Source organism: Roseococcus sp. YIM B11640 (genome assembly GCF_049727625.1).
Classification (GTDB): domain Bacteria; phylum Pseudomonadota; class Alphaproteobacteria; order Acetobacterales; family Acetobacteraceae; genus Roseococcus.
Genome location: NZ_JBBJOZ010000002.1, coordinates 446,481 through 501,341, shown reverse-complemented (window position 1 = coordinate 501,341; position 54,861 = coordinate 446,481). Strand labels below are relative to the sequence as shown.

Here is a 54,861-nt window from a genome sequence, read left to right as displayed (position 1 = left end):
GTGGCGGATCAGAATCTCACGGCCGCCGAGGCGCGGCGCATCGTGGAAACGGTTCTCGGCCGGGTCGGGGCACGTGAGCGCGAGCCTCTGGCCCTGATGGTGGAGCGCTCCAACGCGGCGCGGGGGCTCTCGCTGCCTCTGCACCCGGGCGTCACGGACCTGGTCCGCTAGGACGCCTCGGCCAGCAGGCACTCCACATAGCCCGGCCCGTTGGGCGTGATCTTCGGCGTGTCGCGCGGGCAGCGCTCCACCGCCACGGGACAGCGCGGGTGGAAGCGGCAGCCGGGCGGCACGTTGGCCGGGTCCGGCATGGTGTCGCCCAGGCCCACATCCGGCACGCCGAGGCCCGGCTCGGGCGTCAGCACGCTGGCCAGCAGCGCGCGCGTGTAGGGATGGCGCGGCTCGGCGAAGAGGGCCTCGCTCGCGTTCCGCTCCACGATGCGGCCGAGGTACATGACGGCCACCTCGCTCGCCACATGCTCGACGACCGCGAGGTTGTGGCTGATGAAGAGGTAGGTGAGGCCGAGGTCTCGCCGGAGCTCCGCCAGCAGATTCAGGATCTGCGCTTGCACCGAGACGTCGAGCGCGGAGGTCGGCTCGTCGCAGACCACGATGCGGGGGCGCAGCACCAGCGCGCGCGCGATGGCCACGCGCTGCCGCTGCCCGCCCGAGAGCTGCGAGGGAAAGCGCCGCCCCTGCTCGGCCGAGAGGCCGACGCGCGCGAAGCTCTCGTCCACGCGGCGGTCGATCTCGCTGCGCCCGATATTGCCCTGCGCCACCAGCGGCATCGCCACGATATCGCGTACGCGGCGGCGCGGGTTCAACGAGGAGAAGGGGTCCTGGAAGACCGGCTGGATCAGCCGCGCGCGGGAGCGGCGGTCCATATCGGCCAGGCGCTTGCCGTCCACCAGCACGTCGCCGGAGCTGGGCGGCAGCAGGCCGAGGATCATGCGCGCGAGGGTGGACTTGCCGCAGCCGCTCTCGCCCACCACGCCCAGCACGCTGCCGGCGGGGACGGCGAAGGAGACATCGTCCACCGCGACCACGCGGCGCGGCTCGGCGAAGAAGCCCTGGCGGACGTTGAAGATGCGGCGGAGGTTGCGGACCTCGATGGCGGGCACGTCGCTCATGCCGCCACCCGGTCCGTCCAGCCCACGGGCAGGGTGCAGAGGACTTCGTGGCCGGCGCCGGCGGTCTGGCGAGGCAGGGGCAGCTTGCAGGCCTCCTGCGCGTAGGGGCAGCGGTCGCGGAAGCCGCAGCCGACGAAGCCCGGCTGGATGCGGGGCACCACGCCCGGGATGCTGCCCAGCGGCTCGTCTCGCTTCACCTTGCCGGGGACGGGCACGCAGCTCAGCAGCCCGCGCGTATAGGGGTGCTGGGGCGCGCCGAAGAGGGCGGCGGTGGGCGCGCTCTCCACCACGTCGCCCGCATACATGACCGAGACGCGGTCGGCGATGCGGGCCACCACGCCGAGGTCGTGCGTGATGAGCAGGATGCCGAGTCCCAGCTCCTTCTGCAGACTCGCAAGCAGCCGCAGGATCTGCGCCTGCACCGTGACGTCGAGCGCGGTGGTCGGCTCGTCGGCGATGAGCAGCTCGGGGTCGCACATCAGGGCCATGGCGATCATCACGCGCTGGCGTAGGCCGCCCGAGAGCTGGTGCGGGAACTGGCCGAGGCGCAGCCCCGGCGCCGTGATGCCGACGCGGGTCAGCAGCTCCGCCGCGCGGTCCACGGCCTGGGCCTGGGGCGTGCCGCGATGGCGGCGCAGCACCTCGGTCATCTGCGAGCCCACCGTGTAGGCGGGGTTCAGCGAGGTCATCGGCTCCTGGAAGATCATCGCCATGCGGTCGCCGCGCAGGCGGGAGAGCTCACGCTCGCTGTAGTTCCGGATGTCCTCGTTGCCGAAGGCGATGAGGTCGGCCTCGCGCTTCGCGCCCTTGGCCAGCAGCCCCATGATGGCGAGCGAGGTGACGGACTTGCCGCAGCCGCTCTCGCCAACCAGGCAATGGGTCTCGCCCTTCTCGACCTTGAGCGAGATGCCCCGCACGGCGGCCGTGGATCCGAAGGTGACGCGGAGGTTGCTGACCTCCAGCAGGGGGCGGGTGGTCATCGGGAGTGGTCCGTCCCCAGCATGTCGCGCAGCGCGTCGCCCAGAAGGTTAACTCCGAGCACCAGCACGAAGAGCGCGATGCCGGGCACCAGGATCACCCAGGGGGTGAAGAACATGTATTCCTTGGCCTCCGCGATCATGAGGCCCCAGGAGGGCAGGGGCGGCGGCACGCCGAGGCCGAGGAACGACAGCGCGGCCTCCAGGAGGATGGCGAGCGCCATTTCCAGCGTGGCCACGACGGCGAGGTGGGTCGCGATATTGGGCAGGATCTCGCGCAGCAGCACGGCCGCCTGGCTGCAGCCCGCGCACCAGGCGGCGCTGACATAATCCAGCGTGCGGAGCTGCATGGTGGTGGAGCGCGCGACGACGGCGAAGCGGTCCCACAGCAGCAGGCCGAGCACCAGGATCACCAGGATGAAGCTGGTGCCGAGCAACCCCGCGACGGCGAGCGCCACGAGCACCACCGGAATGGAAAGCCGCGCGGTGATCAGGAACATCACGACGTCATCCATGCGCCCGCCATAGAAGCCGCCGAGGACGCCGAGCGTGGTGCCGATGATGCCCGAGGTGATGACCGTCGCGATGCCGATGATCATCGAGATGCGCGCGCCGTAGATGAGGCGCGACAGATAGTCGCGCCCGAGCTGGTCGGTGCCCAGGAAGTTCGCGGGCGTGCCCCCTTCCATGAAGGAGGGCGGGATGAGCCGCGCGTCGAGGTTCACCGCGAAGGGATCGTAAGGCGTGATCCACGGCGCCAGGATCGCGACGACCAGCACGAGGCCCACGATCGCGGCGCCCACGGCGAAGCCCGCATTGCGGATGAGCCGCGCGCCGCGGGAGGGGAAGGCCGAGGCGCTCATGCCGTGCGCAGCCGCGGGTCGAGCACCGCGTTCAGCAGGTCCGACAGGAGGGTGAGGGCGATGTAGATCAGCGCCAGCACGAGCACGACGGCCTGCACGACGGGATAGTCATTCTTGGAGATGCTCTCCCAGGCGAGGTAGCCCACGCCATGCATGGCGAAGACCGTCTCGATGACGATGGAGCCGCCCAGCATGAAGCCGAGCTGCACGGCGGCGATGGAAACCACGGGAATCGCGGCGTTGCGGAACCCGTGCTTCACCAGGATCGAGAAGCGCGAGAGCCCCTTGGCCCGCGCGGTGCGAATGTAGTCGGAACCCAGGGCCTCGATCATCCCGCTGCGGGTGAGCCGCATGAGCGAGGGGATGGCCGAGAAGGCCAGCACGATGCCCGGCATCACGTAGTATTCCGGGCCGCCCGTCCCCGAGATCGGCAGGATGGCGAGCTGCAGGCCGAGCCAGACCATCAGCAGCAGCCCCAGCCAGAAGGAGGGCATGGCCTGGCCGACCAGAGCCACCATCATCACGGTCCGGTCGACCCAGGTATTCTCCTTCACCGCGGCGATGATGCCGAGCGGGAGCGAAACGGTCAGCGCCAGCAACAGCCCCGTGAGGCCGAGCGTGATGGTGATGGGCAAGCGCGAGCCGATGAGGTTGGAGACGCGGTCCTTGAAGAAGTAGCTCTCGCCGAAATCGCCCTGCATCGCGCGCCAGAGCCAGTCGAGGTACTGGATGTGGAGCGGCCGGTTCAGGCCATAGGCCTGCCGGATGATGTCGACATCCGCCTGGGTCGCGTTCGGCCCGGCGATGGAGATCGCCAGATCGCCCGAGAGCCGTGTCAGGGCAAAGCTCAGCGTCAGCACCGTGAGGGCCACGAGGATGGCCACGGCCGAGCGGCGCAGGAGGAATTTCAGCATGCGCGCCGCAGCCTAGAGCAGATTGGCCAGGGCTGAAAACCGCTTTGGTCGGAGACGCTTGTGGATCATTGCGGACGGAGGCTACGCGGCGAAGGCATCTTGCGCTATCCCCGCCGGCGACAGACTGGAGTAACCTTCCTTGGCCGACGCCGATACCGATAGCGCCGCGTGGCGCGTCACCCCCTCGAGCTACCTGAAGTCCCGCCCGCCCGAGCACGCAATTCCGGCGGTGCCGCGCTCGCAATACGTGACCATGGCCGATGGCTGCCGCCTGGCCGTGGACGTCTGGCTGCCCGAGGGCGCCACGGGTCCGGTGCCCGCCGTGCTGATCCACACGCCCTATTACCGCCGCTTCGCCATGAAGCCGGACGGGCAGGGCGAGCGCTGCCCCAACGCGGCGAAGTTCCGCGATATGCTGGTTCCCCGCGGCTATGCGCTCGTGGTGGTCGACATCCGCGGCACGGGTGCGAGCTTCGGCACGCGCGACAGCTTCCGCTCGCCCCGCGAGCGCGAGGACGCGCGCGAGATCGCCGACTGGATCGTGGCGCAGCCCTGGTCGGACCAGCGCATCGGTGCGACCGGGATCTCCTATCCCGGCGCGGCGTCGGATTTCCTGGCCAGCACGGGGCATCCGGCGGTGAAGGCCATCGTGCCGCTCTTCGCCGTCTGGGACACCTGGTCGGATCACTACTACCCGGGCGGCGTGTTCCTGAACCGCCTGGCGCAGGTCTATGACGAGCTCATGGTCGCCATGGACCACGACCGGCGGGACCTGCTGGGCAAGATCGCCTATTTCTCCAACCCCGACCTCGCCGGCCCCATGCCGGTGGACGAGGATCCGGACGGCGCGCTGGTGCGCGAGGCGGTGAAGCAGCACCAGGGCAATTTCCGCATGCCCGACTTCATCACCGACCTGAACTTCCGCGAGCAGAAGCTGCCCTACGACGCCAGCTTCTCCTCGGCGAACATCAGCCCCTATTCGGTGTGCAAGTCGATCCGCAAGGATGTGGCGATCTATGCCGTCTCGGGCTGGATGGACGGCGTGGGCTACGCCAATGCCGCGATCGCGCGCTACCTCACCATGCAGGGCAATCCGACGCATCTGCTGCTGGGTCCCTGGGACCACGGCGCGCGCTGCAACGTCTCGCCCTGGCGGAACGGGGTGGACCCGGAATTCCCGCTCTTCGGCGAGATGCTGCGCTTCTTCGACGAGTACCTGATGGGCCGCGATACCGGCCTGCGGGCCGAGGCGCCGATCCACTTCTTCTCCATGCATGGGGAGACCTGGCAGGAGGCCGCGAGCTGGCCGCCCGTGCCCGCCCAGCGCCTGCATTTCGCGCCCGGCGCGCTGCAGCCCACGCCCGGCCCGGCGGTGGAGGCCGCGCATCCGAGCGACTTCTCCTTCTCCTCCGGCGAGGGCACGCGATACGAGCGCATCGCCGCCATCAACGCGCTCGACTACTACACCGACTGGGGCGTGCGACAGGCCGCGCTGCCGCATTACGACGCGGCGCCCTTCGAGCAGGAGATGGAACTGACCGGCAACGCCATCGCCGATCTCACCATCGCCTCCAGCGAGGCGGACGCGTCGATCATCTGCTACCTGTCGGAGGTCGAGGCCGATGGCACGGTGCGCTACGTCACCGAGGGCCTGCTGCGCGCCCTGCACCGCAAGGAGGCGGAGCATCCGCCCGAGTACCAGGCGCCCTGGCCCTTCCGCACCTATCACCGCGACGAGGCCGCGCCGCTGACGCCGGGCGTGGCCGAGCGCATGCGCGTGGTGCTGCTGCCGACCTCCTGGATCTTCAAGAAGGGCAGCCGCCTGCGCTTCTCGCTGGCCGGCACCGATGCCGACCATGTGAAGCAGATCCCGCACGGCCGCCCGCCGGTGCTGACCCTGCATCTGGGCGCCTCCGCCCTCGACCTTCCCCTGCGCCCCTTCCAGGAGTGATCGCATGACCACGACCCGCCGCGCGCTCGCCGCGCTTCCCTTCCTCGGCGCCGTGCCTGCCATGGCGCAGGGGAATTTCCCGAGCCGGGCCATTCGCCTGCTGCTGCCTCAGCCCCCGGGCTCGGCGAACGACGCAGTCGCGCGCATCATCGCGGAGCCGATGTCGCGCACGCTGGGCCAGCCGGTGGTGGTGGACAATCGCCCCGGCGCCAACGGCATGGTCGCGATCAACGCGCTGAAGCAGCAGCCGGCCGACGGCTACACGCTGCTGCTGCCGGGCGTCTCGCAGCTTTCCTTCAACCCGCACCTCTACCCGAACCTGACCTACGACGCGGTGCGCGACTTCACCTATGTCGCTCCCGTCTCGGACGCCCCCTTCATCCTGCTGGCGAGCAAGAAGTCCGGCATCACCAGCGTGGCCGACATGCTGGCGCGCGCGCGTGCCGAGCCGGGCAAGCTGACCTATGCGAGCGCGGGTATCGGCAACTCCACGCATCTGTCGATGGAGATGATCGCGGATCGCGCGGGCGTCACCTTCACGCACGTCCCCTATGCCGGCACGGGCCAGGCGCTCACCAGCGTCATCTCCGGCGAAACGGATGTCATGATCCTGGTGCTGGCGGTGGCGCTCGGCCAGGTGCGCGCCAATGCCGTGACGCCGCTCGCGCTCGTCGCGGCGGAGCGCCTTTCCATCCTGCCGGACCTGCCGACGCAGCAGGAGGCGGGGATCGAGGCGCCCATCATGCCGGGCTGGTTCGCGGTGGTCGGCCCCGCCGGCATGCCGGACGAGATCGTGAACCGCATCAACGCCGCGGTTCGCGAGGCGCTGCGCGACGACACGGTGCTGAAGCGGCTGGGCGACAACCTGCTCATCCCCTTCGCGGGCTCGCCGGCCGATCTGCGGCGCCGCATGGAGCAGGACAGCCAGGTCTGGGGCGAGTTCATCCGCCGGCGCGGCCTGCGGCCCGAATAATCTAAGCTTTGGCGGCGGGCCGCGGCTCCGCCGCCATGGCTTCGCGCCGCCCATGTTGCACTGCATGGCTGCTGGGTTCTGCTTCATGCAACCTGGGGTTTAGTCTCTCCCGGAACACGGGAGAGACAACGCCATGGATTTCGGCTTCTTCACCATGCCCTCGCACCCGCCCGAGCGTTCGCTCCGGGACGGGCATGAGTGGGATCTCAACGTCATGCGCTGGCTGGACGGCCTGGGCTACAAGGAGGCCTGGGTCGGCGAGCACCACACCGCACCGTGGGAGCCGCATCCGGCACCGGACCTGCTGATCGCGCAGGCCTTCCGCGAGACCAAGAACATCCGCCTCGGCCCCGGCGGCTTCCTCTTGCCCTATCACCACCCGGTCGAGCTCGCGAACCGTGTGGCCATGCTGGACCACATTTCCGGCGGGCGGCTGAATTTCGGCGTCGCGGCCTCGGGCCTGCCGAGCGACTGGGCCACCTTCAACGTCGACGGCATGTCCGGCCAGAACCGCGACATGACGCGCGAGGCGCTGGAGATCATCCTGCGCACCTGGACCGAGGACGGGCCCTGGACCCATGAGGGCAAGTACTGGACCGTCAGCAAGATCGAAACGATGTTCGGCTTCCTGAAGCCGCACATCAAACCCCTGCAGGCGCCGCATCCGCCCATCGGCGTCGCGGGCCTCAGCAAGAATTCCGATACGCTGAAGCTCGCGGGCGAGCGCGGCTTTCTGCCCATGAGCCTCAACCTCAACCCCGCCTATGTCGCGAGCCACTGGGATTCGGTGGAGGCCGGCGCCCGCCGCTCTGGCCGCACGCCCAACCGGCGCGACTGGCGCCTCGTGCGCGAGGTCTTCGTGGCCGACACGGATGAGGAGGCTTGGCGGCTTTCCGTCGGCGGGCCGATGGGCCGCATGATGCGCGAGTACTTCCTGCCGCTGCTCGCGAATTTCGGTTTCCTCGAATACCTCAAGCACAGCCCCGAGGTGCCGGACAGCGACGTCACGGTCGAATACTGCGCGCAGCGCAACTGGCTCGTTGGCTCGCCGCAGACCGTCGCGGAGAAGCTCGCCAAGGTCTACGAGGAGGTGGTCGGCTTCGGCTCCATCCTCGTCTTCGGCTTCGACTATTCCGAGAACCCGGGCGCCTGGAAGAACTCGCTGCGCCTGCTGATGGAGGAGGTCGCGCCCCGCGTGCGCCATCTTGCGCCGCAGGCGGCCGGAACGGCTCAGGCCGCCGCGTCGTAGCGCTTCTGCGCCGCGAGCACGTCGGCCATATGCGCCTCGGCCCAGAGGCGTAGCCCGTCGACCGTGGCGGCCAGCGTGCGGCCGAGGGGCGTGATGCTGTACTCCACCGTGACGGGCACGGTGGCGAAGGCCTGGCGCGTGACCAGCCCGTCGCGCTCCAGGCTCTTCAGGGTCTGCGAGAGCACCTTCTGCGAGATTCCCTCGATGGCGCGGCGGAGCTGGTTGAAGCGCCGCGGCCCCTCCGCGAGCAGGCCGAGCAGCAGGACGGCCCATTTGTCGGCGATGCGGTCCAGCACCAGGCGGGTGGGGCAGGTGGCGGCATAGGGGTTCGGGGCGTGCATGCGGTTTCCGGTGGGTGACCAGGTGAGATGGAAGTGCCTCATTTACACCAGACTTCGAATGGGACACCAGGTTTCCATTGGTAACCTATGTGGAGATCACCATGAACATCGCTCTCATCGGCGCCACCGGAAACGCCGGCTCCCGCATCCTGGCCGAGCTCGCGCGGCGCGGGCATCGCGTCACCGCCATCGTTCGCCAGCCGGAGCGCGTTCCCGCGCTGCCGGGCGTCACCGCCGTGAAGGGGGACGTGTTCGATCAGGACGATCTCGCGGCACGGCTGCGGGATCATGATGCCGTGATCAGCAGCGTCCACTTCACGGCCAGCGATCCGCGCAAGCTGATCGCGGCGGTGCGCGCCTCGGGCGTGAAGCGCTACCTCGTCGTGGGGGGCGCGGGCAGCCTGGAGGTGGCGCCCGGCGTGAAGCTCATCGACACGCCGGAATTCCCCGCCCAGTACAAGGCCGAGGCGGCCGGCGGGTCTGCCTTCCTCGACCTGCTGCGGGGCGTCGAGGATCTGGACTGGACCTTCCTCTCGCCGTCGGCGCTGTTCGTGGCGGGCGAGCGGACGGGGAAGTTCCGCCTCGGCGGCGATCAGCTTCTCGCCAACGCGAATGGCAGCAGCATTTCCTTCGAGGACTACGCCATCGCGCTGGTGGATGAGCTGGAGCGCCCCGTGCATTCCCGGAAGCGCTTCACCGTCGGATACTAACGGCCTTCGGGCGCGCCAATGCGCGGCGCCCGAGGGCGCCTCAGAGACTGATCCGGCGCTCGCGGATCAGCTTCCCGTACTGCTCCTGCTCCTGCCGGATCAGGCCCGCGAAATCGTCCAGCAGCACGGGATCCAACTGCATGTCCGGCGTGGCGCGGGCGCGGAAATCCGGGCTCCGCAGGGCGGTCGCGATGGTCTCGGCGAGGCGGGTGATGATGGGCGCCGGCACCCCGGCCGGCGCCAGGATGCCGTGCCAATAGCGTTGCACCAGTTGCGGGCTCACCGTCTCGGCGAAGGTCGGCACATCGGGAAGGATGTCGAGCCGCGTGGGGTTCGAGGTCGCAAGGATGCGGAACTTGCCCCCGCCCAGATGCGGCAGAAGCGAGTTGGTGGAGCCCGCGTAGAAGGGCGTCCGCCCGGTGATGAGGTCGGCCACGATCGGGGATTCGCCGCGATAGGCGATGTTCTCCAGATGCACGCCGGTCAGCGCCATCAGCCATTCCATGGTGAGGTGCGGGCTACTCCCATTGCCGACGGTGCCGACGCCGGCGCCGGGGTTCCGGCGTATATGCGCCAGCGCCTCGGCCACCGTGCGGATCGGCAGTTCGGCGGTGACGGCGAAGGCGACGGGCGCGCGGTAGACGAGGGAGAGCGGCGCGAAATCCTCCAGCCGGTAGGTGATGTTCGGATAGAAATTGGGGTTGAGCGACATGGTGCTCGTCGCGACCCAGCCCAGCGTGTAGCCGTCCTTGGGCGAGCGCGCGGTGGCCTCGGCGGCGATCATGGTGTTGGCGCCGGGACGGTTGTCCACGACGACGGTCTGGCCCAGCGCCTCGCGCATCTTCTCGGCCAGCGCGCGCGCGAGGAAATCGCCGCCGCCGGGCGCGAAGGGGTAGATCAGGCGGATGGGCCGGTCCGGCCAGCCGGATTGCGCGCGGGCCACCGCAGGCGCGGCCAGGCCGGTGGCGAGGAGCGTGCGGCGCCCGATCACGCGCTGGCCCTCGCGGCTTCCGTCCGGGGCGCGCTGCGCGGCTTGCGCTGGGCGGTCGGGATGGCCTCGGTGCCGATGATGCCCGCGGCCTCCAGCGCCTCGATCTCAGCGGGCGAGATGCCCAGCATTCCGCCCAGGACGGCCGCGTTGTGCTGCCCCAGCGTGGGCGCCGGGCGGCGGATGTCGAGCGGCGGCCCACCCTGCATGCGCAGCGGCGCGGAGGGCAGGGTGTGCGTGCCGATGAAGGCGCGCTCGCGCTCCTGCCAGAAGCCGCGCGCGGCGAGGTGCGGATCCTGCCGCAGCTCGGTCGGCCAGCGGATGGCGCCGGCGGCGATGCCCTGCGCCTGCATCGCGTGCATGGCCGCATCGGCGCTTTGACCGCGTGTCCAGTCCGCGATCAGCGCCTCCAGCTCCGCTTCGCGCTCTCGCCGGGCTTCCAGGCCGAGGCCCGCCAGATCCGCCCGTCGCAGGAGGTCGGCCAGCCGCGACCAGGCCGCATCATCCGTGACCGCGACCGCGAGCCAGCCTTCCTCCGTGCAGGGAAAAGCGCCGTGCGGGACGTGGTCCGGATGGCGATTGCCGAGGCGCGGTCCGGGATCGCCGAGGGCGGATTGCGCGATGATCCAGGGCGCCACCAGCGGGAACATGCACTCGACCTGCGCGAGGTCGATGTGCTGGCCCTCGCCCGTGGCCTTGCGATGCAGCAGCGCGGCCAGCAGCGCCGCCGCGGCGTTCATGCCGCCCACCGGGTCGCCATAGGCGAGCTGGTTGGTGAGGGGCGGGCCATCCGCCGCGCCGGAGACGGTCGGCAGGCCCGAGGCGTGCTCCAGCGTCGAGCCATAGGCGCGTGCATCGCGCCAGGGGCCGCTGCCGCCGAAGGCCGGCATGGAGAGCATCACGATGTCCGGCCGCGCGCGGCGCAGCACCGGATAGTCCAGCCCGAGCTTCGGCAGCACGTCGCGCGCGTAGTTCTCCACCACGACGTCGCTCTCCGCGACGAGGCGCTTGAGCAGCGCCGCGCCTTCCGGCCGGCTGAGGTCGAGCGTGATGCCGCTCTTGTTGCGGTTCTGGAAGCAGAAGCGGATGTCACGTTCGTAGACCCGGTTCTCGAAGAATTCGGGGCGGGGATCCACGCCGCGCCACCAGTCCGGGTACTGGATCGCCTCGACCTTCACGATCTCTGCGCCGAGGTCGCCCAGCGTGCGCGTGCAGACCGGCCCGGCCCAGCCCATGGAGAGGTCGAGCACGCGCAGGCCCTGCAAGGGCAGCGGGGTCGCGGCCGGGCTGCCCATCAGGACGGGCGCGGGCGGCGCGGGCTCGGCATGGAGGGGGGCGATGCCCTGGGCGCGGGGCGGCGTGCGGGTCAGGCGCTGGGGCAGGGTGGGGCCTTCGAATTCCGCGCTGCCGAGCTTCACGCGCTGGAAGGCATTGCGCGCGCGGTGCGTCGGCGTGGCCAGCAAGGTCTCCATCTCCGGCACCACGGCGAAGGGGAGGCGGCGCGCCAGCGCTTCCTCGAACCATTCCTCGGCGGTGCGGGCGGCAAGGCGCTCGGCGAAGATGCGCTCCAGCCGGTCGGCATCCGCGAGGCGCCCTGGCCAGACGATATAGGCCGGGTCCTGGCCGAGCTCCGGCAGACCCACCATCTCGCAGAAGGCACGCCACTGCAGCGGCGTGACGATGGTGACGCCGAGCCAGCCTTCCCGGCAGCGATAGACGCCGAGCGGGCTGGTCGGCGCGAAGCGGTTCACGCCCAGCCGCCGCTCGACCTCCGGATTGGTGACGGCCTGCGCCGCCTGGTACTCGGCGATGGCGATATTGGCCTCATGGATGCTGGCCTCCATGCGCCGCCCGCCGCCGCCCCAGAGCGCCGCCGCCGTGGCGATGAAGGCGGCGATGCCGCCCAGCGCCTCGCCGGCCATGCCGCCGAGCATGGCCGGCGGGCCCTCGGCCGGGCCGACGCAGGCGAAGACGCCGGCCAGCGCGCGGCAGGTGACGTCGGTCGCGGCAAAGCCGGCATAGGGGCCGGTCTCGCCGAACCAGGAGATTCGGGTCGCGATCAGATGGCGCGGCAGATCGCCCTCAGCGACGGGGCGCGAATCCAGCAGCACGTCGCAGGTGGGGGCGAGGGAGGCCACGCTGCCCTCCACCAGCCGCTTGCTGGTGTTCAGCCAGGCCTGGAGCGCGGAGCCGCCCTCGATGCGCGGCCAGGCGGTGGCGAGCGGGTCGCCGGGATCGGGGAGCTTCAGCACTTCCGCGCCGAAATCCGCGAAGAGCTTGCCCGCATAGGCCAGGGCGGCACCGCCCCCCGCTTCGAGCACACGTATCCCCGCCAGGGCTTCCGCCATCAGCTTCCTCCAAACGCGGGCTCTGATGGCCCAGATTTGTGATCATAGATTGGAGGGAAGGCCCCCCGTCAAGCGACCCTGAGCTTCGCCTGGGTGACGTTGAGGGTGGGCAGGCGCCGCATCACGGCGTCGGCATAGACGGAAATGTCGCGCTGGATGGCGAGCCGCGCCAGCGCGCCGTCATGCATCGCGAGCGCGCGGATCACGTCGTTGTGCGGGTGCTCCTCCGGCTGGTGGAGGAAACGGATGTCCTTCAAGCCGGCGTTGAGCGGGCCGCAGAGCAGCCACAGCCCCTCGACCATCCGCGCCAGCACGGGCATGCCGGGAATGGCGCAGAGCTGCCGGTGGAAGCGCTCGTTCTCCACCATCATCTCCTCGCCCCGGCCCGCGAGCCGGTGGGAGGTCATCTCGGCATGGATCGCGGCCAGGCGCGCCACATCGGCCTCGGTCGCGCATTCGGCGGCGCGGCTCGCGGCCTTGCCTTCCAGGTCCATGCGAAGTTCCACCACCTCGCGCAGCCGCGCGTCGGAAAGCGTGGGCACGCGGACCGAGCGGCGGTCCACCTGCTCCAGCGCGCCCTCGCTCACCAGGCGCGTCAGCGCCGCGCGGACGGGCATGGAACTGACGCCCATCTCGGTGGCGAGGTGGCGCAGCTTCAGCTTTTCCCCGGGGCGGAACCGGCTGCGCATGATGTCCAGCCGCAGGCGCTGATGCACCTGTGCCGCCAGGCTTTCCGCGGTGGAGTTGACAGTTTCGTCCATGTCCTGGAGATTTTGATCACAAATGACGGCGGGATTCAATTCCGGCGCCGCGTGAGGAAAAGGTTCGAGGATTCCATGGCCGACGACATCGCCACGATTCACTCCGAGATCGGCGCTTCCGTGTGGAAGATCACGGCGCCCGCGGGCGCGGCGGTGGGCGAGGACGAGCCCATCCTGATCCTGGAATCCATGAAGATGGAAATCCCGGTGATGGCGCCGCATGCCGGCACGGTCGTGGAAATCCTGGTCCAGGAAGGCGAGCAGGTGGAAGAAGGCCAGGCCGTCGCCACCATCCGGCGCTGATGCGATGGGCCCCGTCCTGATCGCCAACCGCGGCGAGATCGCGGCCCGGATCGCCCGCAGCTGCCGCCGCCTCGGCTGGCCCAGCATCGCCGTCTTCTCGGAGGCCGATGCGGGCGCGCTGCATGTGCAGCAGGCGGACCGTGCCGAGGCCATTGGCCCCGCGCACCCGCGCGAGAGCTACCTCTGCATCCCGGCGCTCATCGCCGCGGCCGAGCGCAGCGGCGCGCGCTACGTCCATCCGGGCTACGGCTTCCTCTCCGAGAATGCGGAGTTCGCCGAGGCCTGCGCCCGGGCGGGGCTGACCTTCATCGGGCCGTCGCCCGAGGCCATCCGCGCCATGGGCGGCAAGGCGGCGGCGCGCGCCATCGCGGAGAAGGCGGGCGTGCCGTGCCTGCCCGGCGATGCGGGCGCGGACCAGTCCGAGGCCGCCCTGGCGGCGGCGGCCGGGCGCATCGGCTATCCCGTGATGATCAAGGCGATCGGCGGCGGGGGCGGGCGCGGCATGCGGCGCGTCCGCAAGCCCGAGGAATTCTCCGCCGCCCTCGCCGCCGCGCGCCGCGAGGCGGCGATCTTCGGCGACGAGCGCGTAATGCTGGAAAAGCTCGTCGAGGATGCGCGCCATATCGAGGTGCAGATCATCGCCGACAGCCACGGCAACGTGCTGCACCTGCATGAGCGCGACTGCACGCTGCAGCGCCGCCATCAGAAGCTGGTGGAGGAATGCCCCGCGCCCGGCGTGGACCCGGCCCTGCGCGCCGAGCTCGGCCGCCGCGCCTGCGCGCTGGCCCGCGCCGTCGGCTATGTCGGCGCCGGCACCGTGGAGTTCATCGCGCAGCAGTCGCTCGGTGCCGATGGCATCTGGTTCATGGAGATGAACACCCGCCTGCAGGTGGAGCATCCGGTGACCGAGATGGTGACCGGCCTCGACCTCGTGGAATGGCAGCTCCGCATCGCGGCGGGCGAGGCCCTGCCTTTCCGGCAATCCGACATCCGGCTCGACGGCCACGCTGTGGAGGCGAGGCTCTGCGCCGAGGATCCCGCGCGGCAGTTCCTGCCCTCGCCGGGGCGCCTGGCCGCGCTCGACCTGCCGGAAGGCGAGGGGATCCGCGTCGATGCGGGCGTGCGCGCAGGCGATGCGGTCACGCCCTACTATGATTCCATGCTCGCCAAGGTCATCGCGCATGCGCCGACGCGCGAGCTGGCGTTGGAGAAGCTGGCTCGCGCGCTCGACGCCACGCGCGCCGAGGGCGTGCGTCTCAACGCCGCCTTCCTGGCCGCCGCCCTCCGCAGCGCGGAGATGCGCGGCGCCACCATGCACACCGGCTTCCTGGAAGCCCAGCGAACGCGGCTGCTCGACGCCGTCGTGAAGGAACCCGCATGAACATGAACTGGCAACCCGAGCTCGACGAGCTCCGGCAGCGCGAGGCCCAGGCCAAGGAGCTCGGCGGCGCGGACAAGGTGGCGCGCCAGCACGCGGGCGGCCGCCTCACGGTGCGCGAGCGTATCGACGGCATGGCCGATGCGGGCAGCTTCCACGAAATGGGCGCCATCGCCGGGAAGGCGGAATACGACGAGGAGGGCAACCTCAAGCAGCTCACGCCGTCGAACTGCGTGATGGGCCGCGCCAAGGTGGATGGCCGCCCCGTCGTGCTGCTCGGCGACGACTTCACCGTGCGCGGCGGCTCGGCCGACGCCACCATCCGCGAGAAGCCGATCATGGCCGAGCGGATGGCCTACGAGTTCCGCCTGCCGCTGATCCGCATCATCGAGGGCTCGGGCGGCGGCGGCTCGGTGAAGACCATCGAGACGACGGGCCGTGCGAATCTCCCGGGCGGCGTGGGCGGCACGCAGCTCTACCACTTCACCGGCGCCAATCTCAGCATGGTGCCCGTGGTGTCGCTGGGCCTCGGCTCCGTCGCGGGGCTTGGCGCCGCGCGGCTCGCGGCCAGCCACTATTCGGTGATGACCAAGAAGTCCGCGATGTTCGTGGCCGGCCCGCCGGTGGTGAAGCGGCTGGGGCAGGACCTCTCCAAGACCGAGCTGGGCGGCTGGGAGATCCAGACCAAGTCCGGCGCGGTGGACCACGCCGTGGAGACGGAGGAGGACGCCTTCGCTGCCGCCCGCCGCTTCCTCTCCTACCTGCCGTCCTCGGTCTACGCGCTGCCCCCCGTCACCGAATGCACCGACGACACGAACCGGCGCGACGAGAAGCTCTTCAGCCACATCCCGCGCGACCGCCGCCGCGTCTATCAGATGCGCCCCATCATCGAGAGCGTGGTAGACAAGGGCAGCTTCTTCGAGATGGGGAAGATGTTCGGCCGCAGCATCATCACCGGCCTCGCCCGGCTGAACGGCAAGCCCGTGGCGCTGATGGCGAGCGATCCCTTCTTCTATGGCGGCTCCTGGACGGCCGATGCCTGCGCCAAGGTCATCCGCTTCGTCGATCTCGCCGAGACGTTCCACCTGCCGGTCGTCTATCTGCAGGACTGCCCGGGCTTCATGGTCGGGCTGGAAGCGGAGAAGGCGGCCACCATCCGCCTCGGCGTGCGCGCCATGGCGGCGGTGAACCAGACGACGGTGCCCTGGTGCACCATGATCATCCGCAACGCCTTCGGCGTCGCGGGCGTGGTGCACCAGCCCTCCAACCGCTTCTCGCTGCGCTACGCCTGGCTTTCGGCGCGCTGGGGCTCGCTGCCGCTGGAAGGCGGCATCGAGGCGGCCTACGCGGCCGACCTCGCCGCGGCCGCCGATCCCGCGGCCGAGCTCGAGCGGATCGAGGAGCGGCTGAACAAGCTGCGCTCGCCCTTCCGCACCGCCGAGACCTTCTGGGTGGAGGAGGTCATCGATCCGCGCGACACGCGCAAGCTGCTCTGCGAGTTCGCCGACCTCGCGCAGCCGCTGCTCTCGCCCACGCCTTCCGGCCTGAAGATGCGGCCGTGAAGCGCCTGCTGCTCGCGCTGCTGCTGGCCTGCGGCGCCGCCTCCGCCCAGACCTTTCCCGAGCGTCCGCCCCGCATCCTGGGCGGCTTCGCGGCGGGCGGTACCAGCGACATCATCAACCGCATCCTGGCCGAGGCGTCCTTCGCGACGCTCGGCCAGCGGCCGGTGGTGGAAGTGCGCACCGGCGCCAACGGCTTCATCGCGGCGGCCGAGGCGGCGCGCAGCGGGGCGGATGGCTACTCCATCGTGCAATGCGCGACGGGCATGCTGACCATCACGCCCGAGCTGCCCGGCGCGAACATGCCGGTCGATCCCTCGCGCGACCTCATCCCCATCGCGAATTTCGCGCATTCCAGCCAGGTGATGGTGGTGAGCAAGGACTCGCCCTTCCGCAGGGTCGCCGACGTGATCGCGGCGGCGCGGGCGCGGCCTGGCGAGGTGAGCTATGCCAGCGCCGGGATCGGCGCGGTCTCGCACCTCTCGGGCGCGCGGCTGGAGCAGCTCGCCGGCGTGCGGATGCTGCACGTGCCCTATCGGGGCGCGGCGCTGGGTGTGCTGGATGTGATGGCCGGACGGGCCGACCTCATCATCACCAACCTCGGCGATGCCGCGCAGCAGATCCGCGGCGGCGAGATGCGGCTGCTGGCCTTCGCCGACGGCATCGGCTCGCCCGCCTTTCCCGATGCCCCGCAGATCGGCGCGACCGTGCAGGGCTACGCGGTCAGCGGCTGGTTCGGCTATTGCGCCGCGCGCGGCACGCCGGAGGCGATCATCGGCCGCTGGGCCGAGGCGATCCGGGCCGCCGCGCGCGACCCCGCGACGCTGCGCCGCTTCGCCGAGAACGGGCTGGTGGCGCGCTACGAGGCGCCCTCCGACTTCAGCCGCACCATCGCGGCCGACCGGGCGACGTGGCGCGAGGTGATACGCGGCGCGAACATACGCGCCGAATAAGCAAGAACGAGGAAACGCCATGCATCGCCTGATCCTGGCCGCGCTGATCGCGCTGGCCCCGGCCCTCGGCCAAGCGCAGGACCGCCAGCCGCGCATCGTCTCGGGCTTCGCGCCCGGCGGCACGTCCGACCTCGTCTCGCGCCTCGTCGCCGAGGGGATAGGCACCTCGCTCGGCCAGCGGGTGGTGGTGGAGAACCGCACGGGCGCCAACGGCTTCATCGCGGCCGAGGGCGTGGCGCGCGGCCCGGCGGATGGCTCGGTCGTGTTCCAGTGCGCCATGGGCACCATGACCATCAGCCCCGAGCTGCCCGGGGCGGTGCTGCCGATCGATCCGGGCCGCGAGCTGGCGCCCGTGGTGAACGTCGCCATCTCCTCCTACGGCGTGGTGACGGGCGCGCGTGGCCCCTACCGCACGGTGGCGGAACTGGTCGCGGCGGCGCGGGCGCGGCCGGGCAGCGTCTCCTATGCCAGCGCGGGCGTGGGATCGGCGCAGCATTTGACCGGCGCGCGGCTGGAATCCATGGCTGGCGTGGAGATGGTGCACGTACCCTACCGCGGCGCGGCGCCCGCGGCGCTGGACGTCATCGCGGGCAGGGCGGACCTGCTCATCACGAACCTGGGCGACGTGGTTCGCCAGATCCAGGGCGGCGAGCTGCGGCTGCTGGCGCTGGCCGACCGCGAGGGCGTGCCCGAATTCGCCAGCGCCCCGCGGCTGTCGGAAGCCGTGCCGGGGCTGGAAGTGGTGGGCTGGTTCGGGCTCTGCGGCCCGAAGGGCATGAGCGCGGAATCCATCAACGCCTGGTCGCAGGCGACCGAGCGCGCGCTGCGGGACGAGGGCCTGCGCCGCCGCCTGCTCGACAACGGCCTGACCCCGAACCACGAAGGGCCGGACGCCTTCGCTGCCCGCATCGCGCGGGAGCGCGCGATGTGGGGCGAGACGATCCGGCGGGCCAATATCCGCGCGAACTGAGCGCTAGAGCGGGTTGTCCTCGGTCGGCGCGCGGGCCGTCTCGATGTCGCCCTGCGTCGGCCGGAAGACGCGGCGGACCGAAGCGAGCCGCGTCCCCGGCGCGTCGTAGCCGTAGATGTCCGGATAGCCGATCAGCTGCCCGGCCTGGTCCGGCCAGACGGTGAGATAGGCGATGGCCACCTGGACATCCTGCAGCGGCAGGATGTCCTGCGTGCGGCCGGTGGCCAGGGTGCTCTGTACCTGGCGGAGATCCCAGTCGAGCATCCAGGCCGCGAGCTCGCGCACCTTCTCGACCCGCACGCAGCCGTGGCTGAGCGCGCGGCTCTGGCGTGCGAAATAGGCTGGGCGGTTCGTCCCGTGCAGGAAGATTCCGTCGGAATCGAAGAGGCCGAGCCGCAGCGGGCCGAGCGGATTGGTGGGCCCCGGCGGCTGGATCAGGCGATTGCCCACGGCCTGAAAGCCGGCGGCACCCTGGGCGCGGATCTCGGGGATGATGCTGGTCGGCACGTACCAGGGCGGATGGAAGCGCACCGTGGTCAAGAAGGTGGTCATCTGCGGCGTGCGCGTCCGCGTCGTGCCCACGATGACGCGCGAGCGCAGCACCTCCGCGCCATCCTGGTAGGCCACGACCTCCTGCGCCGCCGGGTTCACCAGCACGAACCGCCCGGTGCCCATGTTCAGCGCCATGTCGTCCAGGCGCTCGAGGCTGCGGCTCAGCGCGTTGTAGCCGCGATGGTTGGAGGGCAGGGCGGCGAGGGCGGCGGCGTAGCGGTCGCGCAACGCGGGCCCGACGGCGGGGGCGGCGGAGGCGAGCTGCGCCCTGGCCGGAAGCGACAGCAAGGGCGCGGCCGCGAGCCCGGCGAGGCCAGCGGCGAGGGATCTGCGCGAGGTGTTCATTCGGCGGGGTGGCCCAGACAGATGCACAGGCATTGTTACATGCAAAGCCGTAAGAATTTCGACCTTTTCAGAAATTGTCCCCAACTGTTGCATTCCGGACGCGGCACTGTGGCCTGCATGTTGTGTTGCAACGCAAAAATCCAGGTTTGCCGACGAGTTGTTGGAAGGTGTTCATGTGGCCAGGGAGAAACGATGGATTGCGGCCTGCGTTGCGGCGGGCGCTAATGAATCCCCATGAGGATTCCCGACTGGGTCGGCGCGCTCTACGCCACCTTGCTGATGCAGACTGTGGCGGCCGTGCTGGGCCATGGGCTCACGGTTCTGGCCCCGCTCATCACCGCCGATGCGGGCATGCCGCCGGAGAGCGTGGGGCATCTCTCGGCACTGTCGGCCGGGGGAACCGCGCTCTTCCTGCTGCTGGGCGGGCCGTTCCTGACGCGCTGGGGCCCGGTGCGGACCTTGCAGATCGGCGCCACCGTCTCGGCCAGCGCCATGCTGCTGGCGGGGCTGGGCACAGCGCCCGTGCTGCTGGGCGCGGCGCTGCTGCTGGGCATCGGCTATGGACCGACGCCGCCGGCCGGCAGCCGCATCCTGGCGGCGACCGCGCCGCCCCAGCACCGGGCGCTGATCTTCTCGATCAAGCAGGCGGGCGCGCCGATGGGCGGAGCCATCGCGGGGCTCGGGCTCGCGCCCATCGCCGCGCATTTCGGCTGGCCCACGGCGCTGCTGGCGGCGGTGGCGCTCTCGCTGCTGGCGGCCGCTTCCATCCAGCCCTTCAAGACGGCGCTCGACCGCGAGCGCGATCCCGCGCAGCGCCTTGACCTCGGCGTGATCCTGCATCGCGCGACCTGGCTTGCGCCGCTGCGCGCACTGGCACTGCATCCCGCGCTGCCGCCGCTGACCTGGCTCGCGGTCTCCTTCGCGGTGGTGCAGGGCTGCCTCTTCGCCTTCACCGTGACGTGGCTGACGGTGGATCGCGGCTTTTCCATCGTCGATGCGGGCATGGCCTTCGCGAGCCTCCAGGCGGCGGGCGTCGTGGCGCGCATCCTGCTCGGCTGGGTCGCGGATAGGATGGGCCGGCCGATGCGGCATCTGGTCGTACAGGCCCTGGCGGGCGCGGCGGTGACAGCGGGCTTCGGCCTGATGCCCGCCGGCCTGCCCCTGCTGGCGGTGGATGCGCTGGCCTTCCTGACGGGCTTTCTGGCGGCGAGCTGGAACGGCATCTATCTCTCCGAGGTCGCGCGCCTGGCGCCGCCGGCCATGATCTCGGCCGCCACGGCGGGCTCCACGCTCTTCACCTTCATCGGCTACCTGGCGGCGCCGGCGGCCTTCGCCCTTGTGGTGGCGCTGGGCGGGAGCTGGGCCCTGGCCTTCGGGCTGTGCGGGGCGCAGCTCGCGGCGATCGCGATCTGGGTTGGCCCACGCCTTTGGCGGGGCTGAGCGGGCTCTGCCCGTTTTCGCGGCGGCGGACGGGACAGGGGTGCTTGCGCCTTGGACAAAGCGCGCCCGGTACTTGGACAGGCATGCGAAATCGCCAGTTTCACGCCGCTGCCATCTTCTAGGCTGCACCGGCCGAGCCCCCTCCGCCTCTCGTCCAAGGAGACCCCGTCCGATGCATCGCCGACTTCTCGCCGCCGCAGGCGCGCTCCTGCTCGGCCTTTCGGCCGGGCAGGCCGATGCGCAGCAGCGAACGCGCCTCACCGTCTACACCGCCCTCGAGAACGAGCAGCTCCAGCCCTTCAAGGCGGCAGCCGAGGCGGCGCTGCGCGATATCGAGATCGCCTGGGTCCGCGACAGCACCGGCGTCATCACCGCCCGCCTCGTGGCCGAGCGCGCGCAGCCCCGCGCCGACATGATCTGGGGCCTCTCCGCCTTCTCGCTGCTCGGGCTCGAGGCGATGGACATGCTGGAGCCCTATACGCCGCAGGGCGCGGACGCGCTGCGGCCCAACATGCGCAGCGACCGCTCGCCCATGACCTGGACGGGGATGGACGCCTTCGTGGGGGCCATCTGCTTCAACCGTGCGGTCGCGGGCCAGCGGAACCTGCCGCGCCCCTCCACCTGGGCCGATCTGACGAACCCCGCCCTGCGCGGACAGATCGCCATGCCCAACCCCGCCTCCTCCGGCACCGGCTTCCTCACCGTCGCGGGCTGGATCGCGACCATGGGCGAGGAGCGGGCCTGGAACTTCATGAACTCGCTGCACGAGAACGTGCAGGTCTACACGCATTCCGGCTCGGCCCCCTGCAACAACGCTGCGCGTGGCGAGTACGGCCTCGGCGTCTCGCTCGACATGCGCGCCGTGACGCTGAAGAACCAGGGCGCGCCCATCGACATCATCGTGCCGACCGACGGCGTGGGCTTCGACCTGGAGGCGACCGCCATCATCCGCGGCACGCGCAACCTGGCGGCCGCGCGGCGCCTCGCCGATTTCGCGGTGAGCCGCCCGGCGATGGAGCTCTACGGCCGCTTCTACGCCATCCTCGCCATGCCGGGCGTGACGCCGGCGGTGCAGGGCTACCCGGCCGATTTCGAGCAGCGCCTCGCGCAGATCAACTTCCGCGAGATGGGCGCGCAGCGCGACCGCATCTTGGCCGAATGGACGCGCCGCTTCGACGGCAAGTCCGCGCCGCGCAACTGAGGTGCCGGACGCCTATCTCCGCATCGAGGGCGTGGGGCGCGACTACGGCGCCTTCACCGCCCTCAGCGACATCGACATTGCGGTGGGGCGGGGGGAGTTCCTCTGCCTCCTCGGCCCCTCGGGCTGCGGCAAGACGACGCTGCTGCGCTGTATCGCCGGCCTCGATCACCCGACGCGCGGCGAGATCTTCCAGGATGGCAAGCTGATCACCGACCTGCCGCCCCGGGACCGGGACTTCGGCATCGTCTTCCAATCCTACGCGCTGTTCCCGAACATGAGCGTCGCGGCCAATGTGGGCTACGGCCTGCGCGGGCCGGAATGGCCGCGCGCCAAGGCCGCTGCGCGCGTGACGGAGCTTCTGTCGCTCGTCGGCCTGGCGCCGATGGCGGAGCGCTATCCGGCGCAGATCTCGGGCGGGCAGCAGCAGCGCGTGGCGCTGGCCCGCGCTCTCGCTGCCGAGCCCGGCCTGCTGCTGCTGGACGAGCCGCTCTCCGCGCTCGACGCCATCGTGCGCTTGCATCTGCGCGCCGAGCTGCGCGCCGTGCAGCGCCGCCTCGGCGTCACCACCGTGATGGTGACGCATGACCAGGAGGAGGCGCTGAGCCTCGCGGACCGGGTCGCGGTGATGAACCAGGGCCGCGTGATGCAGGTCGGCACGCCGCAGGAGGTCTATGCGACGCCGGCCAATGCCTTCGTCGCGGGCTTCGTCGGCCGCAGCGCGAGCTTTCCGGCCACCATCGCTTCCGGCGGGCTGCGGCTGGCGGACGGGCGGGTGATCCCGGCCGAGGCCCCCCATGCCGAGGGCACGCCCGTCCTCGCCTTCATCCGCCCGGAGGAGGTCGTGCTGGAGGACGGACCGCAGAGCCTCGACGCGCGGCTTTCCGCCATCGAGTTCCTGGGCTCCGTCTGCCGGTTGGATCTGGATGCGGGCGGGGTGGCGCTGCAGGCGGAAATCCCGGCGCGCGGCCTGGGCGGGCTGGCGCCGGGGGCGATGCTGCGCGTCGCCCTGCCGCCCTCCCGGCTCATGGCATTCCCCGTTTGAGGGGGCTGCCTTGAGGGGAGAGGGTTGGACGCGCTTCGGCCTGCTGCTGGCGGCGCTGCTGCTGGTGGCCGGGCTGGCGGCTCCGCTCGCCATGCTGCTGGCCCGCGCGTTCCAGGATGTGGATGGCCATTTCGCGGGGCTCATGCATTTCCGCGCCTGGCTCGGCTCCGCGCAGCTCCTGCGGCCGGCCTGGAACAGCTTGTGGACCTCGGCACTCACCACGCTGGTGGTGCTGCCCGTCGCTTTCCTCTTCGCCTATGGCATGACCCGCTCGCGCCTGCCCGGGCGGCCGTTCTTCCGCGCGGTGATGCTGGTGCCGATCCTGGCGCCGTCGCTGCTGCCGGCACTGTCGCTGATCTACCTCTTCGGCAATCAGGGACTGCTGCGCTGGATGCTGCCGGAGGGCGGCAGCATCTACGGCCCGGCGGGGATCATCGCCGCGCAATGCATCTATACCTTCCCGCATGCCGCGATCATCCTCTCGGTCGCGCTCGGCATGGCCGATGCGCGGCTCTTCGAAGCGGCGGAGACGCTGAAGGCGGGCCGCTGGCGCATCTTCCGCGACGTGACGCTGCCGGCCGCGCGCTACGGCCTGGTCTCGGCAGGCTTCGTGGTCTTCACGCTGGCGGTCACGGATTTCGGCATCCCCAAGGTGATCGGCGGCCAGTTCCCCGTGCTGGCGACGGATGTGTACCGGCAGGTCATCGGCCAGCAGAACTTCTCGATGGGCGCGGTGGTGGCTATCGTGCTGCTGCTCCCCGCGCTGCTGGGCTTCTTCGCCGAGAGATGGGCGCAGAAGAGGCAGGCGGCCGCGATCTCGGGCCGCGCCGTGCTCTACCGCCCCAAGCCCCGCGCGGCGCGCGACCTGCCGCTGCTGGCGCTGTGCCTCGGCGTCGCGGCCGTGCTGCTGGGCATTGTCGGCATGGCGGTCTGGGGCTCGCTGATCCGCTTCTGGCCCTACAACCTCGCGCTCACCTTCGCGAACTACGATTTCACGAGCTTCGACGCCTCGGGCTGGGGATCGCTGTTCACCTCGATGGAGGTCGCGCTGCTGGCGGCCGTCTTCGGCACGCCGGTGATCTTCTCCATCGCCTACCTGCTGGAGCGCGGCGGGCCCGCCGGGCCGCTCACGGGCTTCGTGCGGGTCGCGGCCATCGCGCCGCTGGCGGTACCGGGGCTGGTGCTGGGCCTCGCCTACATCCTGTTCTTCAATCTGCCGGGCAATCCCCTGGGCTTCCTCTACGGCACGGCGGCGATCCTGGTGCTGAACTGCGTGATCCATTTCTACACGGTGGCGCACCTCACGGCCGTCACCGCGATCCGCCAGCTCGACCCGGAGTTCGAGGCGGTGGGGGAGAGCCTGCGCGTGCCGCGCTGGCGCACCTATGTCCGCGTCATCGTGCCGATCGGCCTGCCCGCGATCCTGGAGATCGCGGTCTATCTCTTCGTCAATGCGATGACGACGGTCTCCGCCGTGATCTTCCTGTACGGCCCGGACACCAAGCCCGCCTCGGTCGCGGTGGTGCATATGGACGAGGCGGGGCAGGTGGCCTCGGCCGCGGCGATGGCCTGCGTGATCCTCGCCGTGACCGCGGCGGCCAAGCTGCTGCAGCTCGCCTTCGCGCGGCTGCTGTCCGGCGGTTGGCGCCCGCCCGCTTAGCGGCCTAGGCTCGCGGATCGGGCCCGGCAGAGGCCCATCCGGGAGGTTCCATGATGTTCAGCCGTCGCTCGCTGCTTGCCGTTTCCATGACCGCGCCGCTCGCCGCGCCCGCCCTCGCGCAGGGCGCCTGGCCGAACAAGCCGGTGCGCGTGCTGGTGGGCTTTCCGCCCGGTGGCTCGCTGGACGTCATGACGCGCCTCGCGGCCGAACAGATGTCGCAGCGCCTGGGCCAGAGCTTCGTGGTGGAGACGCGCAGCGGCGCGTCGGGCAACATCGCGGCCGAGGCGCTGGCCCGCGCCACGCCCGATGGCTACACGATCGGCACCGTCAGCATGCACACGGTGGTCATCAACCCGATGGTCTTCCCCAGCGTGCCCTTCGACGCGGCGCGCGACTTCCAGTGGATCAGCGCGATGTGGGACCTGCCCAATGTCTTCGCCGTGCCCGCGCAGCACGTGCCCGCGAGGACGGTGCAGGAATTCGTGGCCTGGGGGCGGGAGCGGCGAGGGGGCGTGAGCTTCGGCTCCTCCGGCACCGGCACGACGATCCATCTCTCCGGCGCGTATTTCCTGGCGCGCGCGGGCATTCAGGGCGTGCACGTGCCCTTCCGCGGCGCGGCCCAGACCATCCCGGCCATGCTGGGCGGCGACGTGCAGCTCGCGATCGACAATCTCGCGAGCTACATGGGCGTGATCCAGAACGGCACGATGCGCGCACTGGCCGTGACCATGCCCGAGCGCTGGCCCGCGCTGCCGGAAGTACCGACCATGGCCGAGGCGGGCGTGCCGGACTTCAACGTCAGCCCCTGGCACATGTGGGCCGGGCCCGCCGGTATGCCGCGCGAGATCGCCGAGAAGCTTTCGGCCGAGATCCGGGTGGCCTGGGCCGATCCGGCCCTGCAGCAGCGGGCCATCGGCATGGGCGCGCGGCTCACCGGCTCGACCCCGGCCGAGCTCGCGGCGCGGCTGGACCGCGAGAAGCCGCGCTGGGCGGAGATGGTGCGGATTTCCGGCGCCCAAGCCGGATAGGTGGGTCAGGCCCGCGCGGCGCGCGCCAGCGCCTCGACCACGCTCTCGGCGGTCAGCAGCATGCCCGCCACATGGGCCAGCCACTCGGCCACGCCGAGGGGCCGGGCGTCGAGCTGGTAATTCTCCAGCGCAGCCTGGTCGAGGATAGCGACGGCGGTCGCGATGTACGGCGAGTCGGCATGGATGCGGCCGGCCTGGCGAAGGATTTCCTCGCGCTGGTCCTCAAGCGTCTCCAGCCGGGCTTCGAGGGCCTTTTGCTGCGGTCCGCGCTCAAACTCGCGGCAGGCAGCGATGCCTTCGCCGATGCAAAGGTCGATTTCCATGAGGACGCGGCTCAGCGCGTCCTGGACCGCGGCGGCCGCGCCGGTGGCTCCCGTCGGTAGTCTGGGCATCAAGGCTATTCTCCTGAGCGCCGAGGAAGGGGTGCGCCGGACGCGGAGAAGAAGCGCGGGGAGGGTCGAACGAGCGTTAGGTGTGCGTTACCTGGGTTCCCGCAAATCAAATGACGAGGAATGCAACCTTCCCAGGCGGGTAACATTACCATAACGGCGGCGTGGGATATCTGCCGCATGGGTTACCTTTCACCTCCGCTGGAACAAAGCCGATTGATTCGCTTTGGCCTCTGCGAAAGGATTGTGTCCGTTCCTTCACGGATGGATCCGTTCAGCAGGAGGCTGGAGTTGTCGTCGTTGGAGGGGCGTGCCGGCACGGACACTTCGTCCGCGGGTGCCGCCCGCCCCGCGGTGGAGTTCGGCCTTTTTGGTGGAGTGTCCCTCTTCGTCGCGGGCACGCCCGTTGTCATTGCCAATCGGAAGGCCCGGGCCTTGCTGGCCTACCTCGCGCTGTCCGGCTCGCGCGCCGAGCGGCGGGAGCGGCTTTGCGGCCTGTTCTGGGCCGAGGTCGGTGAGCACAATGCCCGCACCTCGTTGCGCCAGGCGCTGTTCGATATCCGCGCCGCGCTGCGCCCCTTCGGCCTCGACGATCTCATGGTCGCGGGGCGCGAGGAGGTCGGACTCACGCGCGGCATGTACTTGGTCGATACCGAGCGCGCGCTGGGTGCCGTCGCCTTGGGCGAGCTGCCCGGCGTGCTGCAGGCCCAGCCCCGTGTGGCCGAGCGGATGCTGCACGGCTTCGAGGACATGGGCGCCGAGTTCAACGAGTGGGTCGCTGCCCAGCGCCTTCACCTGCAGGACGGGCTGCTGGCCGCGCTGGAAGGCGTCCACGCCGATCCATCCCGCCCGCACGCCCAGCGCCGCGCCTTTGCCGAGGCCGCGCACCGGCTGGACCCGCTGAACGAAAGCGCCTGCCGCGCCGTCATGCAGCTCGCCGCCGAGGCGGGCGAGACCGGTGCCGCCCTGCGGGCCTATGGCGCGCTGTACGAGGCGCTGGAAAACGACCTGGACATGGAGCCGGCGGAGGCGACCCAGGCGCTGGTGGCCCGGATCAAGCAAGGCCTGATCGCGCCGCTCTCCGTCGAGCCCGCGCCGCCGCCCCGGCCCGCGAGCCTCGTGGCGCAGCCCATCGCGACGAACGAGCCGGTGGTGGCCATCCTGCCCGTCCGCCGCGTGGGCTCGGCCGATTTCCCGGAGTATTTCGCCGACGGCCTGGTGCTGGAGATCGTGAGCCTGCTCTCCGGCCTGCGCGAGCCGGTGGTCATCTCCAGCGCTTCCAGCTTCGCGCTGAAGGAACCGCTGACCGACCTTGCCGCCATCGGCCAGCGGCTTGGCGCGCGCTACCTGCTCTCCAGCGTGCTGCGCTCGATGGGCAGCCACGCCAAGCTCTCCGTGGAGCTGGCCGAGGCCGCGACGGGGCATATCGTCTGGGCCCAGACCTACGACGTCCGCGACGCGCCGCTCTTCGAGACGCAGGACAGCATCGCGCAGAGCATCGCGCGGACCCTCGCGCCCCGCGTGCAGGAGGCCGAGCTGCGCCGCAGCCGCCGCGCGCCGCCGGGCGATCTCGGCGCCTATCACCTGATGCTGCAGGCGCGCGAGCTCATCAGCCGGCTGGAGCGGGCGGCTTTCGAGCAGGCGGGCGGGCTGCTGCAGCGGGCGATGGAGCTCGACCAGGGATATTCGGCCTCGCGCGCCGTGCAGGCGGCCTGGCACGGGCTGCGTCTCGGCCAGGGATGGTCACCCAATCCGGCCGAGGACGCCGTGGAGCTGGAGAAGATGGCGCGGCTCGCCATCGCGCTCGACGGCGGCAACGCGCCGGCGCTGTCGCTGCTGGGCCATAACCGCGCCATTCTGCATCGCGACTACGACGTGGCGGTGGGCCTCTTCGACCGTGCGCTGACGGCTTCGCCCAACGATGCCGAGGGCTGGATGTGGAGCAGCCCGACCTTCGCCTACATGGGCGAGATCGCCGAGGGGCTGAGCCGGGCCGAGCGCGCGATCAAGCTCTCGCCGCACGATCCCTTCCTGTTCCGGCACGAGCACTTCCTGTCCATCGCGCACTACGCCGCGGGGAATTTCGAGGAAGCGGCGCATTGGGGGCAGCGCTCCCACGCGCGCAACCCGCTCTACACGTCGAATTTGCGGATGACGGCGGCGGCGTTGGCGGCATCGGGGCGTATCGAGGAAGCAAGGCGCTTCGCGAACGCGGTCCTGGCCCTGCAGCCGGAGTATCGCGTGATGCCCGTGCTGGCCCGTCAGGCTTTCCGCGATGCGATGAAGCGCGAGCAGTACGGCCAGCACCTGATCGCCGCCGGCCTGCCGGCCTGAGCGACCACTTTCTACTCCCACACAATCAGACGGAGCCTGAGATGAGCTTTGGAGCAAAGGACGGCGGTGCCGATGGCGGAGCCGACGGCGGTGCGGACGGTGGTGCGGATGGCGGCGCCGACGGCGGTGCGGACGGCGGCGCCGATGGCGGCGCGGGCAGCGGGCTGGCCAGCGCGCCGTCGGGCTCCATTCCCTTCATGGAGCCGCTGGGCGGGAGGGACATCTCGTATCCCATCCTCTTTGCGGGCTCCTACCTCGACAGCGCGTGGGATCCGGCTCTCTTCGCGCAGGCCATTGTCGCGGAATTCGGCGGCACGGCTTGGCGCCAGGTCCCGCCGCCCTTTCCGGATCCCAACAACACCGGCAAGCCCGACCGCTCGAAGCAGATGGTCGCGGTCGAGATCAAGCGCATGCTCATGCTGCGCTATCGCCGCGCGGGTCGGCTGGCGGAGATCATGCATCAGTCGAACGACCTGCTCGGCGTCTGGACGCATTTCGTCTCGGCCAGGGGGCGTCCGCACACCACGCGCGTGATCGCCGCGGCGATCGCGGTCGGCCACATGGTGGGCATGTACTGGAAGCAGAAGTACATGCAGCCGCGGCCCAGCCAGCTCGCGCCGGCGCTGATGCCTGTGATCCCCGTTCCCGCCCATCCATCCTTCCCGAGCAACCATTCGCTGCAGTCGCACCTCGTGCGCTTCTGCCTGCTGCAGCTCTTCGAGAGCTGCGGGTTGAAGGCGCATTTCGCGGCGCCGCTTGAGGCCATGGCCGACCGGATCGCGGAGAACCGCGAGATCGCAGGGGTGCACTATGATTGGGACAGCCGCGCGGGCGCCTTCCTCGCGGAGGCCGCGGCAGGCTTCCTCGCGACCGTCCCGCTCTTTCAGGCCGAGTTGAACGCGGCCAAGGGCGAATGGGGCGGCATCCAGTCCGGCCCTGGCCTCGGCCAGCTTCCCGTGCCGCGCGACCTCGCGACCGTGGTCGCGGAGAAGGTCGCGGACATCATCAATCCGTGAGCGAGGCGAGCATGAGCAACGACCCCGCGCTGACGACAAGCCGCGGCACGCAGCTGACCGACACCTTGCTCGGCCTGCCGTTCCGCCAGCTGCTGCGCCCCGCCGAGGTGGAGTTCGTCCAGAACCTCGGCGCGCGGAGCAGCGAGATGCTGTACGAGCGGCTGACGGCCGCGCGCTCGCTGGATGTGGGCGGCAGCCTGGCTCGCCAGGGCATCCGGCGCCGCATGCTGACGGAGCTCGCCTCGGGCCTCGTGACCGAGGAGTTCCGGCGCCAGGTGCGCGCGCGCCTCAAGCGCCCGCGCCGACCGCCGAGTGGTGCCGCGCTGGCGCCCGACCCCGGCCCGATGAGTCTGCCGGCGGCGGAGCTCGTCTCGCGGCGGATTCCTTCGCCGATCGCCACGGATCTGTCGGCCGGCATCGAATGGCCGATCGTCTCCCAGGATCTGCGGCCGACCTGCGTGGGATTCGCCAGCGCGCATTGCGTGGAGCTGATGCGGGCGCGCAAGCACCCGCAGAAGCAAATCAAGCGGCAATCGGCCATTTACCTCTATCGCCGCATGCGCCAGAACCCGCCGCCCGAGCTGCCGCCGGACTGGAATTCCGGCGCGACCAAGCTCAGCCAGGCTTCGGCGATGCTACTGCAATACGGCATCTGCTCCTACGCGACCTGGGGCCAGGACGACCCCGGCAAGGCCCCAAGCCAGGACGCTGTGACGGAGGCGGCGAACAACGTCATTGGCACAGATCTCTATTACGACTGGGGCGATGGCGAGCCGCGGGTGAACATCGCTCGCACCATTTACGAGAAGCTGCGCCAGGGGCGGCCCGTCGCCATCGCGTTGCCCGAATTCTACGACCAGGACGCCGACTACGCCGAGGACACCGACTGGCACCTCGACAGCACCGTCCTGAGCGGCGAGGTGCCGGACCCGTCGCCCGCGTCGAAGGTGAAGTCCGGTCATGCGGTCTGCATCATCGGCTTCCAGCCGGGCGGGGCGGATCCGCTGGGCGGCTATTTCCTGTTCCGAAACTCCTGGGGACCGGAATGGGCCGCGCATGCGCCGCAGGGCGACCCGAATGACCCGCCGTGTGTTCCGGGCCGCGGCCTCGGCACCATCTCGGCCCTGCATCTGGAGCTGCATGCCTCGGAAATGCTGAGCCTTTCCCTACCCGCGGTGCCGGCCTAACGGCCGGTTAACGCAGGAGCTATGGCTAGCATGGGAAGCCTTTCGTCATACGGAGGCACATCCCATGCTGAACTTCACCACCCTGATGGCCTCGGCCTGCCTGCTCGCCGGCCTGGTGCTCATAGGCCTGGCTCTCGCCGGAGAAGGGCCATGAGCCTCGCCATGACCGAAGCCGTTCCCGACATGCCGGCCTGGATGCTCGACGAGGACTCCGCGGGGGCGTACCGCGCCCGTCGCGGCTACATTCCCCACTTCTTCGGCATGATCGTGCCCATGCCGCGCCCGCGCATCTCCAGTGTGCTGGCGCCCACCCACATGGGCGGGACGGAGCTGCGCTACGAGAACTTCACCATCCTGATGCATGCCGAGCGCCGCATGGCCCTCGTCGCCGCCGCCAACGTGATCCGGTCCGGCGCCGATGGCGAGGATGAGGCCGATGTGGAGGATTGGCTGACCGATCCGCGCATGGAGGCGCACCATCAGCCGCCGCCCGGCTTGCCGCGGGCCCGGATCGTGCGCGCGGAGGATGTCGCGCACGGCACGGACGACATCGCGGCCCTGCGGGCACGGCGCGATTCGCGGCACCTTGCCAATGGCGTCTCCTGGGACCTTGCCGGGGCCTGGGGCGAACTGGAGGATCTGGTCCTGGAAGAATCCGTGAGCGAGCGCCTCTGCGTCTTCACGGGCCCCATCCTCGACCGCGACGACCAGGGAATGCCGTCTCGCCACTGGAAGGTCATCGTGTCGCGCACGGCCCAGGGCATGCGGGCGCACGGCTTCGTTCTGGCTATGGACGGCCTGCGCATGCAGGTGCCTCTGGTAGCCATCGAATTCGCGACCGGCCTGGATTTCGGGGAGGTGCTCCACGTCGCGGACGTCTATGACGACGACATCGCCTTCCGGCTTGCGGCGCGGGCGCAGCTCGGCCGATCGGGGCGCTGCTGACGGGCGCGCCATGCGGCGTTAGTTTCCGCCCATGGACCCCGCCCGCATCGCCGCCGCCGCCGAACGCCTGATAGCCGCAAGGCGCGACGGCGCCCGCATTCCGCCCTTTCCTCCCGAGGCCAGCCCCCAAAGCGTCCGCGAGGCGCATGCGGTGCAGGATGCGGTGACGCGCGCCCTCGGCCTGCGCGTCGGCGCCTTCAAGGCCAATGCACCCAACGCCACGACGGAGGGCCTGCGGGCGCCCATCTACGCCCGTGTCGTCCACAACTCGCCCGCCGCCTTCCCGAGCGCGGAGGCGCCGCAATGCGGCATCGAGGGCGAGGTGGCCTTCCGCTTCCTCCGGGACCTGCCGCCCCGCGCCGCGCCCTATGGCCGCGAGGAAGTGGCGGCGGCCGTCGAGGCCTGCGTCGCCATCGAGGTGGTCAGCAGCCGTTTCGCCGACCCCGCCGCCGCGACGGTGCTGGACCGGCTCGCGGACAGCATCGCCAATGGGGGGCTGGTCGTGGGATCCGGCCGCGCGGATTGGCGCGGGCTCGACCTCGCCACCATCCATGTCCGCCTGACCGTCAATGGCGAGCCGGTGGTGGACAAGGCGGGCGGCCATCCGAACAACGATCCGCTGCTCGTCGCCACGTCGCTCGTCGAGATGATGCGCGAGGCGGGCGGCGTCGCGGCCGGGCAGGTGGTCACCTGCGGCTCCTACACTGGCCTGCGCTACATCTCGCCCGGCGATCGCTGCGCGGTGGAGTTCCAGGGCCTGGGCCGCGCGGAGCTGGTCTTCGCCTGATCAGATCGCGGCGATGCAGTCGATCTCGATGTCGAAATCGCCCGGCCAGCCGGGAACGCCGATGAAGATGCGGGCCGGCGGCTCCTTCGGGAAGAACCGCGCGTAGATGGCGTTCACGGCCGCGAACTTCTCGGCCGAGCTGCAATAGACGTTGCACTTCAGAACGCGGTCGAGCGACGAGCCGGCGGCCTCGACGCAGAGCTTGAGCTGCTGCAGCACCAGCTCCGCCTGGCGCTCGATGGCGGCGCCGCGCACGGCCGCGCCCGTCTCCGGATCGAGGGGCGGGAAGCCCGAGACATAGACCGTGCCGCCATACCGCGTGACCGGCGATGTCGGGATTCTCGCCGCCTCGAGCCAGCTCGACAGCGGCTCCACCCGGATGACTTCCCTTTGCATCTGCATCGCTCCTGCTCTGGCGGGAGCGGCGTAGGCGGGGGAGCGTTCGCGATGCTTCGCGCGGTGCCGAAGCGTCAGGCGGCGTAGGCCTGGCGCATCACCTCGATGGCGGCGAGCTTCTCTTGCATCGGACGCCAGTCGTCCTGAGCCGCGATGGGATCCCAGAGCGCCTCGACCTCCTCGATCAGCATCGTGCAGGGCTTGCCCTCGAAATAGGGATGCGCGGGCGCGGCCGGCTCATAGCCCTGCAAGGCCTCGCGGAAGGCCGCGAAGGCGGGCCCGTCGTAGCCCTCGCGACAGCGGCCGCCGCGCCAGTCGAAGAAGGCCTGTTCGAAGGGCGCCTCGCTCTCCTGCAGCGCCGTGAAGAAGGCGGCGGCGAGTTCCCCGTCGCGCTCCGCCTCGCGCGGCTTGAGGCCGAGGCGCCAGAGTACCGCCGCGGCGAAGGCGCGCTGGAAGTGGGCGCCGAAGCCATTCAGCTCCTCCTGCAGCTGCGGGCGCAGCTCCTCCTCCGGGGCCAGCAGCATGAGCGCGCCGCCGAGGCGGGCGAGGTTCCAGAGCAGCGTCTCCGGCTGGCGGCCATAGGCGTAGAGCCCGCCATAGTCGAAGTAGGCCGCGGTGAAGGAGGGGTCGTATTTCGGCAGGAAGCGCCAGGGGCCGTAGTCGAAGCTCTCGCCCGTGATGTTGATGTTGTCGGTGTTGAGCACGCCATGCACGAAGCCCGCCGCCATCCACTGCGCGCCCATGCGCGCCACGCGGCGGGAGGTGGCGGCGAAGAAGCGCGCGGCGCGCTCGATTTCCGTCTCGGCCTCCGCCTCGGGCAGATAGCGCAGGATGATGTGGCTCAGCAGTCGGCGCATCGTCTCGGCATCCTGGTGGAAGGCCAGGCGCTGGAAGGTGCCGATGCGGATGTGGGAGTGGTTCAGCCGCACCAGCACCGAGGCGCGGGTGGGGGAGGGCTCGTCGTTGCGTTGCAGGCTCTCGCCCGTCTCGATGAGGCTGAGGCTCTTGGAGGTCTCGACGCCCAGCGCCTCCAGCATCGAGGTCGCGAGCACCTCCCGCACGCCGCCCTTGAGCGTCAGCCGGCCATCGGCGCCGCGCGACCAGGGCGTCTGGCCGCTGCCCTTGGTGCCGAGGTCGAGCAGCCGGCCGTCCTTCAGGTCGTGCATCTGGGCGAAGAGGAAACCGCGCCCGTCCCCGAGGTCGGGGTTGTAGGAGCGGAACTGGTGGCCGTGGTAGCGCAGCGCCAGCGGCTCCTCGAAGCTGCCGGGCAGCGGCTCGAAACGGCCGAGATGGGCGATCCACTCCTCGTCGGTCAGCGTGTCGAGGCCGATGCGGGCGGCCCAGCGCTGGTCGCGGTGGCGCAGGACGAGCTTGGGAAACGCCGCCGGGCGCACGATATCGTAGAGGGCATCCCCGAGGTCGCGATGGGCGAGAGACGGGGCGAAGGCGGGCGAGAGAGGCATAGCCTCTTGTTAACGCATTGAGGCGCCCGGGGTAACTTGCGGTGCGGGCCCGCATCTGCTGCCCTGCCCATGACAGTCAGACGGAGGGGCGCATGACGCTCAGGCACATCCTCGGCGTGGACCACGTGGTGGTCGCCGTGCGGGACCTCGACGCGGCGGCGGAAGTCTGGCGCAAGCTCGGCTTCACCCTCTCCCCGCGCGGCACGCATAGCCCCCAGATGGGCTCGGCCAACTACACCATCATGTTCGGCGAAGACTACATGGAGCTGCTGGGCGTCATCGCGCCGACGCCGCACAACCAGCCCATGCGCGAATGGCTGGAGAAGCGGGAGGGCCTGGAGCGTATCGCCTTCACGACGGATAACGCCGCGGCGGGCGTGGCCGAGGTCCAGGCGCGCGGCGTGGCGGCAACCGGGCCGGTCGCCTTCGGCCGGCCGGTGAACCTCCCGGGCGGCGGCCAGGGCGAGGCGCGCTTCGAGGTGTTTCACTGGCCTTCGACGCTGCGCCCCGGCGGCGTCCGGATCTTCGCCTGCCAGCATTTCACGCGCGACACCGTCTGGATCCCCGAGCTCCAGCGCCACGAGAACGGCGCGAGCCGCGTGATCCGCGTCGAGGCGCTGGCCAGGGACCCGGCCCAGGCGGCTGAGGAATTCGCGGGGCTGATCGACAGCCAGGTCGTCACCGAGGCGGACGGCGCGCGCTCCGTCGCGACGGGCGGCAAGGGCAGGGCGGACGTGGTCTTCCTCGATCGCCAGACCCTGGCGGCACGGCATCCCGGGATTTCCCTCGAGGGGCTGCCGGAGGAAGGGGCGGCGGCGCTGGTGCTGGCCACGACGGACCTCGCGGCCGCCGCGGCGATCCTCGACCGTTCCTCGGGCGAGATCGTGGGCGTGCCCGCGAACCGTGCCACCGGTGTGCTCTTGCGCTTCCTGGCAGCGTGACGACGTTGACGCGCGGTATGGGGTCACCCCATGCTGCATTGCACAAAGGAGCTTCGGCATGCATCTGACCCGCCGCGCCGCCATGCTGACCTCGGCCGCCATCGCGGCCAGCGTCAACGCGCCGGAAATGGCCTTCGCGCAGGAAACGCCGCGCCGCGGCGGCATCATGACGGTGCATTTCGCCACCGAGCAGCGCATCCTGAACCCGAGCCTGCAGGCGTCGACCGGCGTCTACATCGTCGGCGGCAAGATCCAGGAGCCGCTGGTGGACCTGGATGCGCGCGGGCAGCCCACCGCCTGCCTCGCCGAATCCTGGGAGGCGGCGCCGGACGGCAAGACCATCACCTTCAAGCTGCGCCAGGGCGTGACCTGGCATGACGGCCGCCCCTTCACCTCCGCCGACGTGCAGTTCACGGCGATGGAGATGTGGAAGAAGATCCTGAACTACAGCACGGCGCTGCAGCTCTTCCTGGACGAGGTCCAGACGCCGGACGCGCATACGGCCGTGTTCAAGTATTCCAAGCCCATGCCGCTCGACCTGTTGCTGCGCGCGCTGCCGGACCTCGGCTACGTCTCGCCCAAGCATATCTACGAGGGCACGGATATCCGGCAGAACCCGGCCAATACCGCGCCTATCGGCACTGGCCCCTTCAAGTTCGTGCAGTACGAGCGCGGGCAGTTCATCATCGCCGAGCGCAACCCGAACTACTGGCGCAACAACCTGCCCTACCTGGACCGCGTGGTCTGGCGCGTGATCAGCGACCGTTCGGCCGCGGCGGCGCAGATGGAGGCGGGGCAGATCCTCTACAGCCCCTATTCCTCGCTCGCGCTGTCGGACCTGGCGCGACTGGGCCGCGATCCGCGCTTCGAGGTGACGACCAGGGGCAATGAGGGCAACCCGCGCACCAACACGCTGGAGTTCAACTTCCGCAACCCGATCCTCGCGGATATCCGGGTGCGGAAGGCGCTGGCGCACGCCATCAACATCCCGTTCTTCATCGAGAACTTCCTCAACACCGACTACGCGAAGCCTGGGATGGGCCCGATCCCGAGCGTCTCGACCGACTTCTTCCCCACGGCGCAGATGCCGCAATACCCCTACGACAAGGCGCTCGCGGCGCGCCTGCTGACGGAGGCCGGGCACCGCCCCGGCGCCGGCGGCGTGCGCTTCAACCTGCGCCTGAACCCGGCCCCCTGGGGCGAGGATATCGGCCTCTTCGCCACCTTCATCCAGCAATCGCTGGGCGAGGTGGGCGTGCGCGTGGAGATCGTGCGCCAGGACGCGGCGGGCTTCCTGCGCACCGTCTACAACGACTGGAACTTCGACCTCGCGACCGGCTGGCACCAGTACCGCAACGACCCGGCCGTCTCGACGACCGTGTGGTACCGCTCGGGCTCGCCGCGCGGGGCCCCGTGGACCAACCAGTTCGGCTTCACGGACACCGAGATCGACACGATCATCGACGAGGCTGGCACCGAGCTCGACCCCGCGAGGCGCAAGGCGCGCTACGCCGATTTCGTCCGGCGCGGCAATTCCGAGATGCTGCTCTGGAACCCCGTGGAGCAGCTGTTCCTGAGCGCCTTCAGCCGCAAGCTGCGCAACCACGCGAACATGCCGCGCTGGGGTTCGTCGAGCTGGCACGACCTCTGGATCGCGCCGTAAGGCGTGCGCTTCTTCGCACTCGCGGGGCGGCGGTTAGCCGCCTCGATCCCCACCCTGCTGATCATCCTGGTCGGCATGTTCCTGCTGCTGCAGCTCGCCCCCGGCGATACGGTGGACGCGCTGATGGCGCAGATGGGCGGCGGCGGCGACGCGGCCCTCATGGCGGAGCTGCGCGCCTTCTACGGGCTGGACCTCTCGCTGCCCGCGCGGCTGCTGAACTACCTGTGGCGCCTGGTGCAGCTCGACCTCGGCTTCTCCTCCATCTACGGCAAGCCTGTGGCGACCGTGATCCTGGAGCGGCTGCCCGCGACGCTGCTGCTCATGACCGCCTCGCTCACCTTCGCGTTCGTGGCGGGGCTGGCGCTCGGCGTGGTCGCGGCGCGGCGGGTGAACCGCTGGCCGGATACGGTGATCTCGACCCTCGGCCTCATCTTCTACGCCACGCCTTCCTTCTGGTTCGGGCTGATGGCGATCGTGCTCTTCTCGGTGCATCTGCAATGGCTGCCGGCGGGCGGGATGGAGAGCGTGGGCGAGGGGCTGACCGGATTCGCGCGCCTCGTGGACATCCTGTCCCACTTCGTGCTGCCGACGTTGACGCTCGGGCTCATCTTCCTCGCCATCTACCTCCGCATCATGCGCGCCTCGATGCTGGAGGTGCTGACGCTGGACTTCGTGCGCACCGCCCGCGCCAAGGGGCTGGACGAGACGCGCGTCATCACCCGCCATGTGCTGCGCAACGCCATGCTGCCCATGGTGACGCTGATCGGCCTCCAGGCGGGCACCATGCTGGGCGGCTCGGTCGTGGTGGAATCCGTGTTCTCGCTGCCCGGCCTCGGGCGGCTGGCCTATGAGGCGGTGGTCCAGCGCGACCTGAACACGCTGCTCGGCATCGTCTTCATCTCGGCGCTGCTGGTCATCGCGGTGAACTTCCTGGTGGACCTCCTCTACGCGCGGCTCGACCCGCGCATCGCGAAGGAGACCGGGGGTTGAGGTTCCTGCGCGACTATTTCCGCAGCCCGCCCGCCGTCATCGGCCTGCTTCTGCTGCTCGTGATCATCTTCATGGCGGCTTCGGCCGATTGGCTCTTCCCGCGCGATCCGCTGGCGCTGGCTGGCCGCCCGCTGCAATGGCCGGGCGCCAATCCGCGCTTCTGGTTCGGTACCGACAATTCCGGACGCGACATCGCCGCGCAGATTTTCCATGGCGCGCGCATTTCGCTGCTCATCGGGCTCGTCGCGACGTCGATTGCGGTCGTGATCGGCATCGTGATCGGCGCGCTGGCCGGCTTCTACGGCGGCGTGGTGGACGACGTGCTGATGCGCGTGACCGAGGCCTTCCAGACGCTCCCCAACTTCCTGCTGCTGCTGGTCCTGGTCTCCGTCTTCGGCTCGGAGCTCGCGACGGTGGTGGTGGCGATCGGCGTCGTCTCCTGGCCCGCGCCCGCGCGGCTGACGCGCGCCGAGTTCCTTTCGCTCCGTTCGCGCGAATTCGTGGAGGCCTGCCGCACGCTCGGCATGCGCGACCGGCAGATCATCTTCCGCGAGATCCTGCCCAACGCGCTGCCGCCGGTCATCGTCTATGCCAGCGTGGTGATGGCGGTGGCGATCCTGCTGGAAAGCGCGCTGGCCTTCCTGCGGCTCTCGGATCCCAATGTCGCCTCCTGGGGGAACCTCATCGGCCTGGGGCGGGATGTGCTGCGGGTGCAGTGGTATGTCTCGGCCATTCCGGGCGTGGCCATCCTGGTCACTGTGCTGGCGGTCTCGCTGGTGGGGCAGGGGCTGAACGACGCCCTGAACCCGAGGCTGCGCGGCCGATGAGCGCGGCGCTCTCCATCGAAGGCCTGACCGTCGACCTGCCCAAGGGCGCCGACCGCCCGCACGCGCTCTCCGGCGTCACGCTGGAGCTCCGCGCGGGCGAGATCCTCTGCGTGGTGGGCGAGTCCGGCTCGGGCAAGTCCATGACGGCCAGCGCCGTGATGCGGCTGCTGCCCCCGAATGTGAAGCTCAGCGCCGGGCGCATCCTCTTCGAGGGGCAGGACCTGGCGGCGCTCGACGAGGCCGGGATGCGCGCGGTCCGCGGCGCCGGCATCGCGATGATCTTCCAGGAGCCGATGACGGCCCTGAACCCTCTCATCCGCATCGGCGAGCAGATCGCGGAGATGTTCCGCATCCACACGCCCATGGCGCCGGCCGAGGTGGAGGCGAAGACGCTCGCGCTGCTGGAGGATGTGCGCATCCCCAACCCCGCGCTCGCCATGCGCGCCTATCCGCACGAGCTCTCAGGCGGGCAGCGGCAGCGGGCCATGATCGCCATGGCGCTGGCGCTGAGCCCGCGCGTCATCATCGCCGACGAGCCGACGACGGCGCTGGACGTCACGACCCAGGCGCAGATCCTCAAGCTGATCCGCGACCTGCAGCAGCGCCTGGGCACCGCCGTCCTCTTCATCACCCATGACTTCGGGGTGGTGGCCGAGATCGCGGACCGGGTGGCCGTGATGCAGCACGGCGTGGTGGTGGAGCAGGGCGCGGCGATGGACGTGCTGCGCCACCCGCAGCATCCCTATACGCAGGCGCTGATCGCCGCCGTGCCGCCGCTGAAGGCGCCCCCGCCGCGTCCCCTGGCGGCCGAGCCCATCCTGAGCATCGAAGGTGTCAGCAAGACCTATCGCACGGGCGGCTTCCTCGGCCGCAACCGCCGTGTGACGCGGGCGGTGCGCGACGTCTCGCTGACGCTGCCCAAGGGCGCGACCCTGGCCATCGTGGGCGAGTCCGGCTCGGGCAAGTCCACGCTGGCGCGTTGCATCATGCGTCTCATCCGGCCCGATACCGGCGCGATCCGGCTCGACGGCACCGACCTCGCCGCCCAGACCCATGCGCAGCAGCGGGCAGGGGCCGCGCGCATGCAGATGGTCTTCCAGGACCCCTATGCCTCGCTCAATCCCCGCCGCAGGGCGGGCGAGCTGGTGGCGCAGGGCCCCATGGTCCATGGCACGCCGCGCGCGACCGCCATGGCCCGCGCCAAGGAGCTCTTCGCGCTCGTCGGCCTCGACCCCGCCGCGACCGACCGCTACCCGCATGAATTCTCGGGCGGCCAGCGCCAGCGCATCGGCATTGCCCGGGCGCTCGCCCTGAATCCGGAGGTTCTGGTGGCGGACGAGCCCGTCTCGGCGCTCGACGTCTCGGTCCAGGCCCAGGTGCTGCGCCTGCTGGCGGAGCTGCGGGAGCGGCTGGGCCTCTCCATCGTCTTTATCACGCATGACCTGCGGGTGGCCGTGCAGGTCTCGGACCTCGTGGCCGTGATGAAGGATGGCGAGGTGGTGGAACACGGCCCCATCGGTCGCGTCTTCGAAGCGCCCGAGCACGACTATACCCGTGCCCTGCTGGCGGCGGTGCCCGGCCGCATCTAAAGGGAGCGCATGAACGCTCCCAAGACTGTCGCCGTCATCGGCGCCGGCCCGGCCGGCCTGATGGCGGCCGAGGTCCTGGTCCAGGCCGGCATCGCCGTCACGGTCTTCGACCGCATGGCCTCGCCCGCGCGCAAGCTGCTGATCGCGGGGCGCGGGGGTCTGAACCTCACTCATTCGGAGCCGCTGGACCGCTTCCTCACCCGCTATGGCGAGGCTCGCGCGGCGCTGGAGCCCGCCATCCGCGCCTTCCCGCCCGAGGCGCTGATCGCCTGGTGCGAGGGCCTGGGCCAGGAAGTCTTCACCGGAACCAGCCGCCGGGTCTTTCCCCGCGCCATGAAGGCCTCGCCGCTGCTGCGCGCCTGGCTGGCGCGGCTGGATGGGCTCGGCGTGACGCTGAAGTCCCGGCATCGCTGGCTCGGCTGGCAGGGCGGGGCCCTGCGCTTCGAGACGCCGGAAGGCGAGGTGGCGCATCGCGCCGAGGCCGTTCTGTTGGCGCTTGGCGGCGCCTCCTGGCCGCGCCTCGGCTCGGACGGGGCCTGGGCCGGGCTGCTGGAGGGCGTGGCGCCGCTGCGCCCCTCCAACATGGGCGTGACGCTGGACTGGTCGCCTCATCTCCGCGAGCGCTTCGCGGGCACGCCGCTCAAGCGCATCGCGCTTCGTGCCTCGGGCCAGGAGGCGCGGGGGGAGGCGATGGTGACGGCGGCGGGGCTGGAGGGGGGCGCGGTCTACGCCCTCTCGGCCCCGCTGCGCGAAGCGGTGGCGCAAGGCGGGTCGGCCGTGCTGGAGATGGACCTGCGGCCCGACCTCGATGCGGCGGCCCTGGCGCAGCGGATGGGGGGAGGGGCCGTCTCCCTCTCCAACCAGCTTCGCCGGGCCGGGCTGCCGCCCGTGGCCGCGGCACTGGTGCAGGAAGCCCGGCGCGGCGGAGATTCGCGCCCGGCCGAGCAGATCGTGAAGGCGCTGCCCCTGCGCGTCACCGGCATCCAGGGGCTGGAGCGCGCGATCTCTTCGGCCGGGGGGCTGCGCTTAGACGCGGTGGATGCGCGCTGGATGCTGTGCGCGCGCCCCGGGACCTTCGCGGCCGGCGAGATGCTGGACTGGGAGGCGCCGACCGGCGGCTATCTGCTCCAAGCCTGCTTCAGTACGGGCGCGGCCGCCGCGCGGGGAATGATCGACTGGCTCAACGCCTGACCAGCGCGAAGGGGCGTCCGGTCACAGGGATGGGCTGCGAGCGGTAGGAATCGAGCCCTCGCCCGCGCGGTTGGCTGCCACCGAAGCCGCCGCCGGTGCCCGACATGGCCACAGACGCGCGCTCCGGATGATTCGAGAGCGAGAATCCCCCCGCCGGCGGCAGCGAGGCCAGCGCCCGGTCCTCGGCGGTGCGGTTGCGCGTGGTGTTCCAGGCGTTCTGGACCCGCTGGCGATAGGCCTGGGCAAGGTCCGGCGTCTGGGAGTGATAGTGCCCGGCCGCGACGATCCAGTCCTGGCGGCTGGCCTGCAGCTCGCCGAGGAAGCGCGCGGCGTAGCGGGCATTGGCGGCGGGATCGAAGGCCTCGGCCAGATTCGCGAAGGCGCGGGGGTGATGGTGCAGGTTGATCTGCATGCAGCCCACGTCGATCAGCCGGACGCCCCGGCCCTGCAATTCCTGCACGGCGGCAATCGCTGCCTCCTTCGTGGGGAAGAATTGGCCGCGTCCCTCGGCGTTGAGGGTCCAGGGCCAGGGGGCGGCGATGCCCGTTTCCGGGTTCCGGCGGCCCGATTCCACCTGGCCGATGGCCTGCAGCAGGCCGTCCGGAATCCCGGAATCCCGCTCGGCGCGGCCGATCGCGGCGCGGCAGAGCAGGGAGGGGTCCGTCTGGGCCCAGGCGGGGCCCCAACCAAAAAGGCCCAAAAACAGGAGGATAAGCCGGAGCGGTCGCATGCCCTCGTGACCGCAAGGGCCGTGCCAGGATGTTTATGCAAATCCGGTCTGCATGTCGGAGATGCTGCATCGCAAAATCTCACTTGCATGCGAGCGATCTCCCGCCTATAAGTTGCGAGGCGGCAGGGACTTGGTTCCTTGCCTGCTTTCTTGGACGTTTCCTCCCTAAACTTGGCGGCCCAGCAATGGGTCGCCATTTTTTTTGCCTGCTTCCGGAAGCGCCACCGCCGCCGGACCACCAGCGCCGCCCGGGCGACGCCACGCGGCGCGAAGCGAGGCTGCCGGAGGGCGGCGCCCGGCGTCTGAGAGCGGAAGATTAAGCCAACGGCACGGCGATGTGCCGCATGTACCCTGGGCGCTCGCAGAGCCTGGCGTGCCATTCCTCCAGCGCCAGCATCGGCCGCCGGGGGATGGGCAGGTTCAGCCAACGGTGCAGATAGGGGCCGAGCGCCACGTCCGCGAGGCTCAGCGCTTCGCCGCAGACGAAGCGGTTGCCGTTCGTCAGCAGTTCCGCATCCACCATGGCCCAGAGCCCTTCCGCCTCGCCGCGCGCGGCGGCGATGGCGGCGGGGTCGCGCTGGGCCTCGGGCGTGCGGACTAGCCCGATGAAGAGCGTCGTCATCGGCGGGTTGAGGTGGCCGAGCTGCCAGTCCATCCAGCGCTCCACCTTGCCGCGCGCGCGCGGGTCGTCCGGCAGCATGGCATGGCCCGGGGAGCGGGTGGCGACGAGGTAGCGGCAGATGGAATTGCTCTCCCACAGCGAGTAGCCGTCCGGCTCCTCGATGGTGGGGACCTTGGCGTTGGGATTCATCGCAAGGTAGGCAGCCTCCTGCGTGCGGCCGAAGGTGCCGCCGGCATCGACGCGGTCGAAGGGAATCCCCAGCTCCTCGCAGAGCCAGAGCAGCTTCATGACGTTGGAGGAGCTGGTGCGGCCCCAGATCTTGAGCATGGCTTTTTCCTCGAGTGGCGGCCGAAGCCTATGCAGCCCCTCCCGGTTGCGGAAGGGGCGCCGAGGGAGGAAAAGGGCGCATGCCCAGTGCTCTCCTGATCCTGGTCCTCTCCGCCGCCGCGCCGCTTTTCGCGCGGGGCTCGCAGGACTGGTTCGGCCTCGCGCCCTGCGAGCTCTGCATCTGGCAGCGCTGGCCCTATGCGGTGGCGGCGCTCTTCGCCCTCGTGGCCGTCTTCGGCTTCCGCAGGCCGGCCCTCCGACTGGCGGGGCTCGCCGCGGCGGCCTCGGCGGCGGTGGCGGCCTTCCATCTGGGGGTCGAATGGGGCTGGTGGCCCTCGCCGCTGGCGGGCTGCCAGGCGCCGAGCGTCGGCTCCGGCAGCGTGGACGACCTGCTGGCCGCCATGGCCCATACCGCGCCGAGCAAGCCCTGCGACCTGCCGGCCTATCTCATCCCCGGCCTGCCCCTCTCCATGGCGGGCATGAACCTCATCTACGGCACGGGCGTCGCCGTGCTGGCCTTCATCCTCGCCCAGCGGGAGAACCGCGCATGACCGCCCGCCGCACCCCCCGCCGCTACCTGGAGCGCGTGATCCGCGTGGACCACGCCGGGGAGTACGGCGCGAAGCGCATCTACGAGGGCCAGCTCGCCGTCCTGCGCGGCAGCCGGCATGAGGAACTGATCCAGCACATGAAGGAGCAGGAGCAGGTTCATCTCGACACCTTCTCCCGCCACATCGCCGAACGCCGGGTGCGCCCCACGGCGCTGCTGCCCTTCTGGCATGTGGCCGGATTCGCGCTCGGCGCCGCCACGGCCGCCATGGGCTATCGCGCCGCCATGGCCTGCACCGTCGCCGTCGAGGAGACGATCGACGCCCATTATGCCGCCCAGGAGCGCGAGCTGGGCGAGGACGAGGCCCCGCTCAAGGCCGAGATTGCCCGGTTCCGCGCCGAGGAGCTGGAACACCGCGACATCGGCATCGAGAACGAGGCCGAGCTGACCCCGGCCTACCGGCTGCTGACGGCCGCGATCAAGGTCGGGTGCCGGATCGTGATCAAGGTCGCGGAGCGCGTCTGAAAGCCGAAGATTTAGACAGCTGTCACCGTTTGGCACGATCCTTGCCTTGACCCCCCTGGGGGGCGCCTCCATAGAAGTAGAGTGGACCACAGAACCCCTACCCCCGACTTGGCCGCTCCCCTCGTTTCCAACATCGAGACAGCCCGACGGGTGCTGATGCTCGGCGCGGAAGCGCTGACGGAAATGGCGCGCGGCCTCGACTCCAGATTCGACGAAGCCGTGGAGCGCCTCGCCCGCGCGACGGGGCGCGTCGTCGTCTCCGGCATGGGCAAATCCGGCCATGTGGGGCGCAAGATCGCCGCCACGCTGGCTTCCACCGGCACGCCCGCGCAATTCGTCCATCCGGGCGAGGCGAGCCATGGCGACCTCGGCATGATCGTGCCCGGGGACGCGGTGATCGCCATCTCCAATTCCGGCGAGACGGCCGAACTCGGCGACCTTGTCGCGCATGCGCGCCGCTTCGCGATTCCGCTGGTCTCCATCGTGGGCCGCAGCGGCAGCTCGCTGGCCCGCGACTCCGATGTCGCGCTGGTGCTGCCGGCCGTCGAGGAGGCCTGCCCCAATGGCCTGGCGCCCACTACCTCCACCACCATGCAGATGGCGATGGGCGATGCGCTGGCCGTCGCGCTGCTGACGCGGCGCGGCTTCGGGCCCGAGGATTTCCGCGTCTTCCACCCGGGCGGGAAGCTCGGCGCGCGGCTGTCGCGCGTGGGCGCCATCATGCACGGGCCCACCGAGATTCCGCTCGCCCCGCCCGAGACCCGGATGGACGAGGCCCTCGTGGCCATGACCGCCAAGCATTTCGGCTGCCTCGGCATCCAGGATGCCGACGGGCGGCTCGCGGGCGTCATCACCGACGGCGATCTCCGCCGCGCCCTCCGGGCGGGGCAGGGGGACACGCTGCTCTCCCGCCGCGCGGAAGAGGTGATGACCCGCACGCCCCGCACCATCGGCCCCGACGTGCTCGCCGTGGAGGCCCTGCGCGTGATGAACGAGGGCGCCATCACCGCGCTCTTCGTGGTGGACGAGGCCCGGCGCCCCATCGGCATCCTGCACGTGCACGATCTGCTGCGGCTCGGCGTCGCCTGATGAGCGACAATCTCCGCCGCAGCGATTTCGCCATCCCCGCGCCCGAGCGGCGGCGGGACATGGCGCCCTCGCGCGAGCGGTACGTGCCCAGCGCCGGCTCCATCCAGCGCCGCCATCGCGCGGTGCGCTTCGCCAAGGTGCTGCTGCCGCTGCTGGCGGCGAGCCTGCTCGGCCTGCTGCTGCTCTGGCCCGAGTTCAACTCGCAGGACGGGCGCCTCTCTTTCCGGCGCGGCCCGGTGATGGTCCCCGAATCGCTCAACATGGTCGCGCCGCGCTTCCAGGGCGTGGACGAGCTCTCCCGCCCCTACACCGTCACCGCGCGCACCGCCCGCCAGGTGGGGCAGGAGGAGATCATCCTGCTCGACCGGCCGGAGGCCGACATCCTGCTCACGGACGGCGCCTGGATCTTCGTCGAGGCCCTGAACGGCCGCTACGACCGGCCGAACCAGCATCTGGACCTGGAGGGCGACGTGCGGATCTTCCACGACAGCGGCGTGCTCTTCATCACCGAGCAGGCGGCCGTCCAGGTCGATACGGGCAATGCCCATGGCGAGCGCCCGACCCAGGCCCAGGGCTCCTTCGGGACGATCCATTCCGAGGGGTTCGAGCTGCAGGACAGCGGCGCCGTCATGATCTTCACCGGCAAGGCGCATGCCGTGCTCGAAGGACGCCAGCAATGAGTCTCCGCGCGTTTCTCGGCGCTTTCCTGCTGCTGCCGGGCCTGGCGCTCGCGCAGGGCATCGACATGTCCCAGGGCGGGCCGGTGGACATCACCGCCGATGACGGCATCGAGTGGCGACAGAACGACCAGGTCGTCGTCGCGCGCGGCAACGCCCGCGCGGTGCGCGACGGCACGACCGTGGACGCCGCCCGGCTGCTCGCGCGCTATCGCCCGCAGGCGGGAACCCAGCAGCAGCAGCGCCCGGCCCAGCCCGGCGAGACGCCGCTCTCGGGCGGCAATGAGATCTGGCGCATGGAGGCGGAAGGCAATGTCCGCATCACCACGGCCACCGACACCGCCATTGGCGATCGCGCGGTCTACGACATGGACCAGTCGGTCCTGGTCCTGACCGGGCGCAACATCAGCTACACCACGCCCCAGCACGTCATCACGGCGCGCGACAGCCTGGAGTACTGGAGCCAGCGGCGCATGGCCGTGGGCCGCGGCAACGCGCTGGTGGTGACGAATGACGGCAGGCGGATCGCGGCCGACACGCTCGTCGCCTACATGCTGGACGACCCGCCGCCCGGCAGCGCGCCCACCGCGGCCGCGCCCGGCGCGGGCAACCAGCCGGTCGCCATGCGGGCGCCCGCGCAGGCCCGCCCAGGCACCGAAGGGACAGCCGCGGCGCCCCCGGGACAAGGGCGTATCGATCGGGTCGAGCTGTTCGGCAATATCGAGATTCGCACGGAGACCGAGGTCGTGCGCGGCGATCGCGGCGTCTATTCCGCCGCCACGGGCCTCGCGCGCATCCTCGGCAATGTCCGCATCACGCGCGGCGAGAACCATGTGACGGGCCGCGAGGCGCTGGTGAACCTCAACACGGGCGTCTCGCGCATCATCTCGCAGCCTGGGCAGCGCGTGCAGGGCATCATCACGCCGGGCAGCGAGCAGGGCGCGACCGACCCCACCGCGCCGGTCCAGAACAGGCCGGCGGGCACGCGGCCCAACGCCACTCAAGGAACCCCTCGTTGAGCCCACTCCTGACGACACCCGAAGCCAAGCGCGAGCTCAAGGCCGTCGAGGGCACGGGCGGGCTGGTCGCGACGGGCCTCGGCAAGCGCTACAAGAAGCGGCCCGTGGCGCGGAACGTCTCGCTCTCGCTGAAGCGGGGTGAGGCCGTCGGGCTTCTCGGCCCCAACGGCGCCGGCAAGACCACGACCTTCTACATGATCACCGGCCTGGTGCAGCCGGATGAGGGCCAGGTGATGCTGGACGGCGCGGATGTGACGCGCCTGCCGATGTACCGCCGCGCGCGGCTCGGCCTCGGCTACCTGCCGCAGGAGGCCTCGATTTTCCGGGGCCTGAGCGTCGAGGACAACATCCTCGCGGCGCTCGAGGTGGTGGAGCCGAAGCGCGACCGGCGGGAGCAGATGCTGGACAGCCTGCTGGCGGAGTTCGGTATCGCGCATCTGCGTCGCGCGCCGGCGCTGGCGCTCTCGGGCGGCGAGCGGCGGCGCTGCGAGATCGCGCGCGCGCTGGCGACGCACCCTTCCTACATCCTGCTGGACGAGCCGCTGGCGGGCATCGACCCCATCGCGGTCTCGGAGATCCGCGACCTCGTGAAGCATCTGAAGGACCGCGGCATCGGCGTGCTCATCACGGACCACAATGTCCGCGAGACGCTGGAGATCATCGACCGCGCCTACATCATGCATGACGGCCAGGTGCTGATGGAGGGCCTGCCGCACGAGATCGTGGCCCATGAGGGCGTGCGCCGCGTCTATCTCGGCGAGAAGTTCAGCCTCTGATGGCGGCGATGCGCGAAGCGGCGGCAACCCTTCGTTCATCGTGCTCCGCCATGCTGGGCGACTAGAATGGCCATCGGTCCTCGCCTCGACCTGCGGCAATCGCAATCGCTGGTGATGACGCCGCAGCTGCGGCAGGCGATCAAGCTGCTGCAGTCCTCCAACATGGAGGTCGTCGCCTTCGTCGAGGAGGAGCTGGAGCGCAACCCGCTGCTGGAGCGCGAGGAAGCCTCCGCCGCGGCGCCCGCCCCTACGGCTGCCGCCCCCGATTCCGCCGAAGCCGCGTCCAGCGAGACCCTCGCCGTCGGCGAGGCTCAGCCGCTGGATGCCGACTGGTCCAACGTGATGGATGAGGGCGAGGCCTATCGCCCCGCCATCGGCAGCGGCGGCCGCGCCGATTTCGGCGACGATCTCTCCGGCATCGAGGAAATGCCCGGACGCGGCCCCACGCTGCGGGAGCGCCTGGCCGCGCAGATCCGCCTGGGCTTCGACGACCCGCAGGACCGGCTCATCGGCTCGGCGCTGCTCGCGCTGCTGGAGCCCACGGGGCGGCTCGGCATCGATGTGGCAGCCCTGGCCGCGCGCCTCGGCTGTGAGGAGCGGCGGGTGGAGCGCGTGCGCCGCGTCATGCAGCGCTTCGAGCCCGTGGGCATGTTCTGCGCCGACCTCGCCGAATGCCTGCGCGTCCAGCTCGAGGAAGCCGGCCGCTACGATCCCTTCATGGCGCGGCTGCTCGCCAACCTGCAGCTTCTGGCCCGGCGGGACATGCGCGGGCTGATGGAGGCCTGCGGCGTCGATGCCGAGGATCTGGCCGAGATGGTGGCCGAGCTCCGCCGCCTCGACCCCAAGCCGGGCGCGGGCGGCGACGATCCGCCACTGACCGCCGTGCTGCCGGATGTGCTGATGCGCGCCGCACCCGATGGCGGCTGGGTGCTGGAGCTCAATCCCGACACCATGCCGCGCGTGCTCGTCAATCGCGGCTTCGCGGCGCGCGCCACCGTGAGCCTGCGCGACCGCGAACAGCGCAACTTCCTCACCGAGCATCTGCAGAACGCGAACTGGCTGGTGAAGAGCCTGGAGCAGCGGGCCAACACCATCCTCAAGGTGGCGTCCGAGATCGTGCGCCGCCAGGACGGCTTCTTCCGCCACGGGGTGGCCTTCCTGCGCCCGCTCATCCTGCGCGACGTCGCCGAGGCGGTGGAGATGCACGAGAGCACCGTGAGCCGCGTGACCGCCAACAAGTTCATGGCCACGCCGCGGGGCATGCTGGAGCTGAAGTACTTCTTCACCACGGCCATCCAGGGCACGGCGGGCGGGGAAAGCGTCAGCGCCGAAGCCGTGCGCCACCGGATCCGCGGCATGGTCCATGAGGAGACGGCCAGCAGCATCCTCTCCGACGATGCCATTGTGTTACGGCTGCGTGAAGAAGGTGTGGACATCGCCCGGCGGACGGTGGCCAAATACCGGGAAGCGATGCGCATCCCATCCTCGGTGCAGCGCAAGCGCGAAAAGGCCGTCACGGCCTGAAGGGTTCCTCCCTGCTGGCCGGATGACGGCTGGACAGAGGGAAGCCGTTACCGGATGTCGGGGCTTTCGGGTTTTTTCGGACAGAGCGGGCAGCCCATGCCGTTGATTCGGGTTGAATCAACGGGTTGGCCGCGTTGTGCCGCTCAGGCCCGCCCCGTTTCCGCTGCGGCTTCCAAGCAAGGGAAGGTTCTCATGCAGATCACTGTCGCCGGCAAGCAGGTCTCCACCAGCGATGCCCTGCGCTCCCATGTCGAGACCGGCCTCGGCTCCATCACCGGAAAGTATTTCGACCACGCGCTCGAGGCGCGGGTGACCTTCCGGAAGGACGCCAAGGGCAGCAATGGGGGACATTATGCTTGCGACATCAACATTCACGCCGGCCGCGGCCTGACGATGCGGGGCGAAGGGCAGGGGCCCGACGCCCAGCGCGCCTTCGATGTCGCGGCCGAGCATGTGGGCAAGCGGCTCAGGCGCTACCGGCGCCGGGTGAACGAGCATGCGCGCAGCAAGGCCGTCGAGCGAGCGCCCGTGGAGACCTTCCGCGAGTACATGGTGGCCATGGACGAGGAAGGTGACGAGGCGCCCGAGGTGAACGGCGCCGAGCACCCCGCCGTGGTGGCGGAGCCGCTGGGCGAGCTGCATCGCATCAGCGTCAGCGAGGCGACCATGCGCCTCGACCTCGCCGGCAGTTCCGTCGTGGTGTTCCGCAATGTGGCGAGCGGATCGATCAACGTGGTCTATCGCCGCCAGGACGGGCATGTGGGCTGGATCGACCCCAGCGGAGCCTGAGCCCGGCCGCGGCTGGCCCGGGTGAGGGTCAGCCGCCCCGTTAGTGCGCGAAGATGTCGGGCTCGTCGTAGCCCATGAGGTCCAGCTTCCCGCGCGCGGGCAGGAAGCGGAAGCAGGCCTCGGCCAGCTCCAGCCGGCCCTCGCGGATCAGGAGCGCTTCCAGCCGCGCCCAGAGCGCGTGCAGATGCAGGACGTCGCTGGCGGCATAGGCGCATTGCTCGGGCGTGAGCTCGGGCGCGCCCCAGTCGCTCGTCTGCTGCTGCTTGGAGATATCGACCCCCAGCAGGTCGCGGCAGAGGTCCTTCAGCCCGTGGCGGTCGGTATAGGTGCGGACCAGCTTGGAGGCGATCTTGGTGCAGCGGACGGGCGCGGTCGTCGCGCCGATGCCCTGCTGCAGCGCCGCCACGTCGAAGCGGGCGAAGTGGAAGAGCTTCGTGACGGAGGCGTCCTCCATCAGCCGCACGAGATGGGGCGAGGGGCCGCCGCCCGGGTGAATCTGCACCAGATGGGCGGTGCCGTCGCCCGAGGACATCTGCACCAGGCAAAGGCGGTCCCGGCGGGGGTCGAGGCCCATCGTCTCGGTATCAACCGCCACGACGGGGCCCAGCGCCAGATCGGGCGGAAGATCCTGCCGATGAAGGTGAATCGGGCCGGAGGGGGTGAAGAGCGTCTTCGCCATGTCGAGCGCCTTGGGCGGGAGAGAAGCGGTGATGCCCCGCTGAGACAACGGAACGGCTGGGGAGTCCCTCACTATTTGAGTTCCGCGAAGGCGGGAATACCCCTGTCCGGGCTTCTTCGCGGCGCTTCCCCGTCGCAAACTCGCAGGCCGACTCCCCAGGATCCGCCATGCCGCTCCTCGCCGAACCCGTCACCTCCACGCCCGACCTGCCGGCGGCCGCCGATGTCGTCATCATCGGCGCGGGCATCGTCGGCGTCTTCGCCGCGCTGAACCTCGCGCAGCGCGGGCATTCGGTGGCCCTCGTGGAGAAGGGCGTGGTCGGCGGCGAGCAGTCCAGCCGCAACTGGGGCTGGGTGCGCCAGCAGAACCGCGACGTGCGCGAAATCCCCATGGCGATCGAGAGCCTCGCCATGTGGGAGCAGCTTTCGCGCGAGACCAACGAGGATCTGGGCTTCCGCCGCAAGGGCCTGATCTATGTGACGCGCAGCCAGGCCGATCTCGCGACCTGGGAGCGCTGGGGCCGGCTCGCCAAGCCCTTCGGCATCGATACGCGGATGCTGAGCGCGGAACAGGCGCGCGAGATGTCGAGCGGCAGCGCCGAGCCCTGGATCGGCGGCGTCTATTCCCCCACCGACGGCAAGGCGGAGCCGCGGCTCGCCGCCCCCGCCATCGCGCGCGCCGCGATGCGGGCGGGCGCGGCCATCCTGCAGAACTGCGCCGCGCGCGGCCTGGAGACGACCGCCGGGCGCGTCAGCGCCGTCGTCACCGAGCGCGGCACCATCCGCACCCAGGCCGTGCTGCTGGCAGGCGGGGCCTGGAGCTCCATGTTCCTGCGCCATCACGGCGTCTCGCTGCCGCAGGCGAGCATCCAGGCGACCTCCTTCCGCACCGAGGCGTTGCCGGAGTTCGTGACGGGGGGGCTTTCCACGCCGCGCTTCACACTGCGGCGGCGGCTGGATGGCGGCTACACCATCGGCCTCAGCGGGCGCGGGCGGCTGGAGCTGGCGCCGCAGGGCTTCCGCTACGCGCGCGAGTTCTGGCCCATGTTCATGGCGCGTCGCGACAAGCTCGCGATCCGCATCGGGCGCTCCTTCTTCAACGGGCCGGAATCCGGCGCGCGCTGGACGCTGGACGGCATCTCGCCCTTCGAGCGCGCGCGCATGCTGGACACGGCGCCGCAGCAGGTGCTGATCGACCAGGCGATCGCCGCCATGGGCGAGACCTTTCCCGCGCTGCGCGGCCAGATCCGTGTGGCCGAGGCCTGGGGCGGCGCCATCGACTGGACGCCGGACGGCATCCCCGTCATCGCGCCCATTGCCGCCATCCCTGGTCTGACCGTGGCGACGGGTTTCTCGGGCCACGGCTTCGGCACGGGCCCCTCGGCCGGCAAGCTCGCGGCGGATCTCGTGGCGGGCGACCCGACCAGCATCGATGCCGCGCCGTTCCGCTACGAGCGGCTGGTGGATGGCTCCAAGCTGACCGTGCCGGGGATGATCTAGGCCCGGCCTGCGGCGCCAAGCTTGCTGACAGTGAGAAGGTCTTCCGCCATGCTGCCCGTCAAATCTGGGAGATTCGCATGCGCTTCCCTCTCGCCGGCCTGGTCCTGCCGCTGCTCGCCCTGGCGGCTTGCCAGGGGCCCTACAGCGGCGGCCGTCCCGATGTCGTGGGCTCCTTCTCGGGGGATTACAGCTGGGGCGACGTGGTCGGCACCGGCATCGGTGGCGATGGCGGCTATGTGACGGATGTCAGCCGCTCGCGCGAGGAGGACGCCTATAGCCGCGAATACGGCCGCCGGCTGCGCTGAACCTCCTCAGGGCGCCGGCGGAACCGCGATGGCGTCGAGAAGGGGCTGAACGGCGCCAAGCACGCCCGTCAGCATGATCTGGATGCCCAGGCAGAAGAGCAGGAAGGCCGTGAGGCGCGTCGCGATGGCCGTGCCCTCGGGGCCCAGCACGCGCACCAGCGCGGCGCTGTTCTTGTAGAAGAGGTAGATCGTCGCGGCCATCGCGAAGGCCACGATCGCCGAGGACACCGCCGATTGCAGGACGCGCGCCCAGCTGCCGCGCGTGTCCGCCCCGATCGCGATGGCCGCGGCGATGGAGCCCGGCCCGATGGTGAGCGGCAGAGTGAGCGGGAAGAAGGCGGCGCGTCCCAGCGCCTCGGCGCTCTGCGCCGCTTCCTCGGGCCCGTCGCGCGTCAGCATCTGGTAGCCGGAAAGCGCGACCACCAGCCCGCCGCCGATCCGCAGCGCGGGCACCGAGATACCGAAGAAGCCCAGCACCACCGCGCCGAACCACAGCGAGCCGAGCAGGATACAGTAGCTGTAGAAGGCGACGCTGCGTGCCAGCTTCGCCCGCTCCGGCTCCGAGAGGTTGCCCGTGCGGGCATGGAAGATCAGCGCGATCCCGGGGGGGTTCACCAGGGCGAAGATCGTCGTGAAGGCGAAGAGGAAGTCGCTGAGCAGCCGGGCCAATACGAATCCGTCGAACATCGGCCTCGCTCCCTGCGTGTCAGCTACGGAAGGCGACGGTCACGCCACTCGGCGCCAGTTCCAGGATGGCGCCGCTGCGTGTATCGCGCAGGCGCATCAGGACCCCCTTCGCGTTCCGCAGGGACCGCACGCGCACCGTGCGCTCGGGCCCGCGCGCCGTCTCGGCGGCGTCGACGTCGAAATGGCCGGCGAAATCCTCGACGCGGCGGAGGTTAAAGACCTCGCCCTGCGCCTGGATGCCGGAGACGCCGAAGCCCGCGACGCCGATCCCGTCGATGGAGAAGCGGTAGACCTCGCCCCGGAAGCGCAGCCGCCCGCCGCCGATGCTGCCGCTGACCACGAAGAGCCCGATCCGGACCTCCTCGATCTCGACCGTGGCGTCCGGGTTGGGGTCCTGGCGCGGGCTTGCCGCGGCGAGCAGGAGGCTCGGCGCCAGCAGCATGGAACGGCGGAAGACGCGGCGCGGCAATGGACTAACACCCAATGATCGGAACACTCGTCCTGGCCCCTCCCGGGGGGCGTGGCGGAGCTTCCGACCATGGCGTGGGGCATTCGGCATTGCAAGCGCATTGCCCTAGCGGCAGCCCTGCGCGCGGGACTGCCGCGGCACCGGGTCTCAGAACGCGACCTGGTCGCCGCCCTTGAGCTCCAGGATCTCGCGTGCCTCGTCGGGACTCGCGATCTCCAGGCCCATGCTCTCCACGATCTGGCGGGCGAGCCGCACCTGCTCGGCGTTGGACGAGGCGAGGCGGCCGGGCCCGGCCCAGAGGCTGTCCTCCAGCCCGACGCGGACATTGCCGCCCTGGGCCGCCGCGATGGCCGCGATCTTGAGCTGGTTGGCTCCCGCGCCCAGCACGGACCAGCGGTAGTTGTCGCCGAAGAGGCGGTCGGCCGTGCGCTTCATGTGCATCACGTCGTCCGGATGCGCGCCGATGCCGCCCTGCAGGCCGAACACCGTCTGGATGAACAGCGGCGCCTTCACCAGCCCCTGATCGAAGAAGTACTTCAGATTGTAGAGGTGCGAGGTGTCGTAGCACTCGAACTCGAAGCGCGTGTTGTTTCCGGCGCAGGTTGTCAGGATGTACTCGATGTCCTGGAAGGAGTTGCGGAAGATGATGTCCTTGTTTTCCAGATAGGCCTTCTCCCAGGGATGCTTGAACTCCTTGAAACGGTTCAGCATGCCGAAGAGGCCGAAGTTCATCGAGCCGAGGTTCAGCGACGCGACCTCGGGCTTGTAGGTCGCGGCCGGGCGCACCCGCTCCTCGATGGTCATGGTGGGGGCGCCGCCGGTGGTGAGGTTCACCACGCAGTTGGACGCCTGCTTGATGATGCCGAGGAAGGGCGCGAAGGCCTCGGGCGACTGGTCGGGCCTGCCGTCCGCCGGGTTGCGCGCGTGCAGGTGGACGATGGCCGCGCCCGCTTCCGCAGCGCCGATCGCGGCCTCGGCGATCTCGGCCGGCGTGACCGGCAGATGCGGCGACATGCTGGGCGTGTGGATCGCGCCGGTGACGGCGCAGGTGATGATGACGCGGCGCGGCTTGGCCATGTTCCCCCAACCTCTGATGGGCCGGCTGTTGCCGCCGGCGCACTTCGCGGATCATGCTCGCGCGGGACAAGCGCACTTGTCCAGCAGGGAGGAAAAGCATGGATCTGGGTTTGCGGGGCGCGCGCGTCCTGGTCACGGCGGGGGCGGGCGGCATCGGCCGCGT

55 protein-coding genes (2 of these 55 running past the window's edge) are annotated in these 54,861 nt (G+C 70.4%); 37 read left to right on the top strand and 18 right to left on the bottom strand.

The genetic code is table 11. The features are described from left to right. Window positions 1–171 carry the 3' end of a TAXI family TRAP transporter solute-binding subunit gene (locus WJM96_RS09840; protein WP_424812301.1) on the top strand. It extends 1,275 nt beyond the left edge of the window, so the window shows 171 of its 1,446 coding nt (coding positions 1,276–1,446); the start codon falls outside the window, past its left edge; its stop codon occupies window positions 169–171. Here WJM96_RS09840 and WJM96_RS09835 read toward each other — a convergent pair. From WJM96_RS09835 to WJM96_RS09820, 4 genes are read right to left on the bottom strand one after another with little or no spacing between them, the layout of a single operon-like run. After that, entirely contained in the window at window positions 168–1,130 is a 963-nt protein-coding gene (locus tag WJM96_RS09835; RefSeq protein ID WP_424812300.1) for an ABC transporter ATP-binding protein, read from the bottom strand. The genes WJM96_RS09840 and WJM96_RS09835 overlap by 4 nt on opposite strands. Continuing rightward, window positions 1,127–2,110, bottom strand: coding sequence for an ABC transporter ATP-binding protein (locus WJM96_RS09830; RefSeq protein WP_424812299.1), 984 nt, complete (start codon window positions 2,108–2,110; stop codon window positions 1,127–1,129). Before WJM96_RS09830 ends, WJM96_RS09835 begins: the two co-directional genes overlap by 4 nt. Next, on the bottom strand, window positions 2,107–2,970 hold the full coding sequence (locus WJM96_RS09825; RefSeq protein ID WP_424812298.1) for an ABC transporter permease: 864 nt from the start codon (window positions 2,968–2,970) through the stop codon (window positions 2,107–2,109). The genes WJM96_RS09830 and WJM96_RS09825 overlap by 4 nt, the downstream gene beginning before the upstream one ends. Next, a complete protein-coding gene (locus WJM96_RS09820; protein ID WP_424812297.1) occupies window positions 2,967–3,884 on the bottom strand; it encodes an ABC transporter permease in 918 nt (305 codons plus the stop codon). The genes WJM96_RS09825 and WJM96_RS09820 overlap by 4 nt, the downstream gene beginning before the upstream one ends. Before the next feature lie 139 nt (window positions 3,885–4,023). Between WJM96_RS09820 and WJM96_RS09815 the strand changes: the two genes are divergently transcribed. The 3 genes from WJM96_RS09815 to WJM96_RS09805 all read left to right on the top strand — a co-directional run bounded on the left by WJM96_RS09815 (window position 4,024) and on the right by WJM96_RS09805 (window position 8,057). Then, complete coding sequence (locus WJM96_RS09815) at window positions 4,024–5,835, top strand: CocE/NonD family hydrolase (RefSeq protein ID WP_424812296.1); 1,812 nt, start codon at window positions 4,024–4,026, stop codon at window positions 5,833–5,835. Window positions 5,836–5,839: 4 nt separating this feature from the next. After that, window positions 5,840–6,808: a Bug family tripartite tricarboxylate transporter substrate binding protein gene (locus tag WJM96_RS09810; protein ID WP_424812295.1), complete on the top strand. Its 969-nt coding sequence runs from the start codon at window positions 5,840–5,842 to the stop codon at window positions 6,806–6,808. A 133-nt stretch (window positions 6,809–6,941) separates the two neighbouring features. After that, window positions 6,942–8,057: an LLM class flavin-dependent oxidoreductase gene (locus tag WJM96_RS09805; protein ID WP_424812294.1), complete on the top strand. Its 1,116-nt coding sequence runs from the start codon at window positions 6,942–6,944 to the stop codon at window positions 8,055–8,057. Here the strand turns inward: WJM96_RS09805 and WJM96_RS09800 are convergent. Further along, entirely contained in the window at window positions 8,039–8,398 is a 360-nt protein-coding gene (locus WJM96_RS09800; protein WP_424812293.1) for a winged helix-turn-helix transcriptional regulator, read from the bottom strand. The two genes, WJM96_RS09805 and WJM96_RS09800, sit on opposite strands and share 19 nt — an antisense overlap. 101 nt (window positions 8,399–8,499) lie before the next feature. Here WJM96_RS09800 and WJM96_RS09795 point away from each other — a divergent pair, with 101 nt between their 5' ends. Then, a complete protein-coding gene (locus tag WJM96_RS09795; RefSeq protein ID WP_424812292.1) occupies window positions 8,500–9,108 on the top strand; it encodes an NAD(P)-dependent oxidoreductase in 609 nt (202 codons plus the stop codon). Between the two features lie 40 nt (window positions 9,109–9,148). Here the strand turns inward: WJM96_RS09795 and WJM96_RS09790 are convergent, their stop codons facing one another. The 3 genes from WJM96_RS09790 to WJM96_RS09780 all read right to left on the bottom strand — a co-directional run bounded on the left by WJM96_RS09790 (window position 9,149) and on the right by WJM96_RS09780 (window position 13,205). Further along, entirely contained in the window at window positions 9,149–10,099 is a 951-nt protein-coding gene (locus tag WJM96_RS09790; protein WP_424812291.1) for a Bug family tripartite tricarboxylate transporter substrate binding protein, read from the bottom strand. Beyond that, window positions 10,096–12,444 carry a CoA transferase gene (locus tag WJM96_RS09785; RefSeq protein WP_424812290.1) on the bottom strand — a complete coding sequence of 783 codons (2,349 nt, stop codon included), beginning with the start codon at window positions 12,442–12,444 and terminating at the stop codon, window positions 10,096–10,098. Before WJM96_RS09785 ends, WJM96_RS09790 begins: the two co-directional genes overlap by 4 nt. 68 nt (window positions 12,445–12,512) lie before the next feature. Continuing rightward, window positions 12,513–13,205, bottom strand: a complete 693-nt coding sequence (locus WJM96_RS09780; protein WP_424812289.1) for a GntR family transcriptional regulator — start codon at window positions 13,203–13,205, stop codon at window positions 12,513–12,515. A gap of 75 nt (window positions 13,206–13,280) precedes the next feature. Here WJM96_RS09780 and WJM96_RS09775 point away from each other — a divergent pair, with 75 nt between their 5' ends. From WJM96_RS09775 to WJM96_RS09755, 5 genes are read left to right on the top strand one after another with little or no spacing between them, the layout of a single operon-like run. Continuing rightward, complete coding sequence (locus WJM96_RS09775; RefSeq protein WP_424812288.1) at window positions 13,281–13,508, top strand: acetyl-CoA carboxylase biotin carboxyl carrier protein subunit; 228 nt, start codon at window positions 13,281–13,283, stop codon at window positions 13,506–13,508. Window positions 13,509–13,512: 4 nt separating this feature from the next. Beyond that, on the top strand, window positions 13,513–14,889 hold the full coding sequence (locus WJM96_RS09770) for an acetyl-CoA carboxylase biotin carboxylase subunit (protein WP_424812287.1): 1,377 nt from the start codon (window positions 13,513–13,515) through the stop codon (window positions 14,887–14,889). 2 nt (window positions 14,890–14,891) lie between these two features. Beyond that, a complete protein-coding gene (locus tag WJM96_RS09765; protein ID WP_424812286.1) occupies window positions 14,892–16,448 on the top strand; it encodes an acyl-CoA carboxylase subunit beta in 1,557 nt (518 codons plus the stop codon). Continuing rightward, window positions 16,445–17,398, top strand: coding sequence for a Bug family tripartite tricarboxylate transporter substrate binding protein (locus WJM96_RS09760; RefSeq protein WP_424812285.1), 954 nt, complete (start codon window positions 16,445–16,447; stop codon window positions 17,396–17,398). Before WJM96_RS09765 ends, WJM96_RS09760 begins: the two co-directional genes overlap by 4 nt. 19 nt (window positions 17,399–17,417) lie before the next feature. Next, window positions 17,418–18,368, top strand: coding sequence for a Bug family tripartite tricarboxylate transporter substrate binding protein (locus WJM96_RS09755; protein WP_424812284.1), 951 nt, complete (start codon window positions 17,418–17,420; stop codon window positions 18,366–18,368). Window positions 18,369–18,371: 3 nt separating this feature from the next. Here the strand turns inward: WJM96_RS09755 and WJM96_RS09750 are convergent, their stop codons facing one another. Continuing rightward, a complete protein-coding gene (locus tag WJM96_RS09750; RefSeq protein ID WP_424812283.1) occupies window positions 18,372–19,265 on the bottom strand; it encodes a L,D-transpeptidase family protein in 894 nt (297 codons plus the stop codon). Between the two features lie 234 nt (window positions 19,266–19,499). On the opposite strand from WJM96_RS09750, the gene WJM96_RS09745 reads away from it, so the two are divergent. The 5 genes from WJM96_RS09745 to WJM96_RS09725 all read left to right on the top strand — a co-directional run bounded on the left by WJM96_RS09745 (window position 19,500) and on the right by WJM96_RS09725 (window position 25,636). Continuing rightward, a complete protein-coding gene (locus WJM96_RS09745) occupies window positions 19,500–20,705 on the top strand; it encodes an MFS transporter (protein ID WP_424812282.1) in 1,206 nt (401 codons plus the stop codon). Window positions 20,706–20,877: 172 nt separating this feature from the next. Beyond that, window positions 20,878–21,906: a putative 2-aminoethylphosphonate ABC transporter substrate-binding protein gene (locus WJM96_RS09740; RefSeq protein ID WP_424812281.1), complete on the top strand. Its 1,029-nt coding sequence runs from the start codon at window positions 20,878–20,880 to the stop codon at window positions 21,904–21,906. Window position 21,907: 1 nt separating this feature from the next. Beyond that, on the top strand, window positions 21,908–22,948 hold the full coding sequence (locus WJM96_RS09735) for an ABC transporter ATP-binding protein (RefSeq protein ID WP_424812280.1): 1,041 nt from the start codon (window positions 21,908–21,910) through the stop codon (window positions 22,946–22,948). 10 nt (window positions 22,949–22,958) lie between these two features. Further along, window positions 22,959–24,608 (top strand): putative 2-aminoethylphosphonate ABC transporter permease subunit, encoded by a 1,650-nt coding sequence (locus WJM96_RS09730; protein WP_424812279.1) that lies wholly within the window; start codon window positions 22,959–22,961, stop codon window positions 24,606–24,608. A gap of 50 nt (window positions 24,609–24,658) precedes the next feature. Then, the gene (locus WJM96_RS09725) at window positions 24,659–25,636 is read left to right on the top strand and encodes a Bug family tripartite tricarboxylate transporter substrate binding protein (protein ID WP_424812278.1); all 978 of its coding nucleotides are present in this window, start codon (window positions 24,659–24,661) and stop codon (window positions 25,634–25,636) included. A 5-nt stretch (window positions 25,637–25,641) separates the two neighbouring features. Here WJM96_RS09725 and WJM96_RS09720 read toward each other — a convergent pair whose 3' ends face one another. Beyond that, on the bottom strand, window positions 25,642–26,028 hold the full coding sequence (locus WJM96_RS09720; RefSeq protein WP_424812277.1) for a hypothetical protein: 387 nt from the start codon (window positions 26,026–26,028) through the stop codon (window positions 25,642–25,644). Window positions 26,029–26,316: 288 nt separating this feature from the next. On the opposite strand from WJM96_RS09720, the gene WJM96_RS09715 reads away from it, so the two are divergent. The 5 genes from WJM96_RS09715 to WJM96_RS09695 all read left to right on the top strand — a co-directional run bounded on the left by WJM96_RS09715 (window position 26,317) and on the right by WJM96_RS09695 (window position 32,294). Further along, window positions 26,317–28,359 carry a BTAD domain-containing putative transcriptional regulator gene (locus tag WJM96_RS09715; protein ID WP_424812276.1) on the top strand — a complete coding sequence of 681 codons (2,043 nt, stop codon included), beginning with the start codon at window positions 26,317–26,319 and terminating at the stop codon, window positions 28,357–28,359. A 41-nt stretch (window positions 28,360–28,400) separates the two neighbouring features. After that, the gene (locus WJM96_RS09710) at window positions 28,401–29,375 is read left to right on the top strand and encodes a hypothetical protein (RefSeq protein WP_424812275.1); all 975 of its coding nucleotides are present in this window, start codon (window positions 28,401–28,403) and stop codon (window positions 29,373–29,375) included. Between the two features lie 11 nt (window positions 29,376–29,386). Then, complete coding sequence (locus WJM96_RS09705; RefSeq protein ID WP_424812274.1) at window positions 29,387–30,562, top strand: C1 family peptidase; 1,176 nt, start codon at window positions 29,387–29,389, stop codon at window positions 30,560–30,562. 150 nt (window positions 30,563–30,712) lie between these two features. Then, entirely contained in the window at window positions 30,713–31,507 is a 795-nt protein-coding gene (locus tag WJM96_RS09700) for a DNA/RNA non-specific endonuclease (RefSeq protein ID WP_424812273.1), read from the top strand. Between the two features lie 31 nt (window positions 31,508–31,538). Then, complete coding sequence (locus WJM96_RS09695; RefSeq protein WP_424812272.1) at window positions 31,539–32,294, top strand: fumarylacetoacetate hydrolase family protein; 756 nt, start codon at window positions 31,539–31,541, stop codon at window positions 32,292–32,294. On the opposite strand, the gene WJM96_RS09690 is transcribed toward WJM96_RS09695, so the two are convergent. Then, window positions 32,295–32,690 (bottom strand): RidA family protein, encoded by a 396-nt coding sequence (locus WJM96_RS09690; protein WP_424812271.1) that lies wholly within the window; start codon window positions 32,688–32,690, stop codon window positions 32,295–32,297. Between the two features lie 74 nt (window positions 32,691–32,764). Then, entirely contained in the window at window positions 32,765–34,153 is a 1,389-nt protein-coding gene (locus WJM96_RS09685; RefSeq protein ID WP_424812270.1) for a protein adenylyltransferase SelO, read from the bottom strand. Between the two features lie 92 nt (window positions 34,154–34,245). Here WJM96_RS09685 and WJM96_RS09680 point away from each other — a divergent pair, with 92 nt between their 5' ends. Genes WJM96_RS09680 through WJM96_RS09655 form a run of 6 tightly spaced genes read left to right on the top strand, consistent with a single transcriptional unit; the run spans window position 34,246 to window position 41,354 of the window. Continuing rightward, window positions 34,246–35,094 (top strand): VOC family protein, encoded by an 849-nt coding sequence (locus tag WJM96_RS09680; RefSeq protein WP_424812269.1) that lies wholly within the window; start codon window positions 34,246–34,248, stop codon window positions 35,092–35,094. Window positions 35,095–35,152: 58 nt separating this feature from the next. Then, window positions 35,153–36,757 (top strand): ABC transporter substrate-binding protein, encoded by a 1,605-nt coding sequence (locus WJM96_RS09675; RefSeq protein ID WP_424812268.1) that lies wholly within the window; start codon window positions 35,153–35,155, stop codon window positions 36,755–36,757. A gap of 3 nt (window positions 36,758–36,760) precedes the next feature. Next, window positions 36,761–37,747: an ABC transporter permease gene (locus tag WJM96_RS09670; protein ID WP_424812267.1), complete on the top strand. Its 987-nt coding sequence runs from the start codon at window positions 36,761–36,763 to the stop codon at window positions 37,745–37,747. Then, window positions 37,744–38,574 carry an ABC transporter permease gene (locus tag WJM96_RS09665; protein ID WP_424812266.1) on the top strand — a complete coding sequence of 277 codons (831 nt, stop codon included), beginning with the start codon at window positions 37,744–37,746 and terminating at the stop codon, window positions 38,572–38,574. The genes WJM96_RS09670 and WJM96_RS09665 overlap by 4 nt, the downstream gene beginning before the upstream one ends. Next, a complete protein-coding gene (locus WJM96_RS09660) occupies window positions 38,571–40,163 on the top strand; it encodes an ABC transporter ATP-binding protein (RefSeq protein WP_424812265.1) in 1,593 nt (530 codons plus the stop codon). The genes WJM96_RS09665 and WJM96_RS09660 overlap by 4 nt, the downstream gene beginning before the upstream one ends. Before the next feature lie 9 nt (window positions 40,164–40,172). Then, complete coding sequence (locus WJM96_RS09655) at window positions 40,173–41,354, top strand: NAD(P)/FAD-dependent oxidoreductase (protein WP_424812264.1); 1,182 nt, start codon at window positions 40,173–40,175, stop codon at window positions 41,352–41,354. Here WJM96_RS09655 and WJM96_RS09650 read toward each other — a convergent pair. Both WJM96_RS09650 and WJM96_RS09645 read right to left on the bottom strand, forming a co-directional pair. Continuing rightward, complete coding sequence (locus tag WJM96_RS09650) at window positions 41,344–42,084, bottom strand: transglycosylase SLT domain-containing protein (protein WP_424812263.1); 741 nt, start codon at window positions 42,082–42,084, stop codon at window positions 41,344–41,346. The genes WJM96_RS09655 and WJM96_RS09650 overlap by 11 nt on opposite strands. A 316-nt stretch (window positions 42,085–42,400) precedes the next feature. Continuing rightward, window positions 42,401–43,033 carry a glutathione S-transferase family protein gene (locus WJM96_RS09645; protein ID WP_424812262.1) on the bottom strand — a complete coding sequence of 211 codons (633 nt, stop codon included), beginning with the start codon at window positions 43,031–43,033 and terminating at the stop codon, window positions 42,401–42,403. A gap of 80 nt (window positions 43,034–43,113) precedes the next feature. Between WJM96_RS09645 and WJM96_RS09640 the strand changes: the two genes are divergently transcribed. From WJM96_RS09640 to hpf, 8 genes are all read left to right on the top strand, one after another. Beyond that, complete coding sequence (locus tag WJM96_RS09640) at window positions 43,114–43,584, top strand: disulfide bond formation protein B (protein ID WP_424812261.1); 471 nt, start codon at window positions 43,114–43,116, stop codon at window positions 43,582–43,584. After that, window positions 43,581–44,108, top strand: coding sequence for a demethoxyubiquinone hydroxylase family protein (locus WJM96_RS09635; protein ID WP_424812260.1), 528 nt, complete (start codon window positions 43,581–43,583; stop codon window positions 44,106–44,108). Before WJM96_RS09640 ends, WJM96_RS09635 begins: the two co-directional genes overlap by 4 nt. Before the next feature lie 156 nt (window positions 44,109–44,264). Next, window positions 44,265–45,197: a KpsF/GutQ family sugar-phosphate isomerase gene (locus WJM96_RS09630; RefSeq protein ID WP_424813090.1), complete on the top strand. Its 933-nt coding sequence runs from the start codon at window positions 44,265–44,267 to the stop codon at window positions 45,195–45,197. Then, window positions 45,197–45,877: an LPS export ABC transporter periplasmic protein LptC gene (gene lptC / locus WJM96_RS09625; RefSeq protein ID WP_424812259.1), complete on the top strand. Its 681-nt coding sequence runs from the start codon at window positions 45,197–45,199 to the stop codon at window positions 45,875–45,877. The genes WJM96_RS09630 and lptC overlap by 1 nt, the downstream gene beginning before the upstream one ends. Further along, window positions 45,874–46,893 carry an LptA/OstA family protein gene (locus tag WJM96_RS09620; RefSeq protein ID WP_424812258.1) on the top strand — a complete coding sequence of 340 codons (1,020 nt, stop codon included), beginning with the start codon at window positions 45,874–45,876 and terminating at the stop codon, window positions 46,891–46,893. The genes lptC and WJM96_RS09620 overlap by 4 nt, the downstream gene beginning before the upstream one ends. A gap of 8 nt (window positions 46,894–46,901) precedes the next feature. Then, window positions 46,902–47,669, top strand: coding sequence for an LPS export ABC transporter ATP-binding protein (lptB, locus tag WJM96_RS09615; protein ID WP_424813089.1), 768 nt, complete (start codon window positions 46,902–46,904; stop codon window positions 47,667–47,669). A 66-nt stretch (window positions 47,670–47,735) separates the two neighbouring features. Beyond that, window positions 47,736–49,193: an RNA polymerase factor sigma-54 gene (gene rpoN, locus WJM96_RS09610; protein WP_424812257.1), complete on the top strand. Its 1,458-nt coding sequence runs from the start codon at window positions 47,736–47,738 to the stop codon at window positions 49,191–49,193. 192 nt (window positions 49,194–49,385) lie between these two features. Then, window positions 49,386–49,982 (top strand): ribosome hibernation-promoting factor, HPF/YfiA family, encoded by a 597-nt coding sequence (gene hpf, locus WJM96_RS09605; protein WP_424812256.1) that lies wholly within the window; start codon window positions 49,386–49,388, stop codon window positions 49,980–49,982. A 40-nt stretch (window positions 49,983–50,022) separates the two neighbouring features. On the opposite strand, the gene WJM96_RS09600 is transcribed toward hpf, so the two are convergent. Continuing rightward, window positions 50,023–50,661, bottom strand: coding sequence for a ribonuclease D (locus WJM96_RS09600; RefSeq protein ID WP_424812255.1), 639 nt, complete (start codon window positions 50,659–50,661; stop codon window positions 50,023–50,025). A 167-nt stretch (window positions 50,662–50,828) separates the two neighbouring features. On the opposite strand from WJM96_RS09600, the gene WJM96_RS09595 reads away from it, so the two are divergent. Then, the gene (locus WJM96_RS09595) at window positions 50,829–52,160 is read left to right on the top strand and encodes an NAD(P)/FAD-dependent oxidoreductase (protein ID WP_424812254.1); all 1,332 of its coding nucleotides are present in this window, start codon (window positions 50,829–50,831) and stop codon (window positions 52,158–52,160) included. Window positions 52,161–52,237: 77 nt separating this feature from the next. Next, the gene (locus tag WJM96_RS09590; protein ID WP_424812253.1) at window positions 52,238–52,465 is read left to right on the top strand and encodes a hypothetical protein; all 228 of its coding nucleotides are present in this window, start codon (window positions 52,238–52,240) and stop codon (window positions 52,463–52,465) included. A gap of 6 nt (window positions 52,466–52,471) precedes the next feature. Here WJM96_RS09590 and WJM96_RS09585 read toward each other — a convergent pair whose 3' ends face one another. The 3 genes from WJM96_RS09585 to WJM96_RS09575 all read right to left on the bottom strand — a co-directional run bounded on the left by WJM96_RS09585 (window position 52,472) and on the right by WJM96_RS09575 (window position 54,698). After that, on the bottom strand, window positions 52,472–53,152 hold the full coding sequence (locus WJM96_RS09585; RefSeq protein WP_424812252.1) for a MarC family protein: 681 nt from the start codon (window positions 53,150–53,152) through the stop codon (window positions 52,472–52,474). A 19-nt stretch (window positions 53,153–53,171) separates the two neighbouring features. Further along, window positions 53,172–53,621 carry a hypothetical protein gene (locus tag WJM96_RS09580; RefSeq protein ID WP_424812251.1) on the bottom strand — a complete coding sequence of 150 codons (450 nt, stop codon included), beginning with the start codon at window positions 53,619–53,621 and terminating at the stop codon, window positions 53,172–53,174. A gap of 147 nt (window positions 53,622–53,768) precedes the next feature. After that, window positions 53,769–54,698 carry a 3-keto-5-aminohexanoate cleavage protein gene (locus WJM96_RS09575; protein ID WP_424812250.1) on the bottom strand — a complete coding sequence of 310 codons (930 nt, stop codon included), beginning with the start codon at window positions 54,696–54,698 and terminating at the stop codon, window positions 53,769–53,771. 98 nt (window positions 54,699–54,796) lie between these two features. Here WJM96_RS09575 and WJM96_RS09570 point away from each other — a divergent pair, with 98 nt between their 5' ends. Further along, a protein-coding gene (locus WJM96_RS09570; protein WP_424812249.1) for an SDR family oxidoreductase crosses the window boundary here: on the top strand, window positions 54,797–54,861 show its 5' end (the start). 691 nt of this gene lie beyond the right edge of the window; the window shows 65 of its 756 coding nt (coding positions 1–65); the start codon lies at window positions 54,797–54,799; its stop codon lies beyond the right edge, outside the window.

Bases quoted from the DNA above. Each gene is read 5' to 3' on its own strand.
- WJM96_RS09745 (WP_424812282.1), top strand. From the start codon at position 19,500: ATGAGGATTCCCGACTGGGTCGGCGCGCTCTACGCCACCTTGCTGATG.
- WJM96_RS09720 (WP_424812277.1), bottom strand. From the start codon at position 26,028: ATGCCCAGACTACCGACGGGAGCCACCGGCGCGGCCGCCGCGGTCCAG.
- WJM96_RS09775 (WP_424812288.1), top strand. From the start codon at position 13,281: ATGGCCGACGACATCGCCACGATTCACTCCGAGATCGGCGCTTCCGTG.
- WJM96_RS09770 (WP_424812287.1), top strand. From the start codon at position 13,513: ATGGGCCCCGTCCTGATCGCCAACCGCGGCGAGATCGCGGCCCGGATC.
- WJM96_RS09795 (WP_424812292.1), top strand. From the start codon at position 8,500: ATGAACATCGCTCTCATCGGCGCCACCGGAAACGCCGGCTCCCGCATC.
- WJM96_RS09800 (WP_424812293.1), bottom strand. From the start codon at position 8,398: ATGCACGCCCCGAACCCCTATGCCGCCACCTGCCCCACCCGCCTGGTG.
- WJM96_RS09740 (WP_424812281.1), top strand. From the start codon at position 20,878: ATGCATCGCCGACTTCTCGCCGCCGCAGGCGCGCTCCTGCTCGGCCTT.
- WJM96_RS09675 (WP_424812268.1), top strand. From the start codon at position 35,153: ATGCATCTGACCCGCCGCGCCGCCATGCTGACCTCGGCCGCCATCGCG.
- WJM96_RS09805 (WP_424812294.1), top strand. From the start codon at position 6,942: ATGGATTTCGGCTTCTTCACCATGCCCTCGCACCCGCCCGAGCGTTCG.
- WJM96_RS09785 (WP_424812290.1), bottom strand. From the start codon at position 12,444: ATGGCGGAAGCCCTGGCGGGGATACGTGTGCTCGAAGCGGGGGGCGGT.
- WJM96_RS09595 (WP_424812254.1), top strand. From the start codon at position 50,829: ATGCCGCTCCTCGCCGAACCCGTCACCTCCACGCCCGACCTGCCGGCG.
- WJM96_RS09825 (WP_424812298.1), bottom strand. From the start codon at position 2,970: ATGAGCGCCTCGGCCTTCCCCTCCCGCGGCGCGCGGCTCATCCGCAAT.
- WJM96_RS09780 (WP_424812289.1), bottom strand. From the start codon at position 13,205: ATGGACGAAACTGTCAACTCCACCGCGGAAAGCCTGGCGGCACAGGTG.
- WJM96_RS09810 (WP_424812295.1), top strand. From the start codon at position 5,840: ATGACCACGACCCGCCGCGCGCTCGCCGCGCTTCCCTTCCTCGGCGCC.
- WJM96_RS09835 (WP_424812300.1), bottom strand. From the start codon at position 1,130: ATGAGCGACGTGCCCGCCATCGAGGTCCGCAACCTCCGCCGCATCTTC.
- WJM96_RS09725 (WP_424812278.1), top strand. From the start codon at position 24,659: ATGATGTTCAGCCGTCGCTCGCTGCTTGCCGTTTCCATGACCGCGCCG.
- WJM96_RS09600 (WP_424812255.1), bottom strand. From the start codon at position 50,661: ATGGCGAAGACGCTCTTCACCCCCTCCGGCCCGATTCACCTTCATCGG.
- hpf (WP_424812256.1), top strand. From the start codon at position 49,386: ATGCAGATCACTGTCGCCGGCAAGCAGGTCTCCACCAGCGATGCCCTG.
- WJM96_RS09645 (WP_424812262.1), bottom strand. From the start codon at position 43,033: ATGCTCAAGATCTGGGGCCGCACCAGCTCCTCCAACGTCATGAAGCTG.
- WJM96_RS09680 (WP_424812269.1), top strand. From the start codon at position 34,246: ATGACGCTCAGGCACATCCTCGGCGTGGACCACGTGGTGGTCGCCGTG.
- WJM96_RS09820 (WP_424812297.1), bottom strand. From the start codon at position 3,884: ATGCTGAAATTCCTCCTGCGCCGCTCGGCCGTGGCCATCCTCGTGGCC.
- WJM96_RS09685 (WP_424812270.1), bottom strand. From the start codon at position 34,153: ATGCCTCTCTCGCCCGCCTTCGCCCCGTCTCTCGCCCATCGCGACCTC.
- WJM96_RS09765 (WP_424812286.1), top strand. From the start codon at position 14,892: ATGAACTGGCAACCCGAGCTCGACGAGCTCCGGCAGCGCGAGGCCCAG.
- WJM96_RS09620 (WP_424812258.1), top strand. From the start codon at position 45,874: ATGAGTCTCCGCGCGTTTCTCGGCGCTTTCCTGCTGCTGCCGGGCCTG.
- WJM96_RS09660 (WP_424812265.1), top strand. From the start codon at position 38,571: ATGAGCGCGGCGCTCTCCATCGAAGGCCTGACCGTCGACCTGCCCAAG.
- WJM96_RS09705 (WP_424812274.1), top strand. From the start codon at position 29,387: ATGAGCAACGACCCCGCGCTGACGACAAGCCGCGGCACGCAGCTGACC.
- WJM96_RS09635 (WP_424812260.1), top strand. From the start codon at position 43,581: ATGACCGCCCGCCGCACCCCCCGCCGCTACCTGGAGCGCGTGATCCGC.
- WJM96_RS09755 (WP_424812284.1), top strand. From the start codon at position 17,418: ATGCATCGCCTGATCCTGGCCGCGCTGATCGCGCTGGCCCCGGCCCTC.
- rpoN (WP_424812257.1), top strand. From the start codon at position 47,736: ATGGCCATCGGTCCTCGCCTCGACCTGCGGCAATCGCAATCGCTGGTG.
- WJM96_RS09655 (WP_424812264.1), top strand. From the start codon at position 40,173: ATGAACGCTCCCAAGACTGTCGCCGTCATCGGCGCCGGCCCGGCCGGC.
- WJM96_RS09830 (WP_424812299.1), bottom strand. From the start codon at position 2,110: ATGACCACCCGCCCCCTGCTGGAGGTCAGCAACCTCCGCGTCACCTTC.
- lptC (WP_424812259.1), top strand. From the start codon at position 45,197: ATGAGCGACAATCTCCGCCGCAGCGATTTCGCCATCCCCGCGCCCGAG.
- WJM96_RS09690 (WP_424812271.1), bottom strand. From the start codon at position 32,690: ATGCAAAGGGAAGTCATCCGGGTGGAGCCGCTGTCGAGCTGGCTCGAG.
- WJM96_RS09585 (WP_424812252.1), bottom strand. From the start codon at position 53,152: ATGTTCGACGGATTCGTATTGGCCCGGCTGCTCAGCGACTTCCTCTTC.
- WJM96_RS09710 (WP_424812275.1), top strand. From the start codon at position 28,401: ATGAGCTTTGGAGCAAAGGACGGCGGTGCCGATGGCGGAGCCGACGGC.
- WJM96_RS09695 (WP_424812272.1), top strand. From the start codon at position 31,539: ATGGACCCCGCCCGCATCGCCGCCGCCGCCGAACGCCTGATAGCCGCA.
- WJM96_RS09590 (WP_424812253.1), top strand. From the start codon at position 52,238: ATGCGCTTCCCTCTCGCCGGCCTGGTCCTGCCGCTGCTCGCCCTGGCG.
- WJM96_RS09650 (WP_424812263.1), bottom strand. From the start codon at position 42,084: ATGCGACCGCTCCGGCTTATCCTCCTGTTTTTGGGCCTTTTTGGTTGG.
- WJM96_RS09575 (WP_424812250.1), bottom strand. From the start codon at position 54,698: ATGGCCAAGCCGCGCCGCGTCATCATCACCTGCGCCGTCACCGGCGCG.
- WJM96_RS09700 (WP_424812273.1), top strand. From the start codon at position 30,713: ATGAGCCTCGCCATGACCGAAGCCGTTCCCGACATGCCGGCCTGGATG.
- WJM96_RS09640 (WP_424812261.1), top strand. From the start codon at position 43,114: ATGCCCAGTGCTCTCCTGATCCTGGTCCTCTCCGCCGCCGCGCCGCTT.
- WJM96_RS09630 (WP_424813090.1), top strand. From the start codon at position 44,265: ATGCTCGGCGCGGAAGCGCTGACGGAAATGGCGCGCGGCCTCGACTCC.
- WJM96_RS09750 (WP_424812283.1), bottom strand. From the start codon at position 19,265: ATGAACACCTCGCGCAGATCCCTCGCCGCTGGCCTCGCCGGGCTCGCG.